Source organism: Citrobacter sp. TBCS-15, from assembly GCF_005280815.1.
In the GTDB taxonomy this organism is placed as follows: domain Bacteria; phylum Pseudomonadota; class Gammaproteobacteria; order Enterobacterales; family Enterobacteriaceae; genus Citrobacter; species Citrobacter werkmanii.
In genome coordinates this window covers 230,687-288,357 of the sequence record NZ_SZWK01000251.1, presented here as the reverse complement: position 1 = coordinate 288,357, position 57,671 = coordinate 230,687, and the positions used below count along the sequence as shown (strand labels likewise).

Genomic DNA, 57,671 nt, shown 5'->3' with positions numbered 1-57,671 from the left:
CGATGATGGACGCTACGCGACCTTTGCCCAGCGCGGCAAATTTCTCTTCGAATTTCTGCAGGGAATGTTCAGCGCTGCGCGGCGGGGTATCACGACCATCAAGGAAAGCGTGCAGATAGATTTTTTCCGCACCGCGTTCAGCGGCCAGTTCTACCATCGCCATGATGTGATCTTCATGGCTGTGAACGCCGCCAGCAGAGAGCAGACCCATGATGTGTACCGCTTTTCCGGCATTTTTTGCCTGGTCGACCGCGTGGGTCAGCACCGGGTTAGCGAAGAAAGTACGTTCTTTGATTTCGACATCCAGACGGGTAAGGTCCTGATACACGATACGGCCCGCGCCCAGGTTGACGTGACCCACTTCGGAGTTGCCCATCTGGCGATCGGGCAGGCCGACTTCCAGACCAGACGCATCAATCAGGGTATGCGGACGTTTTGCCCACAGCGCATCCATTACCGGGGTTTTAGCACTAAAAATGGCGTTATCCTGGCTGTCTTCGCGATAGCCGTAGCCATCCAGAATCACCAGTACCATAGGTTTTTTAGAAACCGACATTGCGACAACCTCACACTCAATAGATAAAAAATAATTGCGTAATTTTACTACAGCTGAATCGATAAAGTAGCCCCCGAAGATCAAATAATGGGGGATCGCGTGCCAGGGGGAACACCGATTTACATTTTTTTTTCCGTAGCGCCCCGCAAAAATGCAATCCAATGCACGCTCTGGCTGTATTTGCGCCAACGCGCAGGTATACTCCTTTCCTGGTTTTTTTAATCACTAGTCGGGAGTTGTTACCCCCCATGCAAGAAATTATGCAATTTGTTAGTCGCCACCCTGTCTTGAGTATCGCCTGGATTGCGTTACTGGCGGCTGTATTATTTACCACGTTTAAGAGCCTGACCTCAAAAGTGAAGGTGATTACTCGCGGCGAAGCTACACGTCTCATCAATAAAGAAGACGCCGTTGTTGTGGATTTACGCCAGCGCGACGACTTCCGCAAAGGCCATATCGCAGGCTCCACTAACCTGCTGCCGAGCGAAATCAAAGCCAACAATTTTGGCGAGCTTGAAAAACACAAAAACAAACCTGTGATTGTGGTTGATGGTTCAGGCATGCAGTGCCAGGATTCAGCAACTGCGCTGATTAAAGCCGGTTTTGAGCAGGTATCCGTACTGAAAGACGGCGTAGCGGGCTGGAGTGGTGAGAATCTGCCACTGGTTCGCGGCAAGTAATTTACCCGTCTTCTTTCATGCCGCTGGGTAAAAAGAACACTGGAGATAAGTCATGGCCAATATTGAGATCTATACCAAAGCAACCTGCCCGTTTTGCCATCGCGCAAAAGCGCTGTTGAACAGCAAGGGTGTGAGTTTCCAGGAACTTCCGATTGACGGCGATGCCGTAAAGCGTGAAGAGATGATCAAACGCAGTGGCCGTACGACGGTTCCGCAGATTTTTATTGATGCACAGCACATTGGCGGTTGTGACGACTTGTATGCGTTGGATGCGCGTGGTGGACTGGATCCCCTGCTGCGATAAGGCGTACTGAAAGTATTTAAAGGACAACACTAAGGGTTTTCTAAACATGTCAGAACAAAATAACACTGAAATGGCTTTCCAGATCCAACGTATCTATACCAAGGATGTATCTTTCGAAGCGCCAAATGCACCGCATGTTTTCCAGAAAGATTGGCAGCCAGAGGTTAAACTTGATCTTGATACCGCATCTACCCAACTGGCAGATGACGTGTATGAAGTAGTGCTGCGTGTCACCGTAACGGCTTCTCTTGGCGAAGAAACGGCGTTCCTGTGTGAAGTTCAGCAGGGCGGTATTTTCTCCATCAGTGGTATCGAAGGGACTCAGATGGCGCATTGTCTGGGCGCATACTGCCCGAACATTCTGTTCCCGTATGCCCGCGAATGCATCACCAGTCTGGTTTCACGCGGTACGTTCCCGCAACTGAACCTTGCGCCGGTCAACTTTGATGCGCTGTTCATGAACTATTTACAGCAGCAGGCTGGAGAAGGTACTGAAGAACATCAGGATGCCTGATGAACCAAAGTAATGCTTCAATGACTGTGATTGGTGCCGGCTCGTACGGCACCGCTCTTGCTATTACCCTGGCAAGAAATGGCCATCAGGTTGTGCTGTGGGGCCATGATCCAAAACATATCGCGACCCTTGAGCACGATCGCTGCAACGTCGCGTTCCTCCCTGATGTGCCTTTTCCCGACACGCTGCGCCTGGAAAGTGATTTAGCCACTGCGCTGGCCGCCAGCCGTAATATTCTGGTGGTGGTGCCGAGCCACGTCTTTGGCGAAGTGCTGCGTAACATCAAACCGCTGATGCGTCCTGATGCGCGTCTGGTCTGGGCGACAAAAGGTCTGGAAGCGGAAACAGGGCGTCTGCTGCAGGATGTGGCGCGTGAAGCGCTGGGAGATGCGATTCCATTGGCGGTCATCTCCGGCCCGACGTTCGCCAAAGAGCTGGCGGCGGGTATGCCGACGGCGATTTCTCTGGCCTCAACGGACGATACTTTCGCTGACGATCTCCAGCAGTTGCTGCACTGCGGCAAAAGCTTCCGCGTTTATAGCAACCCGGATTTCATTGGCGTGCAGCTTGGCGGCGCGGTGAAAAACGTCATTGCGATTGGTGCGGGGATGTCTGACGGCATCGGTTTTGGCGCAAATGCGCGAACCGCATTGATCACCCGTGGACTGACTGAAATGTCGCGTCTTGGCGCGGCGCTGGGTGCCGATCCTGCCACCTTTATGGGGATGGCGGGTTTAGGCGATCTGGTGCTGACCTGTACCGACAACCAGTCGCGCAACCGTCGATTTGGCATGATGCTCGGCCAGGGGATGGACGTGCAGGGTGCGCAGGACAAGATTGGTCAGGTGGTGGAAGGCTACCGCAATACGAAAGAAGTTCGTGAATTGGCGCACCGTTTTGGTGTTGAGATGCCAATAACCGAGGAAATTTATCAAGTATTGTATTGCGGAAAAAACGCGCGCGAGGCAGCATTAACGTTATTAGGCCGTGCGCGCAAGGACGAGCTGAGTCGCCACTAGCTGTAAGGATCTGTTGAATAATAACGACCCGACCCGCGAAGAACGGGTCGGTCGTTTTGCTACCTTCTGGAGTACGCAATGCCGTGTGAAGAACTGGATATCGTCTGGAAAAACATTAAAGCGGAAGCCCGGGCACTGGCGGAATGTGAGCCTATGCTGGCCAGTTTTTATCACGCAACGCTGCTCAAGCATGAAAACCTCGGCAGCGCGCTGAGCTATATGCTGGCGAATAAGCTCGCGTCTCCAATCATGCCTGCCATTGCGATTCGCGAAGTCGTGGAAGAGGCCTACGCGGCCGATCCTGAAATGATTGCCTCAGCGGCTTGTGATATCCAGGCGGTACGCACACGCGACCCGGCCGTCGACAAATATTCCACCCCACTTCTGTATCTGAAGGGCTTTCATGCGCTTCAGGCCTACCGCATCGGCCACTGGCTATGGCATCAGGGGCGTCAGGCGCTGGCAATCTTTCTGCAAAATCAGGTATCTGTTTCTTTCCAGGTAGATATTCATCCGGCGGCAAAAATTGGCCGTGGGATTATGCTCGATCACGCTACCGGTATTGTGGTGGGTGAAACCGCTGTAATTGAAAACGATGTCTCTATTTTGCAATCCGTTACGCTTGGCGGGACCGGTAAAGCGGGCGGCGATCGTCATCCAAAAATTCGTGAAGGGGTGATGATTGGCGCGGGCGCGAAAATTCTCGGCAACATTGAAGTCGGGCGCGGCGCAAAGATTGGCGCGGGTTCCGTCGTTTTACAACCCGTACCGCCACACACTACCGCCGCAGGTGTTCCGGCACGCATTGTCGGCAAACCTGACAGCGATAAGCCGTCTATGGATATGGATCAGCATTTCAACGGGATACATCATACGTTCGAGTACGGCGACGGCATCTGATTTCGAGCCATGCACGGTGGCGCTGCGTTTACTGGGCCTACGTGGTATTTGTAGGTCGGATAAGGCGTCAGCCGCCATCCGACAAATCAACTACGCAATACCGCGCCAGGATATCCCAACTGGCGCCAGGCTTCATACACCACCACCGACACCGCATTTGACAGGTTCATGCTACGACTGTCCGGCATCATCGGAATACGAATTTTTTGTTCGGCCGGCAGAGCGTCGAGGATACTGGCTGGCAGACCGCGTGTTTCCGGGCCAAACATAAGATAATCCCCATCCTGATAACTTACCGCGCTGTGCGCTGGCGTACCTTTGGTGGTCAGGGCAAACAGACGCTGCGGGTTTTCTGCGGCGACGAAGGCGGCGTAATCAGGGTGGCGCAGCACGGCGGTAAATTCATGATAATCCAGCCCCGCACGACGCAGGCGCTTGTCGTCCCAGGTAAAGCCCATCGGCTCAATAATATGCAGACGAAAACCGGTATTGGCGCAAAGACGGATAATATTGCCGGTATTTGGCGGAATTTCTGGTTCGAATAAAACGATGTTAAGCATACTGCCCCCTTAATTACGGGGGGCAGAATAGCAGAAAGAGCGGGTACTATGCGACGGTCAGCGTGTGCGGTTTATAGCGTTGCAGCTTGTAAATCGTCGCCGCAGCTGCGAGCAGCGCGGGAAGGCTAAGGAACATTAAGATACTATCAGCCTGCCATTGCAGGGAAAGCAGCTGGGCGCTCATCATCGTTCCGGCCACGCCGCCGAATCGGCCCACTCCCTGCATCCACGCAATACCCGTCGCGCGGCAGTGGGTAGGATAGAACGTCGCAGCCAGCGTCTGTAGCCCGGACTGCGCACCGTTCATGGTAATCCCCATCAGGAAGATCAGGGCGCCGAACAGGATGATATGGTTATGCTCAAAACCGAGGGCGAGGGCAAACAGCATCGTCAGGATAAAGCCGAGTGATACCACTTTATGTGCTTCCCAGCGATCCATTAACCAACCGGCCAGCAGGATCCCCGCCGTACCGCCGAAGGTAAACAGTGAGGTTAACCAGGCCGATTCCGCCAGTGGATAGCCCATGCCCAACATCAGGGTTGGCATCCAGCTCAGCAGTACGTAATAGATAACCAGCCCCATAAAGTAGGTCAGCCACAGCATCAGCGTGCCCGGCAGCCAGGGCATACTGAACAATTGCGCCACGCTGCCTTTTTTGACCGTAACCTTGTCTTCATCCAGATAAAACTGGGTGACCTGTTCCAGACTGCCCGACATAAAGCGTTGGGCAATACGTTTCACCTGCGCAACGCTTTTACCACGGTGCACCAAATACTTAACCGACTCCGGTAGGAACAGCACTAACAGCACAGTGAGCGTCAGCGGGGCGATTGCGCCAGCGAGCAGCACGCTGTGCCAGCCGTAGTTGGGGATCAGCCAGGAGGAGATGACGCCACCGCCCGCAGCCCCTAACGGAAAGCCGCAATACATGGTGTTTATTGCCATCGAACGGCAGCGTTTGGGCGCAAATTCTGACACAAGGGTAATGGCATTAGGCATTGCCGCGCCGAGTCCAAGCCCGGTGAGAAAGCGCCAAAATGTGAGCATATTCAGCGTCTGTGCATAGGCGGTGCCGAGACTGGCGAGACCAAAGAACAAACAGGAAAAGACCAGAACGCGCTTACGGCCCATCCGATCGGAAATCGGTCCGGCTAATAATGCGCCAAATGAGAGACCCAATAATGCGGCGCTTAAAACAGGCCCGAGATCCTGCTTCTGGATGCCCCAGTCGGCAGAGAGCGTGGGCGCAATATAACCCATCGCCGCGGTATCGAAGCCGTCAATGGCTAACACCAGAAAACCCAGGACAATAATCACCCAATGAAAGCGTGAAAAAGGACTGTCGTCTATCGCCTGCTGGATATTCACTTTACCGGAATAAGCCATGTCACCCTCGCCAGTTATGATGGTTGTTATCTACCCGTCATACTTCAAGCTGCATGTGCGTTGGCTTTCCTCGCTCACCCCAGTCACGTACTTATGTACGCTCCTGAGATTCGCTGCGTTGCCGCCTTCCTGCAGCTCGAATTATTTGGGTATCTGTATAAAATTCCCTTGTATTAGCTTGTATATACATTTGGCAGTTGGATAAAAAGTTGTCAAATATATTGGTTGTAAATGTTAACTAGTCGTTATTTTTGCATAAAAAATGGCCGGGCTGAGAATAGGCCGACCATGCAGAAAACGCGATTTTACGGGGGGAGAGTGTTACGCAGCGCTACCCTGGGCCAGAGGCGCTAATGCAGCAGGAAGGTTCTGACCCAGCTCCTGTACCAGCGAATCGCGGCTGATTTCGTTAATCGATTTCGCACCGGTCAGGGTCATCGCCACTTTCATCTCTTTCTCGATTAGGTTCAACAGGTTCGCCACACCGGCCTGGCCGTGGGTGGCGAGCGCGTAAAGATAAGCACGCCCCAGCAGAACGCTATCCGCGCCCAGCGCAATCATGCGCACAACGTCCAGACCGTTACGGATACCGCTGTCTGCCAGAATGGTGATATCGCCTTTCACCGCATCGGCAATGGCGGGCAGCGCGCGAGCAGAAGACAGCACGCCATCTAACTGGCGGCCACCGTGGTTAGAAACGACAATACCATCCGCGCCGAAACGGACGGCATCGCGGGCATCTTCCGGATCGAGGATCCCTTTGATCACCATCGGGCCATCCCAGAATTCGCGGATCCACTCAAGGTCTTTCCACGAAATTGACGGATCGAAGTTATTCGCCAGCCAGCCAATGTAATCCTCAAGGCCGGTAGGTTTGCCAAGATAGGTTGAGATATTGCCTAAATCATGCGGACGGCCGTTCAGGCCCACGTCCCATGCCCACTGCGGATGGGTAACCGCTTGCCAGTAACGACGCAGCGCGGCGTTGGGACCGCTCATTCCGGAATGGGCGTCACGGTAGCGTGCGCCAGGTGTTGGCATATCGACGGTAAAGACCAACGTAGAGCAGCCCGCCGCTTTGGCGCGCTCCAGCGCGTTGCGCATAAAGCCACGATCGCGCAGAACATATAACTGGAACCACATTGGGCGCCTGATGGTCGGCGCGACTTCTTCAATTGGACATACGGAAACCGTGGAAAGCGTAAACGGAATGCCTTTGGCGTCAGCGGCAGCGGCGGCCTGCACTTCGCCCCGGCGCGCATACATTCCGCACAGGCCGACAGGCGCGAGGGCCACGGGCATGGAGAGCGTTTCGTTGAACAGCTTTGTCTCGAGGCTCAGATCGGACATATTCTTCAGCACACGCTGGCGCAGCGCCACTTCCGACAGGTCTTCGACGTTGCGGCGCAGAGTGCGCTCGGCATACGCGCCGCCGTCAATGTAGTGGAACAAGAAAGGGGGCAAAATACTTTGGGCTGCGGCGCGATAGTCGCTGGCTGCTGAAATAATCATGTGTTGTTCTCCCTGCTATTCTCACCAGGATCACCGGGCAGGCGGGTGATACGCGCCTGGCGGGCCTGATCTTCATCAAATTGTTTAATCGTGGTGTGGACAAAGCTGAGGTGCGCCATCATGGCCTTACGCGCGCCATCGGCATCACTGGCGATAATGGCGTCCAGCACGGCCTGATGTTGTTCTGTAAGCTGTGAAAATACGGGTGGCACAAGATACATACGTTGGCGGCTCTGTTTTACCGAAGACTGCAATACGTCGAAGAAACCGCGCATGGTCTGTAACAGCACCACGTTATGCGAGGCTTCCGCAATGGCGAGATGAAAGCGCACGTCCGCCTGTGAGGCGAGATCTGGATCTTCGCTTTGCGTAGCCTCGAAACAGAGTCTGATCTTCTCTTTGTCGGCGCTGGTGGCCCGCATGGCTGCGTGCCAGGCGGTACTGGCTTCAATGGCGTGGCGGGCTTCCAGAATATCGAAGCTGTAATCAGGATCGTCCGCCAGCAGGGTTTTCAGCGGCTGAACGATGTTTTGTTCAGACCAGGCTTCATGCTGCCAGCGAACAAACGTCCCGCCGCCGCGACGGCTGATCAACACGCCTTCACTCACCAGCTTTGCTAACGCCTCGCGCAGCGAGTTGCGCGACACGCCGAGCTGTACGGCCAACTGGCGCTCAGCGGGCAACTTCATGCCCGCCTCCAGCTGTTGTTCTTCAATCAGCGCCCGCACACGAGATGCGACCTCGTCTGACAGGCGTCTGGGCATCACAATCATGGAATCATCCAGGTTAAGACATAAGCCTGCAGGGTGGTAATCACCCCCACCATACAGGTGAAAATCAGGCTATGTTTCACGGTAAAGCGGAACAGATCAGACTCTTTCCCCACTAATCCCACTGCCGCACAGGCGATAGCGATAGACTGTGGAGAGATCATCTTGCCGGTCACGCCGCCGGTGGTATTTGCCGCCACCATCAGCACATCCGAAACGCCGATTTGCTGAGCTGCGGTGGCCTGCAGGGCGGCAAACAGGGCGTTAGATGAGGTATCGGACCCGGTCAGGAATACCCCCAGCCAGCCGAGGAACGGCGAGAAGAAAGTAAACGCGCTGCCAGTGTGCGCCAGGGCCAACGCCAGGGTTGATGACAGCCCGGAGTAGTTAGAGATAAACGCGAATGCCAGCACCATCCCGATGGAATAGATTGGTAGCGCCAGATCTTTCAGCGTGTTGCCAAAGGTCTGCAGCGCAGCGGACGGCTTCATCTTCAGCCAGACGATAGACAGCAGAGCGGCAAACAGAATCGCGGTACCGGTCGCGGAGAACCAGTCAAATTTGTACACCGCCGCGTAGGCTGTGGCTTCGTGTACGACCGGTGGCATACGGGCTACCAGCTTGTCGAGGAACGGAACCGGAATATTGACCACCCAGTGGTACATCGCGCCACCCGGCGCAAACAGCGCTTTAAACGGCGGTATGCTCCACAGCGTGACGGTGGCTGTCAGGAACAGGAACGGGGACCAGGCGCGGATGATTTGCCCTGTAGTGTAGCGGGTGCGCGACAGGTCCATATCGACCTGCGAAGCGCCCATATCGCCGAAGCGGAAGATACGTACCGGCTGCCAGCGTTTCAGGAACAGCGTCAGACACACCAGTGAGACCAGCGAAGAGATGATGTCCGGCAGTTCCGGCCCGATAAAGTTCGAGCTGAGATACTGGGCGATAGCAAACGAGCCGCCAGCGACCATTACCGCAGGCCAGGTTTCTTTCACGCCGCGCCAGCCATCCATAATCGCCATAATCCAGAACAGCACGATAATCGTCAGGAACGGCAGCTGGCGACCGACCATCTGGCCAATCTCGAAGCTGTCCAGTCCGGTAACCTGACCAGCCACCAGAATCGGAATACCCATCGCGCCAAAGGCGACTGGCGCGGTATTCACGATCAAGCACAGCCCGGCCGCGTACAGCGGGTTAAAGCCCAGACCCACCAGCAGCGCGGCGGTAATGGCGACCGGTGCGCCAAAGCCTGCCGCCCCCTCAAGGAATGCTCCAAAGGAGAAACCGACGATCAGCATTTGCAGACGCTGGTCTGGGGTAATGGAGAGTATTGATGAACGGATGATGTCGAACTGCCCGGTTTTTACCGAGATTTTATAAACGAATACTGCTGCGATGATTATCCAGGCAATCGGCCACAGACCATAAAAGAAACCATATACCACCGAAGCCAGAGCGTGATCGACCGGCATTTTGTAGAACAGTAGAGCGACAGCCAGAGCGATCACTACCGTCCATGACGCCGCAACATAGCCTTTCAGCTTGAGCTTAATCAGGGCGAAGAAAAAGAACAGGATTGGGAGCGATGCGATCAGACTGGAAAGCCAGATGTTACCGGCCGGATCGTAGTTCTGTTGCCAGAGATTCATTGCAGGTCTCCTGGGGGCCTCAGACATAATGAAATGAGTCTTTGCTCATCTCTTCGTCACATTATGTGTAAAAGTGGCCCTGCCAATATTGTTGTGTAGGGGTAATGACAATGAATGGTTAATCAGATGTTATTTATTGGCAACGGTATTGTACGCGAATTTTAATGAAATGTGAGGTGATGGTAGGATCTGGTTATAATTGGTAGGGCCAATTGGCGGGGCAGGAAAGACCGGGCAAACGGATGTTGCCCGGCAGGAGATCAGAACTCGGTTTTTGCAAAGCCTGTCATCTCTTTCAGGCCCATTTCACGGCCAAGTTCGGTCATCGGGTGGACGACAATCAGACCACGCACGCTTTTCTTCAGCTTACCCATGTCGGCCTGTTCTTTTTTGCTAATGGCACGGCGGAAGGGAAGTTTCGTTAGCTTTTGCGCTTCTTTGCTCAGCTTCTGGCCGTGGACTTCACGCAGGCGTGCGATCTCGGCTTCCAGGGTTTCTTTCTCTTTTTCCAGCTCGGCATATTTGTCTGCGGCTTCAACCAGCGACAGGTCAGCCTGCTGATGGCGGATAGCGTCCAGACGATCGCTCAGGCGTTTAATTTCGTTTTTTTCGACTTCTTTCATAGGATAGCTTCTGATAAAAATAGAATGTATATCCTATAGTATGCGCGCAGAGCGGGATTCTTCACAACAAATCGAAGATAAATAATCAAATGCCGCAAGTATTAATCAGCTAATGATAATATTACGCTTTTGATTGATAAGGAATTTTAAGCAATAAGATCGGCCATGGCGCTTTCTGTTGGCGGGTTGATAGCGAAGCACGTTTTCCTCAATATAATCGCCCAACCGATCCTAAACTTAAATGATCAACCGCGCAGGCTAAGTGTGGTTAATACATGGAGGAGGGAAGATTATGGCGAAAATAGGTGAGAATGTTTCGGTTCTTATTGATAAGACTGTTGATTTCATGGCCTCAAGCCAGGCTTTTCGCGAGTATCTGAATAAAACACCGCCGCGCAACGTTGTCCCTTCTGAAATACCGCAGGAGAATGCGCAGCTGTATCTGCAACGTCTGGCGTACTATCGACAGCTTTATCGACCGCAGCAGGAAGAGAAATAAGCCTGCATGGACTTATTTTTGAAAGGCTTTTTTTAAGCTGATTTTAGAAATCAGCTCGGTCAGGGAAAGTACCATCGTGGAGCGTACCATTTGCTGGTAGCGCTGGATTTGCATGGCGTGCAAACCTGAGTCTGAGGTATCAAACTGTGGCGGCGGCGGGAGTGCCGTCACGCAGTGAAGCTCGCCAAACGGCCCGAGAATCTCGTCGTCGGTAAACGCATATTCATTGCCGTCGTGATTCAGCTCTTCCCGCAGCGCCATCAGAAGCTCCGCATCTTCATACTCCGGGCGGCTGAGTACGCCCAGACCATAGATTAGCTTCAAACGAACCGAAAGATCGCCTAATGGACCGTCGCCGTCGAGCAACGGTTCTACGGCATATTTCACCGCATAGTCATCTTTGCGAAATACCTGAAGCACAAGGATATTCACCGCCTCAGTGAGCAGTTCTACGGCGGTGATGAGGAAGCTGCGTACGGTTTTGCCAGCATTCAGACGCTCAAGCACACGATTTTCAAAGGCCTGCGTTTGTTCCATTATTGCCTGCATATCTGACAATCTGTCATTCGGGCGCAGGCTGACCTGCGCCACATTCTCTATCATTTGGTCGCGTTATATGCGTTAACCGCCTCCGCCACCACATCACTGTTGGCATCCAGACCGGATACCTGCGCCAGCGCGGCCTGTGGACCTTTTTCGTCAATCAGCGCGGCCAGTTCCTGTGCCTGCGGATCTTCTTCACTGCGATAGTGCATTGCAGCAGCAATACCGGTAACCAGATTAACGTGCGGCAAACCATACTCCAGCGTGCCCAGCAGCGGTTTAATCAGGCGGTCGCCCGCGCTCAGTTTACGCAGCGGCTGACGTCCTACGCGCTCAACATCATCTTTCAGATACGGGTTTTCAAAACGACCGAGGATTTTCTGAATGTATGCTGCATGTTTAGCTGCATCAAAGCCATAGCGTTTGATCAGTACCGCGCCGCTCTCTTCCATCGCACCTTTGACCACTGCGCGGATTTTCTCGTCGAGAATCGCGTCACGGATGGTCTGATGACCGGTCAATTTTCCGAGGTACGCGGTTATAGCATGCCCGGTGTTCAGCGTGAAGAGTTTACGTTCGACAAATGCCATCAGGTTATCAGTTAATTCCATTCCCGGGATGTTTGGCAGCTCGCCTTTGAACTGCGTTTGGTCGACAATCCACTCGCTGAATGTTTCGACGGTAACTTCCAGCGGATCGTTGGTCGCAGAAGCAGATGGCGGCACGATGCGATCCACGGCGGAATCGACAAAGCCAACATGTTCTTCAACCCAGCCTTTGTCTTCATCTGCCAGCGCGTTCATGACGTGGCCTTTCAGCTGTGTGGTTCCGCGCACCATGTTTTCACAGGCGATGATATTCAGCGGGGCATCCACGCCCTGCGCCTTACGTTTTACCAGCCCTTTAGCGATGGCCGGAGCGATACGCTCAAGCACAACCGGACCCACGGCAGTGGTGATTAAATCAACGTGGGCAATCAGGTCGACGACATCATCGCCGATGCTGCTGACGGCGTTGACGCCGGAAACGGTATCAACCTGCTCGTTTTCACCCACAACATGAACCTGATAGCTATGACGGGCATTCAGGGCATCGAGCACGACCTGGTTTACATCCGCAAACGTCAGCTGTATCCCCGCGTCCGCCAGCAGTTTGCCGATAAAGCCACGACCGATATTACCTGCGCCAAAATGTAATGCTTTCATAGTATTAACCTTCATTAATGTTTTTACCCAAGAGGGCTGGGGTGAGGCTTTTCCCTCAACCTAACCCTCTCCACAAGGGAGAGGATTTTGTAGGCCCGGTAAGCGTGAGCGCCACCGGGCAATAACGTTTACTTACGACCTGCCAGCAGTTCCAGAACTTCATCTACGCTGGTGGTATGGGCCAGACGTTCGATCACGGATTCATCATCCAGCGCGTTGGTCAGGCTGGTGATGACCTGGATGTGCTCATTGTTACGTGCGGCGATACCAATGACCAGACGGGCAATATCGTCTTCTTCTTCACCGAAGCGTACGCCTTCCGGATACTGGCAGAACACCACGCCGGTTTTCAGCACGCGGTCTTTAGCTTCTACTGTACCGTGAGGTACTGCGATGGATTCACCGAGGTAAGTCGGCGTCAGCTTTTCGCGGTCCAGCATCGCCTCGACGTATTCCGGCTCAACATAGCCGCCTTTCACCAGTTGTTCACCAGCAAAGCGAATCGCCTCTTCTTTGTTAGCGGCTTTCCGACCCAGGAAGATATTCTCCGCGCCCAGCTTGAACAGGTGGGTATCACCCTCCTCAAAGCTGTCTTTCAGATGATCGCGGACTTTCTCTTCGTTCACGTTGTGGCGCTGTGCAGCAACCAGACGTTCGGTCAGGCTGGTGTACAGGCCGCTATCCAGGAAGTTGGTCAGCGAAATATGCTGCGCCTGAGGCACCTGACGCATCGCACGCTCGGTCAGGTCACGGTGGGTAATGACCAGATCCACATCCGGCGGCAGATTGTTAATCGCGCTGTTGGTGACGGAAATCTGAGACAGACCCGCATCCTGCACTTTCTTACGCAATACGCCTGCGCCCATGGCGCTGGAACCCATACCGGCATCGCAAGCCACGATGATTTTACGTACATGGCTCAGGTCGTTGGTCACGTCGCCAGCCGCCAGCGGAGATGCGCCTTTAGATTCCGCTTTCATGTCCTGCATACGACGGGTCGCCGCATCAATATCGTCTTCTTCTTTCACTTTGCTGGTTTTCAGCAGAATGGCTGAGACCACAAAGGAGACCGCCATGGCGGCACAGATAGCGGCGATGTTAGCGAAGTAAGCCCCCTTCGGCGTCATCGCCAGTACGGCCAGGATAGAACCCGGAGAGGCCGGAGAAACCAGACCGCCGTTCAGGATGGTCAGGGTGAATACGCCAGTCATACCGCCAAGGATAACGGCCAGGATCAGACGTGGGTTCATCAGCACGTACGGGAAGTAAATTTCGTGGATACCACCCAGGAAGTGGATGATAGCCGCGCCGCCCGCAGACTGCTTAGCGCTGCCGCGACCAAAGAACATGTACGCCAGCAGGACGCCCATACCCGGACCTGGGTTAGCTTCAATCAGGAAGAAGATGGATTTGCCCATCTCATGGGACTGCTGAATACCCAGCGGTGAGAAAATACCGTGGTTGATGGCGTTGTTGAGGAACAGGATTTTTGCCGGTTCAACGAAGATAGACGCCAGCGGCAGCATGTCATGGACAACCATGAAGTTAACGCCTGCCGCCAGAATTTTGGACAGACCTTCAACCAATGGGCCAATGCCGAGGAAAGCCAGGATGGCGAGGATCATACCGATGATGCCTGCGGAGAAGTTATTCACCAGCATCTCAAAACCGGATTTGATCTTACCGTCTACCCAGTTATCGAATTTCTTGATGCAGTAGCCGCCCAGCGGGCCTGCGATCATGGAGCCAAGGAACATCGGCATATCCGCACCGACGATAACGCCCATGGTGGTGATAGCACCAACCACGCCGCCACGCTCACCGCCTACCAACTTACCACCGGTATAACCGATCAGCAGCGGCAGCAGATAGGTGATCATCGGACCGACCAGCTTCGCCAGCGTTTCGTTCGGCAACCACCCTGTCGGAATGAATAATGCGGTGATAATACCCCACGCGATAAACGCGCCGATATTTGGCATCACCATATTGCTGAGGAATCGACCAAAGCTTTGCACCTTGATCTTAATATCGGATGACATAAAAACACCCCTTCTTATGTTTGCTATCGCGCAGGCTGAAAGCCCGAGGTTTGTTAATGTAGCGGCAGGAGGTAGCCGGACCCTGTAGATACTGCGAAATCTGGCACTGAATCGTTCAACTGTCCAGTCGACGGCCTTTTATGTGATGTTTGTCACGTAAATATAGGGTGTGTGGCGCTAGTTAATGTGACTCCAATCACAAAACACCGGTACAAAAAAACATCACAGCGCAAGAAATCGCTAAAAATGGCGGTTAAATGTGAACTTGTTCACGTTTTTGTATTTGCTGTTTGTTGGATTTTTGTGATGTGATTCACAAAGTATTTTTGTCTCGGTTTAACCAAATGTGATCTGCGACGGGTTCTGGAACTCACATTTTTCTTGCCAAATAAAGCAACTTAAAACCAGAAAAAATATTTTTTTTATGGTATGGCGAAAACCGCAAACTGCAGTTATGTTCAAAGCATCAGCCAGGATGCATACGGCTGCCGGCATAAAAAAACTCTAATTAGCGTGAATTCGAGGCAGGTATGTTTCTAAATTATTTCGCGTTAGGCGTGCTGATCTTCGTTTTTCTGGTTCTGTTTTACGGAATCATCGCCATCCATGACATTCCCTATAACATCGCTAAAAAGCGCAACCATCCCCACGCCGATGCTATCCACACGGCAGGGTGGGTAAGTCTTTTTACGTTGCATGTTATTTGGCCGTTCCTGTGGATTTGGGCCACGCTCTACCAGCCCGAAAAGGGGTGGGGAATGCAGTCGCACATCACGCCGACCGGAAAGGAACCTGACCCTGAGATAGCCGTGCTGGCAGCGCGCATCGCCCAGTTGGAAAAAAAGCTGGATGGGGAAAAAAGAATCGATAACTCCACCTTTCCGGAGATTTAATCATGGATTTGTTAATTGTCCTGACTTATGTGGCATTCGCCTGGGCCATCTTTAAAATATTCCGTATTCCGGTAAACCAGTGGACGCTTGCCACCGCAGCATTAGGTGGGGTGTTTATTGTTGCGGGACTCATCTTATTAATGAACTATAACCATCCATATACCTTTACGGCGCAAAAAGCGGTTATTTCAATTCCCGTCACCCCACAGGTCACAGGAATTGTTAGTGAGGTGACAGATAAAAATAATCAGCTGATTAAAAAAGGCGAAGTGTTATTTAAACTCGATCCTGTGCGTTATCAGGCGCGGGTTGACAGACTCCAGGCTGACCTGGTCACCGCGACCCACAATATCGACAATTTGAAAGCGCAACTGTTGGAAGCGGTCGCGAATACCACTCGCGTGTCTGCGGAACGTGACCGCCTGTATAAAGATTATCAGCGTTATTTGAAGGGTAGTCAGGCGAAGGTTAACCCGTTTTCCGAAAGTGATATCGACAATGCCCGCCAGAACTATCTGGCTCAGGATGCGCTGGTGAAAGGCTCAGTAGCGGAACAGACCCAGATTCAGAGCCAGTTAGACAGTATGGTCAATGGTGAGCAATCCCAGGTTGCCTCCCTGCGCGCCCAGCTTGCCGAAGCCAAATATAATCTTGAGCAGACCGTTGTGCGTGCGCCCAGCAACGGTTACGTGACGCAGGTGCTTATTCGCCCGGGGACTTACGCCGCCGCGTTGCCTCTGCGACCAGTTATGGTATTTATTCCTGAACAAAAACGGCTAATCGTGGCGCAATTTCGCCAGAACTCACTGCTGCGTCTTGAGCCGGGCGATGAAGCCGAAGTGGTATTCAACGCGCTGCCAGGCCAGGTGTTCAGCGGCAAACTAACCAGTATCCTTCCCGTTGTGCCGGGAGGTTCTTATCAGGCGCAGGGGGCATTACAGTCCTTAACGGTGGTGCCGGGGACCGATGGCGTATTGGCAACCATTGAACTGGATCCGAATGCCGATGTGGAGGCGCTGCCGGACGGTATCTATGCCCAGGTGGCGGTCTATTCCGACCATTTCGCCCACGTGTCGGTGATGCGTAAAGTGCTGCTGCGCATGACCAGCTGGATGCATTATCTTTATTTGGATCATTGAGAACGTCATCACCTGCCATTTGCGCTGTCCTGAGCCATACTGATATTTTTGTTGGCAAAAAGGACCCGGCATGAAACTCATTGGCAGCTATACCAGCCCTTTTGTGCGTAAAATTTCTATTCTGTTACTGGAAAAGGGCATCACCTTCGAATTTGTAAATGAACTCCCCTACAACGCGGATAGCGGCGTGGCGCGCTATAACCCGTTAGGAAAAGTGCCCGCGCTGGTTACTGATGAGGGTGAGTATTGGTTTGATTCTCCAATCATCGCGGAATACATAGAGCTGCTGGATATTGCGCCAGCTATGTTGCCGCGTGAACCGCTGGCGGCGCTGAAGGTACGGCAGTTGGAGGCGCTGGCAGACGGCATTATGGATGCCGGTTTAGTCTCGGTACGCGAACAGGCTCGCCCCGCCGCACAGCAGTCAGAAACAGAGTTGTTACGCCAGCGGGAGAAGATCACCCGCAGTCTGGATGTGCTGGAAGGCTATCTGGCGGACGGTACGCTGAAAACTGATACGGTTAACCTGGCCACCATTGCGATTGCCTGCGCTGTCGGCTATCTCAATTTCCGTCGGGTCGCGCCCGGCTGGTGTGTGGACCGCCCGCGTCTGGTCAAACTGGTGGAAACGCTCTTTCAGCGCGAAAGTTTTGCCCGTACGGAACCGCCAAAGGCTTGATACACGTTATGTCCGCCTGAGCAAAGTCACGATACAATCCTTCCTATATCGATATCCCTCTCCACGGTGGAGAGGGCCACCAACAGCCAGGCCCTTTCATGACAACCGACATGCGTTCACTCTACAGCCAGCTTCCTGCTATCGATCGTTTATTGCGCGATAGCGCTTTCTCAGCCTTACGTGAATCCCACGGTCATACCCGGGTAGTTGACCTGCTACGTCATATGCTCGACGAAGCCAGAGAAGCCATTCGCGACGCCCACGCGCTCCCGGCATGGTGTGAGGACTGGGCGCAAGAAGCCAGAGCCAGGCTGGAAAGAGAATCGCAAAGCGCGCTGCGTCCAGTGATTAACCTGACCGGAACGGTGCTGCATACTAACCTGGGTCGTGCGTTGCAGGCCGAGGAAGCCATCGATGCGGTGGTGCAGGCGATGCGCACGCCGGTGACGCTGGAATACAGCCTGGATGATGCCGGGCGCGGACATCGGGATCGGGCGTTGGCGGATTTACTCTGTCGCCTGACGGGGGCCGAAGACGCTTGTATCGTGAATAACAATGCGGCAGCGGTGCTGCTGATGCTGGCCGCCACGGCTAACGGCAAAGAGGTGGTCGTTTCGCGCGGTGAACTGGTGGAAATTGGCGGCGCGTTTCGTATTCCTGATGTGATGTGTCAGGCCGGATGTATGCTGCGCGAAGTGGGGACCACCAACCGCACCCACGCGAAAGATTACCGCCAGGCGGTGAATGAAAATACCGGCCTGCTGATGAAGGTGCACACCAGTAATTACAGCATCGAAGGCTTTACGAAGTCGGTGGATGAGGCTGAGCTGGCCGCCATTGGCCGGGAGCTGGATGTACCTGTGGTGGCGGATCTCGGCAGCGGTTCGCTGGTCGATCTCAGCCAGTATGGTTTGCCGCAGGAGCCAATGCCGCAGCAACTGATTGCCGCAGGCGTGAGTCTGGTGAGCTTCTCTGGCGACAAACTGCTGGGCGGGCCGCAGGCCGGGATTATCGTCGGTAAAAAAGAGATGATCGCCCGCTTGCAGAGCCATCCGCTGAAACGTGCGTTACGGGCAGATAAAATGACGCTGGCGGCGCTGGAAGCAACGCTGCGTCTGTATCTGCACCCGGAAGCGCTGGCGGCGAAGCTGCCGACATTACGCCAGCTCACTCGCTCGCAAGAGGCGATTTACGCACAGGCCCAGCAATTACAGGCGCAGCTTGCCGATCGTTACAGCGACGAGTTTGCTTTGAATGTGATGCCTTGCCTGTCGCAGATTGGTAGCGGTTCGTTGCCTGTTGACAGGTTACCCAGCGCGGCATTGACCTTTACCCCGCATGACGGGCGCGGTAGCCGCCTCGACGCACTGGCCGCCCGCTGGCGTGCGCTGCCCGTGCCGATCATTGGGCGAATTTATGATGGCCGCATGTGGCTGGATCTGCGCTGCCTTGAAGACGAGACCCGGTTTATGGAGATGATGCTGAAATGATTATTGCGACCGCCGGACACGTTGACCACGGAAAAACAACGTTATTACAGGCAATTACGGGCGTGAATGCCGACCGTCTGCCGGAGGAAAAAAAGCGTGGCATGACCATCGATCTCGGCTATGCCTACTGGCCGCAGCCGGATGGGCAGGTGTTGGGGTTTATTGATGTTCCCGGACACGAAAAGTTTTTGTCCAACATGCTGGCGGGTGTAGGCGGTATCGACCACGCGCTGCTGGTCGTCGCCTGTGATGACGGCGTGATGGCGCAAACGCGTGAACATTTGCAAATTCTGCAACTGACGGGCAATCCGCAAATCACCGTGGCGCTCACAAAAGCCGATCGCGTGGATGAGGAACGCATCAATACGGTGCGTGAAGAGGTACACACCACGCTGGAGAACTATGGTTTTGCCGATGCGGCTCTGTTTGTGACTGCCGCCAGTGAAGGCCGTGGGATCGAAGAACTGCGCGACCATTTATTGCAATTAACCTCACGCGAGCATGCCCGCGATCACAGCTTCCGCCTGGCGATTGACCGTGCTTTTACGGTCAAGGGCGCAGGGCTGGTGGTGACCGGGACGGCGCTCAGCGGTGAAGTGAATGTCGGGGATACGCTGTGGCTGACGGGCGTCAATAAGCCAATGCGCGTACGTAGCCTGCATGCGCAAAACCAGGCTACTGAGCATGCTCATGCCGGGCAGCGTATTGCGCTGAATATTGCCGGTGATGCGCAAAAAGAAGAGCTTAACCGCGGCGACTGGCTGCTTTCCGATGTCCCGCCAGAGGCTTTTAACCGCGTGATTGTCTCTTTAGAACATGCCGCGCCGCTGACGCAGTGGCAACCGCTGCATATTCACCACGCGGCCAGCCATGTCACCGGGCGCATCTCACTGCTTGAAGGAACGCTGGCGGAACTGGTGTTTGATACACCGTTGTGGCTCGCCGATAACGACCGCCTGGTGCTGCGCGATATTTCTGCCCGCACGACGCTGGCTGGCGCACGCGTCGTCACGCTCAACCCACCGCGCCGCGGAAAGCGTAAACCGGAATATCTGCAGTGGCTGTCGGCGCTCGAAAATGCACGCACCGACGGCGACGCCCTGGCGTTGCATCTGACGCGTGGGGCGGTGAATATTCCTGACTTTGCCTGGGCGCGCCAGCTCAACGGCAATGGGATGCGCCCGTTGATTGAGCAACATGGTTTTATTCAGGCGGGGTACAGCCTGTTGAATGCGCCCGTTGCCGCGCGCTGGCAGCGAAAAGTCCTCGATACGCTGGCGACCTATCACGAACAGCACCGTGATGAGCCAGGGCCAGGGCGCGAACGTCTGCGTCGTATGGCGTTGCCGATGGAAGACGAAGCGCTGGTCTTGCTGCTGATTGAAAAGATGCGCGAGAGTGGTGCCATCCATAGCCATCATGGCTGGCTGCATTTGCCGGATCATAAGGCGGGTTTCAGCGATGAGCAGCAGGCAATCTGGCTAAAAGCAGAACCGCTTTTTGGCGATGAGCCGTGGTGGGTGCGCGATCTGGCAAAACAGACGGGTACGGATGAGCAAATGATGCGCGTGGCATTACGACAAGCGGCGCAGCAAGGCATTATTACTGCGATCGTGAAAGATCGTTATTACCGTAACGATCGGATTGTGGCCTTCGCCAACATGATCCGCGAACTGGATCAGGAGAAAGGATCGACCTGCGCCGCCGATTTTCGCGACAGGCTTAATGTGGGGCGTAAATTAGCTATCCAGATTCTGGAATATTTTGACCGGATTGGTTTTACGCGTCGTCGCGGAAATGATCATTTATTACGCGATGCATTACTGTTTCCTGAAAAATAATGAAACAATTAATTCAGAAATCAAATGAATTAATACAATATATATATTGATTGAAATCAGCACATTAGATTATGAACCTAATGTGCTCTTTTATTCTGAATGTTATTAAAATAACAACCTCGATCATATTTTGTTGGAAATTTCACACGTATGCTTCCTGACTCTTTTGAGTAATTAAGGATCGTACAATGGCTGCTTCAACATTTTTTATTCCTTCCGTGAATGTAATCGGCGCTGATTCATTAAAAGATGCGATGAAAACCATGGCTGAATATGGTTTTCGCCGCACGCTAATTGTCACGGATGCCATGTTGACCAAATTAGGTATGGCTGGTGAGATTCAAAAGGCATTACAGGAACATGGTATTTTCAGCGTAATTTACGATGGTACGCATCCTAACCCCACGACCAGCAACGTTGCTGCTGGCCTGAAAATGCTGAAAGAAAACGACTGCGATAGCGTTATTTCTCTCGGCGGCGGTTCGCCACACGATTGTGCGAAAGGTATCGCGCTGGTGGCCGCTAACGGTGGCTATATCGGTGATTACGAAGGCGTTGACCGCTCTGCAAAACCGCAGTTGCCGATGATTGCCATTAACACCACGGCGGGTACAGCATCTGAAATGACCCGTTTCTGCATCATTACCGATGAAGAACGCCATATTAAAATGGCGATTGTCGACAAGCACGTCACTCCGCTGCTGTCGGTCAATGACTCCTCGCTGATGGTCGGTATGCCGAAATCTCTGACGGCGGCCACCGGTATGGATGCGTTGACCCACGCTATCGAAGCCTACGTTTCTATTGCTGCGACCCCGATTACCGATGCGTGTGCGCTGAAAGCGGTCACCATGATTGCGGAAAACCTGCCAGTTGCCGTTGAAGATGGCAGCAATGCTCAGGCGCGTGAAGCCATGGCTTATGCGCAATTCCTTGCAGGTATGGCATTTAACAACGCCTCTTTGGGTTACGTGCACGCCATGGCGCACCAGTTGGGTGGCTTCTACGATCTGCCACACGGTGTATGTAACGCCGTGCTGCTGCCGCATGTGCAGGTTTTCAACAGCAAAGTTGCTGCCGCTCGTCTGCGTGATTGCGCGGCTGCGATGGGCGTTAACGTTGCTGGACTGAGTGCAGAGCAAGGGGCGGAAGCCTGTATCGCGGCGATCCGTGAACTGGCGCAGAAAGTGAATATTCCGGCTGGTCTGCGTGAGCTAAACGTGAAGGAAGAAGATTTTGCCGTTCTGGCGACCAATGCCCTGAAAGATGCCTGTGGTTTCACTAATCCGATTCAGGCGACACATGAAGAAATCATGGCGATTTATCGTGCTGCGATGTAATTCGTGATACCTGTCGTAAAGCAGTAAAAGGCTGGCGAATTATTCGCCAGCCCCGTCTACCCTTGTAGTACCCCTACAGCAAGGAGACGGTCATGACCAATAACCCCCCTTCAACGCGTATTTATCCCGGCGAGTATGGTTACCCTCTGAAGTTAAAAGCCCGATACGATAACTTTATCGGCGGAGACTGGGTCGCGCCGGTGGACGGCGAGTATTACCAAAACCTGACGCCGGTCACCGGGCAATTGCTGTGCGAAGTGGCCTCTTCCGGTAAGAAGGATATCGATCTGGCACTGGATGCCGCGCACAAAATAAAAGATAAATGGGCGCAAACATCCGTACAGGACAGAGCGGCGATTCTGTTCAAAATCGCCGATCGTATGGAACAAAACCTGGAGCTGCTGGCGACGGCAGAAACCTGGGATAACGGTAAGCCCATCCGTGAAACCAGCGCGGCAGACGTGCCGCTGGCGATTGACCATTTCCGCTATTTCGCCTCCTGTATTCGTGCGCAGGAAGGGGGGATCAGCGAGGTTGATAGTGAGACCGTGGCTTATCATTTCCATGAGCCTCTTGGCGTGGTCGGGCAAATTATCCCGTGGAACTTCCCGCTGCTAATGGCCAGTTGGAAGATGGCGCCCGCGCTGGCGGCGGGTAACTGCGTGGTGCTTAAACCTGCGCGCCTGACGCCGCTGTCTGTGCTGCTGCTGATGGAGGTCATCGGCGATCTGCTCCCGCCTGGTGTCGTGAACGTGGTAAACGGCGCGGGTGGGGAAATCGGTGAGTATCTGGCGACGTCTAAACGTATCGCAAAAGTGGCGTTTACCGGCTCAACGGAAGTCGGCCAGCAGATCATGCAGTATGCCACGCAGAACATTATTCCCGTCACGCTGGAGCTGGGTGGGAAATCGCCCAATATCTTCTTCGCGGACGTGATGGATGAAGAAGATGCGTTCTTTGACAAAGCGCTGGAAGGCTTTGCGCTATTTGCCTTTAACCAGGGCGAAGTGTGTACCTGTCCGAGCCGCGCGCTGGTGCAGGAATCCATTTACGAACGCTTTATGGAAAGAGCCATTCGCCGGGTGGAGAGCATCCGCAGCGGCAACCCGTTAGACAGCGTGACACAAATGGGGGCGCAGGTTTCACATGGTCAACTGGAAACCATTCTGAATTACATCGATATTGGTAAGAAAGAAGGGGCGGATGTCCTGACCGGTGGACGGCGCAAGCAGCTGGATGGTGAGTTAAAGGAGGGGTACTACCTCGAACCGACCATTCTGTTTGGCAAGAACAATATGCGGGTTTTCCAGGAGGAGATCTTCGGCCCGGTACTGGCTGTTACGACCTTTAAAACCATGGACGAAGCGCTGGAAATTGCCAATGACACCCAATATGGACTTGGCGCTGGCGTCTGGAGCCGTAACGGAAATCTCGCGTACAAGATGGGCCGCGGGATTCAGGCGGGGCGTGTCTGGACCAACTGCTACCATGCTTATCCGGCACATGCGGCGTTCGGCGGCTATAAGCAGTCGGGCATTGGGCGCGAGACACACAAAATGATGCTTGAGCATTATCAACAAACCAAATGCCTGCTGGTGAGCTACTCGGATAAACCGCTGGGGCTGTTTTAATATCCCGTCACTTACTGCCCGGTCGCATTTAGCGTACCGGGCATCAAGTTATGTCCTGCAGCTTAAAGTATGAAAAATATACCCTATGGATTTCGTGTTGCTTCGAGGCGGTAAGAGAGGGAATCTCCAGGAGCTTACTCCGGTAAGTGACTGGGGTGAACGTACGCAACCAACAAAGAAGCAGTTCGAAAGACGACGGGTATATAGAAAGTCATATATCGTTATATAAATAACCCCATTGCATCCAATCTGGTCATTCCACTACTATTATCAACTCTATTTTTTAAATAAATAGCAGCCAAGTTCTTTAATTTAAATCCCTGAGGCAAATATGTTCCTTGATTATTTTGCATTAGGAGTGCTTATTTTTGTATTCCTGGTCATTTTTTACGGGATTATTATTCTGCATGATATTCCCTATCTCATTGCAAAGAAACGTAACCATCCTCATGCCGACGCTATACATGTTGCGGGCTGGGTTAGCTTGTTTACCTTACATGTTATTTGGCCCTTTTTATGGATCTGGGCAACGCTTTATCGCCCGGAGCGCGGGTGGGGTATGCAGAGCGCGGATTCTTCCCTGATCCAGCTTCAGGCGCGGGTTGCCGATCTGGAAAAGAAACTGGGTGAGGTTAAGACCTCTCCGGCGGAGTAATATCGATGGATTTACTGATTGTTCTGACCTATGTGGCATGCGCATGGTCGATATTTAAAATTTTTAAAATTCCTGTAAATAAATGGACGGTACCCACTGCGGCATTGGGTGGTATTTTCATTGTTTGCGGACTTATATTACTGATGAATTATAACCATCCGTATACCTTTAAGGCGCAAAAAGCGGTAATTTCTATTCCCGTGGTGCCGCAGGTCACGGGTGTTGTAACGGAAGTGACGGATAAGAAGAATACGCTGATCAAAAAAGGCGAAGTTCTGTTTAAACTTAATCCAGGACGTTATCAGGCGCGGGTTGATCGTCTGAAAGCCGACATTGTCACCGCTCAGCATAAAGAGCAGGCGCTGGTTGCGCAGCTAGACGAAATGAAAGCTAATACGCAGCGGGCAAAGGCGACGCGTGACAAGCTGGCAAAAGATTACCAGCGCTATGCGCAGGGGAGTCAGGCGAAGGTCAACCCTTTTTCTGAACGCGATATCGATGCGGCTCGTCAAAACTATCTGGCGCAGGAAGCATCGGTGAAATCGTCTATTGCGGAGCAACAGCAAATCCAGAGCCAGTTAGACAGCCTGGTACTGGGTGAAAATTCGCAAATTGCCAGCCTGAAGGCACAACTCGCCGAAGCGGAGTTTAACCTTGACCAGACCGTGGTTCGTGCGCCCAGCGATGGTTACGTTACGCAGGTGCTGATGCGCCCCGGAACCTATGCCGCCGCGCTGCCTATGCGTCCGGTGATGGTGTTTATCCCGGAACAGAAACGGCAAATTATCGCCCAGTTCCGTCAAAACTCGCTGCTGCGACTGGAGCCAGGCGATGAAGCAGAAGTGGTGTTTAACGCCCTGCCGGGGAAGGTATTTAGCGGCAAACTGGCTGCTATCAGCCCGGCTGTACCGGGTGGTACATACCAGTCGAACGGGGCGTTGCAATCATTAAACTCTACGCCCGGTTCAGAAGGGGTGATCGCCACGATTGAACTGAACGACAATGCGGACGTGAGCGCGTTACCTGATGGGATTTACGCCCAGGTCGCCGTTTACTCTGACCACTTCGAACATGTGTCAATCATGCGCAAAGTCTTGTTGCGGATGACCAGTTGGGTGCATTACCTGTATCTCGACCACTAGGTGCAGGCTATTTTGCTTACTCAGACAGCTGTAGCGTCTGAGTAAGCTGCTGACGTATCTCCGCTAACATTGCGTCGAGAATAAACTGTACACGCCAGGGCTGATATTCACGCTTGCGGAAAATCGCCACCAAATCCAGCCACCATTCGTGCTGTTCGGAGAAACAGGGAACCAACAATCCGGACTGAACATCTTTTTGTATACTCGCATAAGGCGCAAAAACAATGCCCAGATGATTACGCGCCAGCGCCAGCGCGGATTGCGTATTGTCACAGACGTAGTTTCCGGTCACCCGATAATCATGCATTTCCTTGCCGCCCGCGGAGCTGAAGCGCCAGATATTGGCCTCATCAATCATCATGGAATCGATTAAAATACAGGAATGATTTTCCAGCTCATCAGGGCTGTTAATGGGATGCTGTTTGATATATTCAGGGCTGGCAAACGCCATCACTGCATATTTGGTAATAAAGCTGGCGACCAGTGATTCATCTTTAGGATGCGCATAGGTAATTAAAACGTCACAATCATCCGGGAAGTCTACACCTTCATAAAATGCTTTCCGTTCAAGATTGCAGGTTTTCAGCGAGAGAGTAATACCACCGATATCCTGAATTTTTGCAATAACATGTTGCGATAAGTAAGCAATAATTCCGGTTGGTGCATATACCGTTACCTTGCCACGTTTTTCATGCTTATAATCAGCGATGAAACTATTTAGCTGATCGTTTCTGTCCAGCATGTCATTGATGTAAGGTAGCAGCGCTACACCAAAGGGCGTCAGGGTCAACTGTCGGGTGGTGCGATCAAATACCTTTAGCCCAACTTTTGATTCAAAATCAGCAAGGTACTTGCTGACATTAGCCTGTGCGATGCCGAGAACCGTAGCGGCATGACTGATGTTTTCACTGGCAGCAATTACCGAAATAATCTTCAGTTCCCGGTGTTTGAGTTGTAATTTGTTCATCGCCAAACCCAATATATATATGTTTGTATATATTACTATATAAATATGGAAGTTGCATCGATGAAATTGTAAGCATTATTATGCACCCGCTTTGTGGCTTATTTTAAAATGGAATGTTGGCATGTTAATTAAACGCAATATTGTGGCGCTGTTCGCCTTTTCTTTTATGGCGAGTGCAACTGCCGCAGAGTTTTCTATTGGCGGTGGCGCTGTATATAATGAATCTCCTTATCGTGGATATAATGATAATGTTCATGCAGTACCGCTTATCAGTTATGAAAGTGAATCATTTTATTTTAGGCAAACAACGTTAGGCTATATTCTTTCAAAAAGTGAAAGTAATGAATTTAGCATTACTGCTTCTTACATGCCGCTTGAGTTTGATCCCGGTGATAACGACGATCATGCGATGAAGCAGCTGGACAAGCGTGATGCAACCGCGATGGCGGGTGCCGCATGGTATCACCATGAAAAATGGGGCAGCGTGAAGGTCTCTGCCGCAGCGGATGTGCTGGATAACAGCAATGGCTGGGTGGCGGAAATGTCTATGTTCCGCCAAATGCCAATGGGCAAGCTGACGCTGACGCCGGCGATTGGCGTGCTCTACTATGACGAAAACTTCAACGAATATTACTACGGCATCTCTGGCAATGAATCCCGCCGTAGTGGGTTATCAAGCTACTCCCCAGGGGACAGCTGGACACCGTATGTTGGCCTGTCCGCTAAATACGCGTTGACCAGCAACCTGACGCTGCTGGCCAGCGCCAACTATAGCGTGCTGCCGGATGACATTAAAAATAGCCCGATGGTTGATCGCGATGACAGCTTTACCTTGATGTCCGGTCTGACCTGGCGTTTCTGATTCTCACCCGTTTGTCCTCAGGGAGGAGGGCAATCTTTTCATGATGCTTTGACGGATGGGGCTAACTGCCGCCATCCGTCGTCATCGTTACTGCTCGTTTATCCAGATTCGCATTTCGCCTTCACCACGGTTTGCCCAGCTAAACCACGGAATGAACGTCAGCGTATGCGCCTGACGCGAAGCTGGTGAAACATCGTAGTGCCACAACGCTTGTTGTGCCGCATTGTGGGCACTTTGCTTCACGCCTTCCGCCTGAATTAACATCTTATGGCTGAACAGTCCCTTACCCTCAAAGACCCTGAACTCACTCTCTTTTGGCAGCCACAGGTTATGCAACTCTTCGCCGTTGTCGGCCTGCTCCAGGCAATACACCAGCGGCCCACGCTGAATGGCGACTTTACCGGCAACATGGCGCACCAGTGGGTTTCCGTATACGCGACGCACGGGCATCGGCAGGGTCAGGCTTAGCGTATCCCCCTCCCGCCAGGTTCGGTTGATGTGCAAATAGCCTTTACGTATATCTTGTGCAACCGGTTGACCATTCAGCAAAATCTGCGGCGTGGTACACCAGTCCGGCAGGCGTAACGCGAGGGTATGATCGACCGGCAGCGGTGATTCAATGGCGATTGTTACCTGCTCATGCCACGGGTAATTTCCGTTAATGCGCAGCTTAAGCACGCCGTCTGCCACAGGAACTTCCATGCTATTGCCCACATACATGTTGATATACAGTGCGTCCTGACGTGGCGTATAGATGTAATGGCCAATAGAAGTAAGTACGCGGGCGATATTGGGCGGGCAGCAGGCGCAGCCAAACCAGCGCTGGCGAACGGGCTTCACATGGTCGTAAATATGATTGAATTTTAGAGATTTAGGATGCACCTCCAGCGGGTTAACGTAGAAGAAGTGCTTCCCGTCCAGCGCCATGCCGCCAAGTACGGTGTTATACAGGGCGCGCTCCATCACGTCGGCATACTGGCTGTCGGCTTCCATTTCCAGCATCCGGCGGGCGAACATCATCAGCCCGATTGAGGCGCAGCTTTCGGCGTACACGGAATCGTTGGGCAGATCGTAATCGCTGCTAAACGCCTCGCCGCTGCTTTGCGAGCCGATCCCGCCGGTAATATACAACTGACGCTGGGCCATATTGTTCCACAGACGCAAACAATCCTGACGCTTGCTTTCGTCCTGACTTAGGCGTGCCAGATGCGCCACGCCGGTCATCAGATAAACAAAACGTACGGCATGACCGATAGCCTCTTGCTGCTCTGAAACAGGCTGGTGTGCCTGGCTATAGGGCTTATCCTTCACCATCCACGCCGGACCGTAGGTGTGCCAGTAAGACGTTTGGCCGCGTTTTTTGTACTCTTCGTCATAAAAATGAGGTTGCGCACCGCGTTGCTCAACAAAGTAATTTACCAGCGCCATATAGCGTGGTTGCTGAGTGACTTCGTACAAACGCATTAATGCCAGCTCGATTTCCGGGTGTCCGGGGTAGCCGCGCAGTTGATCTTCTCCCAGCCCAAAAACGCTGTCGATATGATCTGCCAGGCGGCACACCACCTCTAACAGACGACGTTTCCCCGTCGCCTGGTAGAAAGCGACGCCCGCTTCAATCAAATGACCTGCACAGTACAACTCATGACACTCAGCGAGGTTAGTCCAGCGTTCATCCGGCGCTTTGACCGTAAAATACGTATTGAGGTAGCCATCATCACACTGGGCGGCGGCGACCAGTTCAATAACCTCATCGGCAGTTTTCTCAAGCTCCGCATCGGGCTTCTGGCACAGCGACCAGGCGACGGCTTCCAGCCATTTCGCCACGTCGCTGTCCTGAAAAACCATCCCGTAAAACTCGCCTTGCTGAAGGCCTGCGGCGATGCGGAAATTCTCGATCGCATGGCTTGGCTCCGCTTCTGTAATGCGGTCATTGAGCGCATCCCACTGGTAGGGGATCACCACGTCACGCACCAACTGCTGATATTGTCCGAGGAACGGATCGCTGACCGTGAGCTTATGCAGGTCGACTTCCAGTACATTCATTTCGTGCTCCTTAAGGCTGTACATGACGTTGACGCAGATCGGTAGCAATGCGCGACATCATCGGGTTATTGAGTTTGCAGATGCGGACAGACAGCGCCAGCAGCAGGTGGAACAGTGCGGGCAGCAGCGTCTCCATGGCAGTAATCCCTTGCAACGAACTGGCGGTTTGATTACCGGCGCCGGGATGATAGGCGACAAAAATAAACAACAGGCTGATGATCCCCGCACTGGAGGCCCAGGCCAGTTTGATGAAGAACAGGTTAAAGGCGAAATTCATGCCGGAAGAGCGCACGCCGGTTTTCCACTCGCCGTAATCATCGGCGAAGGCCATCAGCGAGAAGTGCAGCGGTAGCGTGAAGCCCAGGATAATGCCGTTACCGAGGATAATCGCCAGCCACAATGTCTGATAAGCCGGGCCGGTTGGCAGGAACCACATCAGCACCGCCAGCGTGGCCAACATCAGGTTGGTGTAGTAATAGAGTTTGACGGTATCAATGCGTCGGGTCAGCGGGCTGACGAGCACTGAACCGATGATAGAGGCAAAGGTTACCATGGTGAAAAACAGCGACGTGTAAGCGGTGCTGCCTTCCAGCACATAGGTAATGAAGTACATGTACCCGCCGCCGCGAATATTAAAGACGTTGATCAGCAGGAACGACATCACCAGCATCAGCAGCAACTGGTCATTTTTGCGCAGACCGCTAATATGTTCGCGCAGGGTAAATTTCCCCATCATCGCCAGCGGAACGCGCTCACGCACCCAGAAGAAGCAGCACAGGAACATGACCACTGCAACGGCGCAGAGCACGCCGACACCGAACTGGTAACCCTGCGCGGCATTGCCCTGGCCCAGCACATCCACCATCCACGGCAGGCCGACGGAGACGAGAAAACCCGCCACGCCGCACAACACAAAGCGCCAGGACTGGCAGGCGATCACCTCGTTGTGGCGGGTGGTCATGGTGTTAATCAGCGCACAGTACGGTACGTTGATGGCGGTATAGCCGACGGAGAGCAACAGATAGGTGCAGAATGCCCAGGCGATTTTTACGCCCATGCTGGCGTCTGGGACGGTAAAGGTCAGCACGCCGATAATGCCAATCGGAACCGCGACCCACAGCTGCCAGGGGCGAAAGCGTCCCCAGCGGCTTTGCGTCCGATCGGCGAGAACGCCCATAATGGGGTCGGAAATCGCATCAAACACGCGCAGGGCAATAAACAATGTGCCGACCAGCGCGGGTGTTAACCCGAAGACATCCGTGTAGAAGAACGTCAGGAAGTTCATGATCAGGCAGGTAATCACCGTCCCACCTGCATCACCTAACCCATAACCTATTTTTTCACGAAGGGATAATTTGTCGTCTTGTGCACGCTGTGCCAAATCAGATGTCGTAATCGGAGCCGAAGTCATAAATAACTCCCGGAAGTGATGTTCGGAAAGTGTCCCGCTACGCTGCGGGTTATTTGGATGTAATTTGCAAAATACCTGATTAATTTTGCACGATATGTTTGAGTCAACAAGGGAAGAGAAAAGTATAAAAAGGTGACAATTCCGACTTCATTGGGAAAATGTGATTTCGATCCGGCGAAAAGCAATTTTATCGTGAATAATCAAAGGTAAAGGTCGGTTTAATTAATGCAAAAAGCGGGAATTTGAATATATATGCTCGAATTGTCCATGTCTCTTCCGATTAAAGTGCAAAACGGCGGGTTATTTATTTCTCGTGGCGTCGGCAGTCATCCTGCACGGCAATTGCAATCCTGGGAAATAATCTTTGTCGAAAAAGGGACATTAACGATTCGCGAAGGCCATACTGTTTTTTGCGTGAATGCCGGAGAAAGTTTGCTGCTGTGGCCGCATCGCTTACATATTGGCGTCGGGCAATTTCCGCCCGATTTAAAATTTTACTGGCTGCACTTTGAGTTAACGACAGGAAACGATGCTTCATCAACAGAACCGTTACTTGCGATTCCTCAGCATACCAGGGTGAGCGAGCCGCAATATATTATTTCGCTGTTTCGCCAGTTTTTACGCGAGCAGGAAAACATTCATCGCAGCATGGCGCTGGAACTGATCCTGTTGTTGATTTTGCAGCAAATATCCGCGGCCGCCGGTGAGCAACCTGTTGATAGCCCTGGGAATGCGCTGGCATGGAAAGCGCAACAAATGATTCACACCCAGTTCCACCTGCCGATTGGTGCTTCAACGCTGGCGAGAGAACTGCATTGCAATGCCGACTATCTGGGACGTGTTTTCCGCGGCGCTTTTCGGCTGACACTCACCGAAGCGTTGCATCGTCAACGGGTGAGGGCGGCAGAAAAACTATTAATCAGCGATTCGCTGTCGCTCACTGAAGTGGCGCGGAGATGTGGATTTAACGACGTGGGCTATTTTCGCAAAATCTTCCGCAAGCATACCAGCCTGACCCCAGCGGCCTGGAAACGGCGCTATTGTAAGGAACATATAAACTCATAATCGATCAGTTGTTGTTACGTGTACAATAGAATAAAGGGGTATGGTCGTAGAGAAATAAATATCCATCGGCGTTCTGTTGTATGACTTGCAGGGCAAGTCCTCGATTGTGTTTCCTGAAGAAATCAGGTTTCCAGCTAAGGATAGGAATATCCCTTTTAGGTAGTTCGTTTGTTGATTTTGAGAACAGGTAAAGATTTTGCCCTTTACGCCAATAATCAAAAGTCACTTTATTACTGGTTTTTATTTCATGACCCTGTCGATCTCTGTAAATACCGGTTGCTTCATATTTACCCGAATCACCAGAAAAAGTGAAGTTCATGAGTACTTCATAAGATGAGATTTGGTCCTGCAATGTTAATTGGGCTTCACAGGAAAAATATTTATGCGCGGTAGACGTGCGCCAGCGGATGATAAATGTGGCCGCCAGTCCTGCTAAAAATATAATCCATAAGAATAAAGAAATTTTCTTAGTCATCATATTTCTCCATGAAAAATAATGATTTGCACTTTGCGAGAGAGGAGTTTATTTTATCGCGGCATATCAGAATAGACGTTCCGGATTGTGAGTTATTAAGTGTCATATATACAGTCTTTGCTGGTGGGCAGGTTAAGTTTTGTTTGACGTAGAACTGGTTAAAGACTTGAGTACTTTTCTCCTTGCCTGACCATGACGAGTAGACCTGGCAGCCATGTAATTTACCAATATCTATGTAATGAGCATAAAAAGAGTTTTCATGCTGATGTGAGTAGAGAATGAAAAATAGTAAAAATATGCCACCAAGAAGTGGTATGAATATAGATCGCTGAAGAAAATTACTCTTGAATATATTTTTTTTTGCAGCGGTTGCCGGGGGGGAGAGTTCTACCGGAACGGCAACCTGCCGGGCAGTGCGAGCGGTCATGAACTCATCGAAAGGAATTGTCACTACATGAGCTTCAGCTTTGAAGCCTATTTTTGGCAGAGTGAATATGATTTCCTCATCCAGACCTACTCCTCTGAGAGCTTTCCTGATCAACGCAATACTCTGATATATCGCATTGGTGGAGACAATCGCCCCATTTTTTTCCCATACTTCACTGAACAGATACTTCTGGGTAACGGGCTGATGGTTATGCTGTAGCAGCAGTAAAAGGCAGGCAGACACTGGCGCGTGCAGCGAGATGTTTCTTTCTGGGTAATCCTTTAAAGAGGTTAGACGATTTTTATCAGGTTCAAAAACAATTAATTTATTGATAATGATGACATTTTTCACTTTCATGCCCAACATGTAACAAAGAGAGTCCGTTCTGAATCAGAATAAATCATCAAACATCATTACCCAGTTTCAGTGGAATGGCTTAAGGTCAATCTCAACGAAGTGATTATCACGCAACAGAATGCTTCAGTGAAACTCAAACAGAATTATTATCCGTGATTTGAGATAAATAATTGGTTTTGCATTGTCATTATGAGTGCGTACGATTTGTTAGAGATTTATTCTGTAAATTTGCTGCTTGAAAAAGTATCATTTTATTAACCGGTATATTATTTTACATTTTATTCTGATTTTGGCTGGAATGTTGCTAGAGGAAGGGTGCACAGAATGTATATTGAAATTAATTTTCATCACTTTACACTTGCAGTGTGAAAGTAAAGGAGGAATGAGAATGTCTGGATATCATCGGCTGATGTTAAAGTGAGTCGCTGAACTATGAAATATCAATTACAGGGATTTATGATTGGTAGAGAAATTTTTTTCGATGTTAAAGAAGCCAGAATATTTAGACTTCCGGTACATAAGATGGATAGCATCATTTTATTTGGTGGTATATTTCTGAATAGTACGATGTTTCGTCTGTTGATCTATCTTTTGATAAACGCCGAGAATCGATATGTATCGCGAGATGAATTACTTAGCAATATCTGGGAAAAATATGACTTAAGTGCCTCAACACAACGGTTATGCAAAGTAGTAAGTAATTTGAATAAAAAATTGAGCCTTTTAGGGTTGCCTGCAGATACCATTGTTAATGTTAAAGGCAGTGGCTACATTATAAGACTGAATAATATAAAACCGCTATATGGTTTAGTTGATTTTTAATATAAGTCCGACACCTGTGGAAAGTTTTTTTCGTGAGCGTGATGTCGCCTCCGAAATATTATCCTGGGCAGTAATGCCCAGGATCTTTTTACAGGATAAACATTTCTTACTCCGGTTTCTGTATCAAGTGGAAAATATTAATCACTTCTCTGGGCATTTCTACTGGATGGCATAAATATGAAAATAAAGTACTTTTTTCTAAATTTAAAATTAAATAAAAAGATGCTATTAGGTTTTTCTGCGATGTTTATCATCATGATTTCTATTATGGCTTCAGGATTGTTTGGCTTAAGGCACATCCAGGAGCGTGTTGATAAAAATGCAGTTAGTATCAAACTCCTCGAAAGTTTGGCAGCAGCAAAACTTAGCCGAATTAGCTATGAGTTATCTGGAGAAGCCGCTTATGTTAAACAAAATAAGGTTGCTATGGCGCAATTGTCACAGCATCTTGAAAATTTGTTTGCTTTCACATGGTCTGAAAGTGGTTTGGATATTCTTAATCGAAGCAAACGCGCACTGAAAAATTGTTTCGAAGATTGGGAAGTGTTTGACTCATTAATGACGAAAAAGGTAGCAATGCAACAACGGCTTGATAGTCAGGATTTTTACACTAAATCAACGAGCTTAAACCGCTGGAGCTATGATATAGCTTTGCAGCCAGAACTCGGGATGATGATATCTCAATTTAGTTTTGCGATGAGTGATTTGGATACATTGCTCAGTGAATATTTGAAGTCACCGACAGAAAATAAATTGCATACGCTACAAACCCGTATTGATGAAAGTCTGGCTCTTGGCGAGCGATTCAAATCATTATTATCAAGCGAGAGGCAATCCTATCTTGACAATATTATTAAGGAAATAAAAGGTTACGCCAGTGATATTGTGCCTTATCGCCAATTAAATAATGAGGTGCTTGAAGTATCCAGTAAGCTGGCAAAAAATGCGGCTGAATTAGCGCACGGAATTCATGATATTAATGCGCTTATGCAACAAAGGGTGGTGGAAGTTTCTACTACGGTTGAATGGCAAATGGAGATTGTGGCTTTAGTGGGAATTGGTATCGGGATTTTATTGGCATGGCTGATTACGCGCTCGATAACGTTGCCAATTCAGGATACTTTACGTTTGGCAGAACAGATTGCCAAAGGGGATCTGACTCACGATCTTAAGACTGAACGACGCGATGAACTGGGTTCATTAATGCAGTCGATATATACAATGAATAACAATCTGAAAACGATTATTCATGACGTGAGAGAAGGTGTAGATAGTGTCGCACGCTCTTCATCAGAGATAGCATCGGGAAATATTGATTTATCTTCTCGTACAGAAGAACAAGCGGCTGCTGTGGTTGAAACTGCGGCGAGTATGGAAGAATTAACTTCAACTATTGCACTTAATGCAGCAAATGCCAACGATGCGCTAAAGCTGTCTGAACTTGCAGCGAAAAAAGCCAATGAAGGATGCCAAATTTCTCAGGTTGTTATTGAATCAATGAAAAACGTCCGAACTAGCTCACACCGTATTTCGGAAATTACCTCTGTAATTAATGGGATCGCTTTTCAGACGAATATTCTGGCGTTGAATGCTGCCGTTGAAGCAGCACGCGCTGGGGAGCAGGGGAAAGGGTTTGCAGTTGTTGCAGGAGAGGTTCGTAATCTTGCCCAGCGCAGCGCGCAATCAGCTAAAGAGATTGAGGAATTGATCACTGATTCGGTTAAACAGGTTGATTCCGGTTTTGCATTGGTTGAACGTTCGGGGATTGCGATTGCGGATATTGAGCAATCAGTCATTCGGATGCGCGATATTATGGCGGATATTGCACTGGCAACCAGTGAGCAAAGTTGGGGTGTTACTCAAATTGCTCAGGCAATGACGGAAATGGATACGACTACACAACAAAATGCGGCGTTGGTTGAGGAGTCCTCTGCAGCAGCGAGTTCGTTAGAGGAACAGGCGCTTAAGCTTGAAGAGGCTATTTCTGTTTTCCACGTATCACATGAATATAATAACATCCCACAGACTCTAATGGGCATTCGAAAAATGAGTGTAGAAGCTGTGAAGCAGGAAAGTAATCACAATAATTGGGTTAAATTCTAAATAATTAGCCGCTGCTAACTGGCAGCGGCTATCACTTATGCTACTGCCCGTAATAGGCATTCGCGCCATGTTTACGTAGATAGTGTTTATCCAGTAACTCAGGCTGCATATCCGGTAACTGCGGGGCCAACTGGCGTGAGAACAGCCCCATATAGGCGCACTCCTCAAGTACCACTGCGTTATGCACAGCATCCGCGGCGTTTTTACCCCAGGCGAACGGGCCGTGTGAATGCACCAGTACCGCCGGAACCTGCATCGGGTTCAGGTCCCGTTGCTCAAACGTTTTAATGATCACTTCGCCGGTCTGGTATTCATATTCACCGATGATCTCTTCCATGGTCATCAGTCGGGTACATGGGATCGTGCCGTAAAAGTAGTCGGCATGCGTGGTGCCCCATGCCGGGAGATCAAGACCCGCTTGCGACCAGATTGTCGCGTGGCGTGAGTGCGTGTGCACAATGCCGCCGATCTCAGGGTAACGGCGATACAGCGCCAGATGAGTTGGCGTGTCGGAAGAGGGTTTTTTACTGCCTTCAACCACGTTGCCGCTGGCGATATCCACCACCACCATATCATCGGCGGTCATCACGTCATATTCCACGCCGGATGGCTTGATCACCATCAGCTTGCGTGTTTCATCTACTGCGCTGACGTTACCCCAGGTAAAGGTGACTAAACCATGTGCCGGCAGCGCCAGATTCGCCGCCAGTACCTCGGCTTTCAGTTGTTCTAACATGGGAAACCTCCTTCCTGCATACGGTCTTCTATCCAGCGTCGGGCCTGGATAATTTCCAGCACCGGTTCTTTTGCTTTTTCCGTCCACATTTCAATCAGAAACGATCCGCGATAGTTCAATTGATGCAGCGTTTTGAAGATGCCCACAAAGTCCACACATCCTTCGCCAAAGGGGACATCGCGAAACTGGCCCGGATGAGTTTCGGTTACCGGCAGCGTGTCCTTCAGATGGATCGCGGCGATACGGTCGATGCCCAACGTCAATTCAGCCGTAACGTCATTACCCCATGCGCTGAGGTTGCCTACGTCCGGGTAGACGGTGAACCACGGCGATGAGAGCATGTCATCCCACTTTTTCCACTTGCTGATCGAGTTCATAAATGCGGTATCCATAATTTCTACCGCCAGCATCACCTGCGCGGCGGCGGCTTGCTCAACTGCCCATGCCAGCCCCTCGGCAAAGCGCTGCTGTGTACCTTCGTCATGTTCTTCGTAATAGACGTCGTAACCGGCCAGTTGAATTGTGCGAATACCTAAATCCCGGGCCAGGCGGATGGCTTTGGTCATGATGTCGCGTGCCCGGGCGCGGACGGCTTCATCGCGACTGCCAAAGGGAAAACGGCGGTGGGCCGACAGACACATAGAAGGAATGGCCACGCCGGTTTCCAGCATCGCGCTCACCAGCGATGCGCGCTGGGCAGGAGTCCAGTCAAGGCGCGACAGACGTTCATCGGTTTCATCTACCGACATTTCAACGAAATCAAAACCGCAGCTTTTCGCCAGCACTAACCGCTCCGGCCAGGTGAGGTCTTTGGCCAGCGCTTTTTCATAGATACCTAACGGATGGTTACGCATATTTTGCTCCCCAGATGGCGTCGATTTGCGCATGGAATTCGGCGGCCACCTGCGCCGGGTTTTGTGCTCCCGCCAGCGCGCGTCCAGCGATAAAGGCTTTGACGTTGATGTCGCGAAACAGCGGCAGGTCGGCGGGCGTAATTCCACCGGTAATTGACAGCTCCAGACCGATATCAGAAAGCGCCTTCATCCGCGCCAGGTCCGCTTCTCCCCACTGTTGACCGCTGGCCTGCGCATCGCGTCCACGGTGATAAATTGCCTGGCGAACGCCGACGCGATACCAGTCGCGGGCATCATCCAGGGTCCAGTTGCCGAACAGTTCCATCTGAATTTCGCCGTCGCAGGATTGCGCGACGCCATGGCCTTTTTCCACCGTAGCGAGCGGTGCGGCGCAGATGATGGTCATCCAGTTGGCGCCTGCGTCAAACGCCTGCTGTGCGAGAGTTTCGCCCGCATCGGCCACCTTCCAGTCGGCGACGATGATTTTATTCGGGCACTGTGCTCGCAGCGCTTTCACGGCGGAAAGGCCTTCGGTTAAGCAGAGAATAGTGCCTGCCTCAACGATATCGACACTTTCCTGTAGCAGCGCGACATCGCGTTGGGCCGCTTGCAGATTCGTGTGGTCAAGCGCCAGTTGCAGTAATGGTCGACTCATTATTCGTGCTCCTTAATACGGGCGTGATAGCCCTGCAGTGCGGTAATTAAATTCTGGTATTGGCGGTATTTGCGCTGATAGTTCGCATGCGCCGCGGCGTCCGGCAACAGGGTTCGTACCGGGTGCTGTAAGCTGCGCTGGGCATCGCTGAAATTGTGATAAACACCGGTGCCTACGCGGGCGGCGAGCGCTGCGCCAAAGCAGCCTGTCTCTTCAACCTGAGGCAGTTCGATACGTAAACCGCTGACGTCCGCCAGCATTTGCATCCAGACGTTGGAATGCGCCGGACCACCGGTAACGCGCAGGGTATGCGCCTTGGTAAAGCGCTCACGCATACGGTTGAGGTGGGTCATATGGCTGAAAACCACGCCTTCGTAGATGGCCTGTAACAAGTAGGCACGGGTGTGTATAGCCTGCATGCCATAAAAACCGCTGGTCATCTCCATCCCGGCGTTACTGCCATACAAAAAAGGCAGGAATAAAAGATCGCTACTGGCTTTTGGCAAGCTGGCAACGGCCTGGTTGATCTCATCGAAAGAGAGTTCGCCCCACTGGGCGGTAAACCACTCCAGATTGCCGGAAGAGGTCGGGCTGGCTTCGTGAACGATGTACTGCCCATCATTGACATAGCGGCCATAGACGTAAGGATGCGCTTCGTGGTTGCGCAGGCCGTGAGCGATCCCGCTGGTGACGGCCCAGGTTCCCATCACCGCGTTGAGGGTGTGTTCATCTTCGATCCCGGCGCAGAGTGCGGTGGAAACCACATCAAACAGACCGCCGACGACGGGAGTACCCGCCGCCAGACCGGTTATGGCGGCTGTTTGAGCGGTGATTTCCCCGCATATTTCTGCTGAACCGACAATAGGCGGTAGCGCATTGTCGACTTCACTGATGCCCAGCCACTGGGTCAGACGCGGGTCGTACTGGCCTGTCGTCATGTTGTAGAGGTTGGACTCAGAGATGTTGCTCTCTTCGCAGCCTTTCACGCCGGTTAAGCACCAGCGCAGGTAGTCATGGCCCATCATGACGCTGCCGATTTGCGCGTAGCGTTGCGGTTCATTTTCTTTCACCCAGCGCAGGAGGGATGCGGGATGTCCGGTCCACAATGTCTGGCGAGTGATCGGGTAGAGCTGCTCGGGGATCCCATCCTGCTGCCAGCGCTGAACGATGCCCATCGCACGTCGGTCGGAAGAGAGAATGGCATTGCCCAGCGGCTTATCCTGTTTATCGAGAAGGAACAGTCCCTTGCCCTGAGCGGAAATACCGATGCCTTTGATTTGTTCACCGGATACGCCAGTGCGCTTCAACAGCCCGGCAATGGTGGCAACACACTGTTGCCACAATTGGTGCATATCGCGTTCGGCGTAACCCGGTAATGGCGATACGGTCTGCAACGATTGCCGGTTAATTCCATGCTCATGACCTTTGGCATCATACAAACCGGCTTTCAGATAGGTACCGCCACAATCGATCCCCAGCCAAAAGGTCTCTCTATCACTCATCTTTGTTATCTCATTTTTGCCGGATGGCGCTGCGCGTATCCGGCCTTGGGTATTTATTGATTTTGTAGGCCCGGTAAGCGCAGCGCCCCCGGGCATTGTTTTACGCCGTGCGTTTATGTGGGTTCAGTGTTTTGAGCGGCGCGGAACCCGCGTCGCATTTCGCTGGCAGCAGCAGCGCCATCAGCGCGGCCAGAGCCAGTGAGACGGCCAGGCAGTAAACGCCTGCATCTTTGCTGTACAGGGTGATAAGTACGCCGACCGCGTAAGGACCGCAGAAACCGCCGAGGTTACCCAACGCATTGATGACCCCACGTGCGCCACCGGCCATTTCCGCGCTGAACAAACGCGCCGGAATAGTCCAGAACACGCCTGCAGCCGATTGCAGGAAGAATCCGCAGCCAACCAGTGCGGCATAAGCCAGCCAGACGTTATTTTTCAGTGCTACAGAGAGGAACATGCACAGGGCAAAGCCAATCAGCGGCAGGCAGACGAACAGCTTGCGTTTGCCGGTCCGGTCAGAGAGGGAAGAGAACAGGAACATCCCGGCAATCGCGCCGACGTACGGCAGAATAGCGAGCATGCCAACTTGCCCCATGCTGCTGTGGGTCAACTCTTTGAGGATGGTCGGCAGCCACAGGGTGTAACCGTAAATCCCGGTCTGATAGAAGAAGTTCAGCGCGATAAGTTGCCACATGGTTTTGTCGGACAGCACCGCGCCCAGAGAGGCATTTTTGACCTCTGTTCCGGCAATCGCTTTTTGCTCGGCGGCCAGGGTTTCTACCAGGTAATTTTTCTCCTCCTCAGAGATCCAGCGCGCTTCCTGCGGACGGTCGTAAACGGTATAGGCCCACAGCACCAGAACGACGACGGAGAGTAAACCTTCAATGATGAACAGCCAGCGCCAGTCGAGTACGGTGATTATCCAGCCTGAGAGCGGGGCGGTAATGATCCCGGCAATAGGCACGAACATAATCACAATCGCATTGGCGCGACCGCGTTCGGCGTCGGGGAACCAGTTACTGATCATCGTCAGCACCACCGGCAGCATGCCGCCTTCGGCCACGCCGAGTAAGAAACGCAAAACCAGCAGTTGATACTGATTAGTGATCAATCCCGTCAGTACGGAAATAACCGCCCAGGCAACCAGCGACCAGCCGATAAATTTCTTGCCGCTGCCGTGTACGGCAATTTTTCCGCCGGGAACCTGTAAAAACAGATAACCGATGAAGAAAATCCCGCCAGCCAGACCGGCCATGGTGGCGGAAATACCTAATTCTTCATCCATGCCGCCGGGCATCGCAAATGCGATATTAACGCGGTCCATATAAGAGATAATACAAGCGATCAAAATCGGGGGAATAATCCGCAGCCAGCGCTGACGGGGTATATCTTTGAGTGTAGGGCGAGAGGTCATGTTCATATTAATATTCTCGTAGGGTCGTATTTTTATAGTTTTGCTTTGTTTAATGCAGCGATGCCGTCGCGTAATATCGCTACGCGATGGTTCACATCTGCATTGGCATTTATTTCCAGCAATTTAATACCGGCAAACTGCAATGGATCGCTTCCTGCGCAGGCGAATAATTCGCGGGCATGGTCCGTGGTCATCAGGCTCTGCGGACAGAAAGGGGCAAATGGTGCGTGAAGGTCCTGCCACTCGCCGTATTCTCCTGTCAGCGTCGTGCCGGAGAACATCAGCGCGCCCAGTTTCCCGGCCCGTTTGGCCTGCTGCGTGTGGGCCAGCGGTAGGGCGAGGTCCTGCCCTTCAATCGCCGATCGCGCCCAGTTAATACACACGCTGATGTCGTAACCGGCGATCGCGTCCAGTACGTTTTCTAACGGCAAAAATCCTTTGCGTGGTGCGGGGCCAGTCATAGCATCGCAATGTTCCAGTACCAGATCGCAGGACCAGTCCCAACGGGTAATTTCCTGGAGCGAACGGGCAAACGCGTCGGTGGCCTGAGCGACATTTGGGGTGCTTGCCAGTGGAGCGGCATGCAGTTCAAGGGCGATTATTTTCCCGGCACTGGCCGCATTAATATGGTTGATTTTCTGGTGCAGATGGCGGTAATACGCCACACAGGCCTGACGCTGCTCTTCGTTGCTGGAGGCCAGCCCAAAACCGCTATTGTTACCACGACGGCGCATGGTCTCCATAATCGCTGTGACCACGATTTGCCACTCGCCTGGCGTATGGCGCAATAACCACTCGTCACCTAACGGATGCAGATGCTCAAGGCAGGGCTGCTCCAGTCCGCGAATATCCGGGGTATCGGAGAGTTGACGCCAGAAGTCCTTCTCTTCCTCTTCACTCTTTTGGTGAAATGAGGGTGCACAAGGGTACGCACCGATAATATAACCGGTAGTGTTAGCTTTCATTTTTGTGCTCCTTTTATAAAACTGAAATAGCAACCTTCACGACTATTTTGCGGATCGGCGTGGCGACAGTTTTATGACATGCTGGACGATGAACATCCTGCGGGAAAAATATGGCATAACTTCCCGGAATCATTTCAATAAAAGATTCATGTTCGCTGGCGTGATAAAAAATAATATCGCGCTGTTCTAATAACGATTCGCTGATTTGGTTATTTCCGGTATCAATGGCGATACCGATTTTTTCTTCACCCCAGGCTAAAAACTGAATATCCAGATAGCGGCGATGTACTTCAGGGCGATTTTCGGCAGCGTCACGCGTGGTTAAATCGATAATTTGTGCGAAGATATTTTTACCTTCTATCTCCACCACGCCCGGCTCAAGTTTGCGGAAATCCGTGGTGCGCAGGAAATCGAGCGCCCTTTCAATCGCCACGGGCAAACGACACGGGTTAGGCTGAGAGATATGTCCAAAGATCATGGTGTTGCTCCTTACAGCGCCTGAATTTTTGCCCAGACGCTGTCATCAACGGTGATACCGTTACGGCGATTTTCTTCCAGTAGCTTTGTAAACTCGTGGCCTGGCAGACGAACAGGCGTGTTTTCATCCGCGCGTTCGGCGGTGGTGATGAAATCCATAATCCGCTGTAGTTTGGCATCGCGCGTGGCGCCATCGATCAGCTTATCCACTTCAATGGCGATGAAAATCTGCGAAACGCCATATTCGTCGCTGTTATCCTGAGTGACCTCCGCAACGGAAGAGCCGTCAGAAAGCAGGGTGGCAATCATATCCAGCACAATCGACAGACCTGAACCTTTCCAGTAACCCATTGGCAGAATGCGACGATTTTTTTCGATAATGCCAGGCTCTTTGGTGAGATTGCCTTCATCGTCAAAGCCACCGTCTACCGGCAGTTCGCGACCGGCCAGGCGATTCACTTCCAGCATGCCGTAGGAGAACATCGACATCGACATATCAACCATGGTGATTGGCGTGGAGGGGATGGCGACAATCAGCGGGTTAGTACCAATGCGGCACTCCTTCGAACCCCACGGCGGCATGACGGCAATTGAGTTGGTCCAGCAGATACCAATGTACCCTTTCTCCGCGGCCTGCCAGCCATAGCTGCCGCCACGCATCCAGTGGTTGGCGTTACGCAGCGCCACCAGACCAATACCGTGATCGGAGGCCAGCTCAATGGCTCGGTCCATCATCTTTTTCGCCGTCAGGTTGCCGATCGAACGCTGGGCATCCCATTGCTCAATCGCCCCCAGGCTGGTGATGCGCAGTGGTTTGGCTTCAGGAATGATGTCGCCGTTATCCAGTTGTTGAATGAAGCGGGGAAAACGGTTGACGCCATGCGAATAGACGCCGGATTCGGTGGTGCGCGCGAACATTTCGGCACAGGCATCGGCGGTTTCAACGGCGATACCGCGTGCCAGCAGTACCCGATTGAACGCATCTTTTAACTGTTCAAAGGTGACTTTCATTCCTGTTTCCTTGTTTAAATTTGATCGCTTTTTTATCTCTAAATTTCACTATGCGAAATCTGATTTCAAATATAGCGATCAAAATTTAACAGATCAACGGGGTGGCCTGTTTTTTAAAATCTGCAAAATCAAATAGTTGTGTTTTTTTGGTTCAGATCGTGAACTGAAACACACTTTGCGCTACCATCAGAGCGCGACGAAAAGGGGAGCGGAAAAAATGGGCACAAAAGAGAGTGAAATGACGCAAGACAAAGAGAGGCCAGCCGGAAGTCAGAGCCTGTTCCGTGGTTTGATGTTGATTGAGATCCTGAGCAACTATCCGAATGGGTGCCCGCTGGCCCACCTGTCTGAACTGGCGGGGCTGAACAAAAGTACCGTGCATCGACTCCTGCAAGGATTGCAGTCCTGCGGCTATGTCACACCCGCACCCGCTGCGGGCAGCTATCGGCTGACCACTAAATTTATCGCCGTTGGGCAGAAGGCGCTGTCGTCACTGAATATCATCCATGTCGCCGCGCCGCACCTTGAAGCGCTGAATATTGCCACCGGCGAAACCATCAACTTCTCCAGCCGTGAAGATGACCACGCTATTTTGATCTATAAGCTCGAGCCGACAACGGGCATGCTGCGTACCCGCGCCTATATCGGCCAGCATATGCCGCTGTACTGCTCCGCGATGGGCAAAATCTATATGGCGTTTGGGCATGCGGATTACGTGGCGTCCTACTGGGAGAGCCATCAGGATCTGATTCAGCCTCTGACCCGCAATACCATTACCGGTTTACCGGCGATGTATGACGAACTGGCGCAAATCCGCGAAAGCAGTATGGCGATGGATCGAGAAGAGAACGAGCTGGGGGTTTCCTGTATTGCCGTGCCGGTGTTTGATATTCACGGTCGGGTGCCGTATTCGGTGTCGATTTCACTTTCTACCTCACGTCTGAAGCAGGTAGGGGAAAAGAATTTACTTAAGCCGCTGCGCGAAACCGCTCAGGCAATTTCCAATGAGCTGGGCTTTACCGTTCGCGATTAGGCGCATGCCTGGCGTCGTTCAGTCACCTGACAAAATTTAACCGTTTCCCCTGTCCGATCAAGGCAGCAGGGAGTCTCTCTCTGGCAATCTGTGGTTTTCACTCTGACGGAGGGGGCAATGAACGAGTTTATTATGGCGGATGCGGCAAAATGTATTGGGTGTCGTACCTGCGAAGTTGCCTGCGTTGTCGCACATCAGGAAAATCAGGATTGCGCATCGGTCTCCTCCGCGGCGTTTATCCCGCGGATTCGGGTGATTAAAGACGATGCCTTTACGACGGCAGTAGCCTGTCATCAGTGCGAAGATGCTCCCTGCGCTAATGTGTGCCCAACGCACGCTATTCGTCGTGAACATGGGCATATCTTCGTTGAACAGGCGCAGTGTATTGGCTGTAAAAGCTGCATGATCGCATGTCCGTTTGGGGCGATGAATGTTGTCGCACGAACGGCACGGGCGCAGGCGATAAAATGTGATTTGTGCTGGCATCGCGAGACGGGACCTGCATGTGTAGAAGCCTGCCCGACCAATGCCTTGCAGTGTATTGATGCTGTCAGTATGCAGCGACAGCGTCTGCGTTCACAGCCGCTGTGAAGCGATCCCGACCCACGCTCGGGTCGGGATTTGCGTTAGCCTTCCAGCCAGGCGCGCTCGATCTCTTCCGCCAGAATCTTCACGCCAGCTTCGATTTTCTCCGGCTCTGGAACGTAATTCATGCGCATGCACTGATGAGTATGCGGCCAGGGTTTATCCAGCCCCGGGAAGAAGTAGTCACCGGGAACCATCAGCACGCCGCGCGCTTTCAGGCGCTGATACAGCAGCTCGGTGGTGATCGGCAAATCTTTGAACCATAACCACAGGAAAATCGCCCCTTCTGGTTTATGGATGAGACAGCGATCTTCAGGTAAATAGCGGCGAATGATCGCAATAGTCTGCTGAACGCGTTGGTAATAAAACGGTTTGATCACTGTCTCAGAAAGGCGCAGAAGATCGTTACGTTTAATCATTTCGCACATCATCGCTGGTCCCATTCCGCCGGGCGCAAGGCTGATAATGCCGTTCATATTGGTGATGGCGGTGATGATTTTTTCATTGGCGATAATGATGCCGCAGCGGGAGCCTGGCAGACCCAGCTTAGAAAGGCTCATGCACAGCACAATGTTTGGGTTCCACAGCGGTCGCGCTTCGCTAAAAATGATGCCAGGGAACGGTACGCCATACGCGTTATCGATCACCAACGGGATGCCGTGCTGGTTGGCCAGCCGATCCAGCTTCATCAGCTCTTCGTCGGTGATCACGTTGCCTGTCGGGTTAGTCGGGCGCGACACGCAGATCATCCCCGTTTCTTCACCGATGTGCAGATGTTCAAAATCAACGTGATACTTAAACTGTCCTTCTGGTAACAGTTCGATGTTTGGGCGTGCAGAGACAAAGAGTTCTTCTTCCAGCCCGGAATCGGCATAGCCAATATATTCCGGCGCTAATGGGAACAACACTTTTTGTGTTGTTCCGTCGGCGCGGCGTCCGGCGAAGAGATTGAATAAGTAGAAAAATGCGCTCTGACTGCCATTTGTCAGTGCAATATTTTGTGGCTCGATATCCCAACCCTGCTTCTCACGTAGCAGTTTCGCCAGCTCGGCCAGTAGCTCGGTTTTACCTTGTGGACCGTCATAATTGCAAAGCGCATCAGTGGCTTTGCCGTTTTCCAGCATATCTGCCAGCAGAGACTGAAAGTAATTTTTCATCTCTGGGATTTGCGCCGGATTACCGCCGCCGAGCATGATGGCGCCTGGTGTGCGTAAGCCATCGTTGAGGTCCTCCATCAGGCGTGTGATGCCTGAATGGCGGGTAAATTTGTCGCCAAAAAGTGAGAATGTCATAGCAGGTGGTCTGTCGAACTGAGTAGTAAAGTGGCTAACCATAACGCTACCTATGGCGGGGTGCAAATCAGGGGTATCAGGCTGGATTGATGTTTTGTGCTGCAGATTTTTGTCGGGGTGGTGTTTTATCGTGAATTGGGCTTCTCGCATCAGCGAGTACGAGAAGCCCGTCAGGATCAGTGCTGACCGGCCCACACCACCATAACTTTATCGTTGCCATGTTCACGGACGAATCCGTATCCCTGCTTCAATGTCAGCGTGGTTTGTTTACCGGCGCCAATGGCGGGATGTCTGGCCCTGAACTGGCTGATACGTTGCCAGTGGGCGACGCTGGCGGCAGATTTCCCGGTCACATCCTGCCAGTTCATCTCTGAGCGCGTACCCTGCAAGGGATCGGAACCCGTGGGGCCAAAAGGCCGGGCCGACTCGTCACCGTAAAACAGTTGTACTGCCCCAGGCGCCAGTAGCAATAGCTCGGCGGCTTTGTCTCCACCCTCGCGAAACAGCCGGGTATCATGGGAGGAGAGATAGCTCAGGACGTTGAAACCCTGCAGTTTTTCCGCCATCTGCTGCCAGGTGAGATCCATATTTGCCAGACAATCAACGGCTTTCGCCGCCTGCTCCTGATAGTCGAAATTGATCATCGCGTCGAAACCGTGACGATAATAGTCGCTTAGCATGACGCCGTGACCCCAGGCTTCACCGGTCATCCAGAAGGGTTTATCATCCAGCGCTTTGTCCGGGTTGGCTTTCTTCCATTCGACCAGCGCCGCGCTGGCCTGTGTTTTGAGCTGCTGCCAGGCGGGCAGCTCAACGTGTTTGGCGGTATCGACCCGAAAGCCGTCAATTCCGTAATCGCGCACCCACTGACTGAGCCAGTGGGTCAGATAGTCACGGGGCGTGTAGCCGGCGATAGCTTTGGCGTGAGTATCTGGTTTGTGCTGATAAAAATTAGGCAGGCCGGAAGGCGTGGTGGATTCGGTTTTCAGATCGGGCAGAAAAGCCAGTGACATGGTCAGGTCGTCAAAGCCAGGGTTGTCGTAATTGCCAATATCGGTGCGGATCCAGTTTTTGCCCCACCATTTTTCCCAGCCGGTTTTATCGCTGAAGTTGATGTAATCATTAAAGCTATGCCAGCTCTGCCCGGCGGCTGGCTTCCAGTCCGTCCAGCGTTCGCCGAGCGTGTTTTTCAGCTCATCGCCTGATAAGTACAGCGCCCCAAACTGATATTCCTGCATATCCGCCAGCGTGGCGTAGCCTGCATGGTTCATCACGACATCGAACAGGACACGGATGCCGCGCTGGTGAGCGCCGTCAACCAGCGCGCGCAGATCGTTTTCGTTGCCCATATTGGCGTCGAGCGTGGTCCAGTCCTGAGTGTAGTAGCCATGATAGGCGTAGTGGGGAAAATCGCCTTTGGTGCCACCGCCGACCCAGCCGTGGATTTGCTCAAACGGCGCGCTGATCCATAGCGCATTGACGCCCAGTTGTTGCAGATAGTCGAGTTTGCTGGCAAGACCGCGTAAATCGCCGCCGTGGAAGGTACCAATTTCCTGCATACCGTCGTTGCGCCGACCGTAGCTGTGGTCATTGCCCGGATCGCCATTCATAAAGCGGTCTGTCAGGACGAAATATACCGTCGCGTTATGCCAGTCGAAAGCAGCGGGGGCGTCGGTTTCCGCCCGTTCCAGCAGCAACAATCCGTTACTGGTTGCGGCGGGCTGCAGGGTAATCGACCCGTTTTTTACCGTCGCCGTTTGGTTACTGTAGTAGTCGCGCACCACGGCGCCTTCCGGGAAGGTCTGACTGACGTCCAGCGTTAATGGCGAACCATCCCATTTCGGACACTGGCGAATTTGGACACTGACGGGGTCTGCGGCGCTTTTGACTGAGAGCATCAGCGTTGGCGTGCCGGAGCGGGTATCGACTTCCAGCGTGTAATCGCCGTCCTTGAATAAACGCCACTGCGGCGGGGCGCCTTCACAAGGTTTGAGCGACAGCATCTGGTTGAGTTTTATTGCATCAGCTGGCTGCCAGCACTGTTGGTCAAAATTCAGAATTAAAGGACGAGTACCCTTCGTCAACGCTGCATGGCTGACGAATTTACCCGTACCTTCCGCTTCGAAGGTGGGAAGTCCCTGAGAGGTCCATGTTGAGGCGATGGCAATTCCGGGTATTAGCGCCAGCGCAACGGCGGCAAGTTTCATAATGCTGTCCTTGATGCTGCGATTTTCGCCAGTTTGCCAGTGAAATCAGGCCGGAAACTCCTCCTTTGAGCTGATTCCGCCAGGAGGAGAAGTGAGGGTGAGCTAATGCGCGCAAAAAATGAACTTATTTTGCGATAACCCCCACATTTTCATCAAATTAATGGCGCCCCGAATCGTTAACGCGTGACATAGTTTCAGAATTGGACTATTCCTTTGGGTGCTCTTGACCGTTATTTTTGATATGATTTGAGATTCATCTCTCATTTTTGTGAAAAATATAAGGTGTTGGAATGTATAAATCCGACCAGGAGACCTAATGATATTGACTCCCATTCGACGATATGGGGCAATGATTCTTATGTTACTCACCGTTGCATTTTCGGGTGAGGTGCTGGCAAAGACACATACGGCGACAACGAGTCACAAGCCCCAGGTAATCAAGGCAAGTAATAAACAGGTTAGCAGTAAACAAGAGTATTCTCGCAATAGTGCAAAGAGTAGTTCACTTCCTGATTTGCGAAAATACCCTTCCGGAACACCAAGGAAAAAAGCGTTTCTCCGGACGGTTATGCCTTATATTACCAGCCAAAATGCTGCCATTACGGCGGATCGTAACTGGCTGATTTCAAAACAGTACCAGAATCGCTGGTCGCCGACAGAGCGTACGCGGATGAAAGACATCGCCAAGCGCTACAAGGTGAGCTGGTCTGGTAACACGCGTAAAATTCCGTGGAATACGCTGCTTGAGCGTGTAGACATTATCCCGACCAGTATGGTGGCAACCATGGCTGCGGCTGAAAGCGGCTGGGGGACATCGAAGCTGGCGCGGAGCAACAACAACCTGTTTGGCATGAAATGTGGCAAAGGGCGTTGTAACAATGCCCCGGGTAAGGTGAAAGGCTACTCACAGTTTGAATCAGTGAAAGAGTCAGTCAATGCCTATGTCATTAACCTGAATACGCACCCTGCTTACTCTTCTTTCCGTAAGTCACGAGCGCAACTGCGTAAAGCCGATCAGGAAGTCACCGCTACTGCGATGATCCATAAGCTGAAGGGTTATTCCACTAAGGGACAGAGCTACAACAACTATCTGTTCGCAATGTATCAGGATAACCAGCGCTTAATCGCCGCGCATATGTAACGTGTGTAATCCGGTCTACAAATCATCTTGTAGGCCGGATCAGACGAAGCTGCCATCCGGCAATTCCCTCTATAGCAATACTTCACTATTCACATCGCGATACTCTTTTGGCGTCGTGTCGTACTCTTTCTTGAAGACGGAATAGAAGTATTGCAAAGATGGATAGCCGCACATTTGTGAAATTTCGTTGATTGAAAGCGTGGTCGAAATCAACAGGCTGCGCGCTTTTTCCAGCTTTTCGGCATGAATCACCGCATGGATAGTTTCTCCGACCTCTTCTTTAAAACGTTTCTCCAGGTTCGACCGCGAAATCCCCACTGCATCCAGTACCTGTTCGACTTTAATGCCTTTGCAGGCATGGTTTCGGATAAAGTGCATCGCCTGTATCACCGCCGGATCGGTCAATGAACGGTAGTCAGTTGAACGGCGTTCAATGACGCGCACTGGAGGGACCAGTATGCGTTGCAGCGGTAGTTCTTCATTCGCCAGTAAACGGTGCAAAAGCTTAGCGGCCTGATACCCCATCTGCCTGGCCCCCTGAGCAACGGATGACAGCGCCACCCGCGACAGGTAACGGGTCAGTTCTTCGTTGTCGATACCAATCACGCACAGTTTTTCCGGGACCGGAATATGCAGGTGTTCGCAAGCTTGCAGGACGTGCCGCGCTCGCGCGTCGGTGACGGCGATAATGCCGGTTTGCGGCGGCAGAGTCTGCAGCCAGTCCGCCAGACGGTTTTGCGCGTGCTGCCAGTTTTCCGGCGCGGTTTCCAGTCCCTGATAGACAACACCACGGTACTTTTCTTTCGCGACCAGTTGGCAAAACGCATATTCACGTTCAGCGGCCCAGCGTTTGCCGCTTGAAGCGGGCAGTCCGTAGAATGCGAACCGGTTGATCCCTTTTTCTTTCAGATGCAGGAAAGCGCTTTCTACCAGCGCGTGGTTATCGGTGGCAATGTAATGTACCGGCGGATAATCCTTTTCCGCATGGTAGGAACCCCCGACGCCGATGATAGGAACATCCACATCGGCAAGTAATTGTGCAATGTCATCGTCGTCATAATCAGCAATAACACCATCGCCTAACCAGTCTTTGATATTATCTATGCGGGCGCGGAAATCTTCCTCAATGAATATATCCCACTCTGATTGCGATGCCTGTAAATATTCACCCACCCCTTCTACCACCTGGCGGTCGTAGGCTTTATTGGCATTAAATAATAGAGTGATGCGGTGACGTTTATCAAACATAAGAACCTGTCCTGGAAGGTTAACGTGGCCTGTCGATACTAGCAAAACCGCAGGTACGACTGCTTGATGAAGCGTGACAAATTTTTATTTTTCTGATTCTACGCAAAATTCACATACTGAACGCGGGATGACAATTGCCATTTTTTATCTGCGCATTACGGTTTTTTGTTTAATGATGAACCTTCGATCGCGATCGCTTTTTTAATTCTTTTTTCAATGCGATTTTTTGGGAGCCAGCGCACGTTTGGGTATTCTCTTAATGGCGGTGTGAAATAACGTAATTGAGCAATAAATCAGGAAATTCCAGTATAGCTATATCGCAGTTTACTCGCCGTATTACCTGATTATGGAGCTTATTATGCAGGCTTATTTCGACCAACTCGATCGTGTTCGTTTTGAAGGGACTAAATCTACTAACCCGCTCGCATTTCGCCATTACAACCCTGACGAAATCGTGTTGGGCAAACGCATGGAAGATCATCTGCGTTTTGCCGCCTGCTATTGGCATACATTCTGCTGGAACGGTGCGGATATGTTCGGCATGGGCGCTTTCGATCGCCCGTGGCAGCAGCCCGGAGAAGCACTGGCGCTGGCGAAACGCAAAGCAGATGTCGCATTTGAGTTCTTTCACAAACTGAACGTCCCTTACTATTGCTTCCATGATGTGGATGTCTCGCCGGAAGGCGCGTCGCTGAAAGAGTACAAAAACAACTTTGCGCAGATGGTTGATGTACTGGCGGCAAAACAAGAACAAAGTGGGGTCAAGCTGCTGTGGGGAACGGCAAACTGCTTCACCAATCCACGCTACGGCGCGGGCGCGGCCACGAACCCGGATCCGGAAGTGTTCAGTTGGGCTGCCACGCAGGTGGTCACGGCGATGGATGCCACGCATAAGCTAGGCGGCGAAAACTATGTTTTGTGGGGCGGTCGTGAAGGCTATGAAACGCTGCTGAATACCGATCTGCGTCAGGAACGTGAACAGATTGGCCGCTTTATGCAACTGGTGGTAGAGCACAAACACAAAACGGGTTTCCAGGGCACTTTACTTATCGAGCCGAAGCCACAGGAACCAACCAAACACCAGTACGACTACGATGCAGCGACCGTTTACGGGTTCCTCAAGCAGTTTGGCCTGGAAAAAGAGATCAAACTGAATATCGAAGCCAACCACGCCACGCTGGCGGGTCACTCTTTCCATCATGAAATCGCCACTGCTATCGCGCTGGGTCTGTTTGGCTCTGTCGATGCCAACCGCGGTGACGCACAACTGGGATGGGATACTGACCAGTTCCCGAATAGCGTAGAAGAGAATGCGTTGGTGATGTACGAAATCCTCAAAGCGGGCGGCTTCACCACCGGCGGTCTGAACTTCGACGCCAAAGTCCGTCGTCAGAGCACCGATAAATACGATCTGTTCTATGGTCATATTGGCGCAATGGATACCATGGCGCTGTCGCTGAAAATTGCGGCCCGTATGATTGAGGACGGTGGCCTGGATCAGCGCGTGGCCAAGCGCTATGCCGGTTGGAATGGTGAGCTGGGCCAGCAAATTCTGAAAGGGCAGATGACGCTGACGGAAATTGCGCAGTACGCTGAACAACATAACCTGGCGCCAGTGCACCAGAGCGGTCATCAGGAACTGCTGGAAAATCTGGTAAACCATTATTTGTTCGACAAATAACAGGTTTCTGAGAACGTCCGTAAGCCCGGAAAGCTACGCGCTGCCGGGCCTTTCTTTAAGGAACGATACGCTATGTATATCGGGATAGATCTAGGCACCTCAGGCGTAAAGGCCATTCTGCTGAATGAGCAGGGCGATGTGATCGCTTCGCAAACGGAGAAACTCACGGTCTCGCGCCCGCATCCGTTATGGTCAGAGCAGGACCCTGAACAATGGTGGCTGGCAACGGATCGCGCCGTAAAAGCGCTGGGCCAGCAGCATTCGCTCAGTGAGGTGAAAGCGTTAGGGATTGCCGGCCAGATGCACGGCGCGACGTTACTGGACAAGCAACAGAAAGTATTACGTCCCGCTATCCTGTGGAACGATGGCCGCTGCGGTGAAGAGTGCATAATGCTGGAGAACCAGATTCCGCAGTCTCGTGCTATTACTGGCAACCTGATGATGCCTGGCTTTACCGCGCCAAAATTGCAGTGGGTGCAGCGCCACGAACCGGAGATTTTCAGCCAGATTGATAAAGTGCTGTTGCCGAAAGATTACCTGCGTCTGCGTATGACCGGCGATTTTGCCAGCGATATGTCTGATGCGGCAGGTACGATGTGGCTGGATGTCGCCAAACGTGACTGGAGTGATGTCATGCTGGCGGCCTGTAAGCTGTCTCGTGCGCATATGCCTGCGCTATACGAAGGTTGTGCGATTACCGGAACATTGCTGCCAGAAGTCGCCCGGAACTGGGGAATGAGTGAGGTTGCGGTCGTTGCCGGGGGCGGTGATAACGCGGCGGGGGCGGTTGGCGTGGGCATGATGAATGCCGGTCAGGCGATGCTTTCGTTGGGTACATCCGGCGTCTATTTTGCGGTAAGCGACGGCTTCCTCAGCAAACCGGAAAGCGCGGTACACAGTTTTTGTCATGCTTTGCCGGAACGATGGCACCTGATGTCCGTGATGCTGAGCGCAGCATCCTGCCTGGATTGGGCAGCGAAATTAACCGGACAGGCGAGCGTACCTGCGTTGATCGCCGCAGCGCAACAGGCGAATGAAGACGCCGAGCCGGTCTGGTTTTTACCTTATCTGTCCGGTGAACGTACGCCGCATAATAACCCGCAGGCGAAGGGCGTATTTTTCGGTCTGACGCATCAGCATGGTCCGGCAGAACTGGCGCGAGCGGTACTGGAAGGTGTGGGTTTTGCGCTGGCTGACGGTATGGATGTGGTGCATGCGTGCGGCGTGCAGCCTGCCAGCATTACCTTGATTGGCGGCGGGGCGCGCAGCGCATACTGGCGTCAGATGTTGTCTGACATCAGCGGATTGCAGCTGGATTACCGTACCGGCGGTGATGTCGGCCCTGCACTTGGTGCGGCGCGACTGGCGCAAATCGCTATGAATCCGCAGCAGCCGTTAGCAGACATACTGCCTCAGCTTACGCTGGAACAGGCGCATTATCCTGATGCTGAGCGCCATGCGCTTTACCTACAGCGTCGGGAAACCTTCCGTCGTATTTATCAGCAATTACAGCCGCTGATGTCCTGACGATTTTCCCCTCTGAATAGCAGAGGGGATTTATCAAATATATATTTCAATGAAATAAATAATTGATGCGAATGGATTTATTCTGAAAATCCAGTGTGGTGGCATATTTCTGTGTTGTCTTTAGCGGGTTATTCATATTGTATCCATGATGGATAAGGAGATCCCAATGAAGACGACCAGGCTGTTGCCATGGATATTATTTTTCTCTGGCATACTGATTTACGTTATCGGCTTATGGCGAGCATGTCCGTTATTAAGCGGCAAAGGCTATTTTCTGGGTGCGCTGATGACGGGAATGTTTGTGACGTACGCTTATCAGCGTGCTGAAAATCTCAATCAGAACGACGAACGCTTCGCTTCCGTGTGTCAGATGGTGGCATTGATAACGCTGGGGCTACTGCTGGTGGGGATATGGAATATACCGTTAACGCCCCTCGAAAAGGGGCTATACCTGGCAGCATTCTTTGTGTGTTTGGCCGGACAAGTTTTACTCCTGCGTCCAGGGCCGAATGAACAAAAGGGTGAGTCTTAACTCACCAACCTGCGCGTATCGATACGCTGCAAGAGTATGGACAACAGCAGGCTACCCGCCAGCGTGGCGCTAAAAATCCACAGCATGTCCAGCGGTGGCCAGTTTTTGAGTTCAAGGCCGTTGGTGCGCAGCGCGTGAATGATCAGCGCATGAAAGCCATAAATGCCCAGCGAGTGGCGGGAAATAAGGCCCAGTACCGGTAGAGTGCGCTTGCTGAGCGTATTTTTGACCAGCGTCAGGAGCGAGGCGGCACAAATAAACACCGCCGGGCCGCAGTAGAGGTACCAGGTATCGGCAAAATTGCCGCGCCAGCGCAGTTCATGCAACGTGCCCCGAGAAATAACAAACACCGCGGTGATGAACAACGCCGCACAGAGCCAGGTGAGCGCACGCTTTTGCGTATCCATCATGCCAATCGCCCGACCCAACATGCCGTACAAGATGTAATAGAAGGTATCGCCACTGATGTACAGGTTGATGGGAAGCCACTCAAAACCGCCAATTTTTTGCGAGACGGTGTTGGGATTGGCAATCACCCCAATCACTACCATGAGCGCCAGCAGCATCTTGCCGCTGATATTTTTCACCTGTATCAGCGGGGAAACCAGGTAGATGACGGCGATGGCGAAGAAAAACCACAGGTGATAAAACACCGGTTTTTGCAGCAGGTTTTTCAGCGACAGCTCAGCATTGATCGAGGTAAACAACAGAATATAGGCCAGCGACACGCTGCTGTAAAAAAGAATGCACAGCGCGATGCGCGTGAAATGGCGCGGTTTGGCGCTGCGCTCACCAAAAAACAGATAGCCCGAAATCATGAAGAACAGCGGGACGCTGACGCGAGAGGCGGAATTGAGCACATTGGCCAGATCCCAATTCAACGGGCTGACGCTGTGCGCATTGGTGATGTACCAGGTCGTGGTGTGGATCATCACAACCATGAGACAAGCTATTCCGCGCAGATTATCAATCCAGAAAATTTTGGGCTGCATCAGTTCCTCTGTCTCCATTAAAAAAAGTCTGACCGATATTTTGCGTACGTAACTCACTGGAATAATCTGAGTTTTTACGCTAAAGCTTGAGATGGTCTGATGAGATTCTCAAAATAGGATCTGTTTCCAGACACTAATAATAAGACTGACCAGCAAACCAGGCGGTAATAAAATGATGATGAAGTATTTCTTTCCCGCGATCGCTACCCTCATGCTGGTAGCCTGCGCCGACACACAGCCGTCTGCACCCGCGCAGAAGGCGCAAAAGGTTAAGGTCAGTGCAACACGCTCGCTGGATATGGAGTCGCTGTGCAAAAATGAGGCGGCACAACTTTATAACATCGGCGCGCAGAAAATTGATATCTCCGGCCTGGAACAATTCCAGGGCAGCTATGAGATGCGTGGTTCGACCTTCCGTAAAGAGAGTTTTGTCTGCTCTTTTGATGCAGACGGGCAGTTTTTGCACCTTTCCATGCGCTAAGTTCCCCCTTTTTCCCGTTTCGTACTGTATATCTTGCAGCCAGCGGGTATACTGACCGCTTCCTTTAAATCCACACGTATCCAGCACGAAATAATATGCAAAAGTTTGATACCAGGACCTTCCAGGGCTTGATCCTGACCTTACAGGATTACTGGGCTCGCCAGGGCTGCACCATCGTTCAACCATTGGACATGGAAGTCGGCGCGGGGACATCTCACCCAATGACCTGCCTGCGTGCGCTGGGGCCGGAACCGATGGCGACTGCTTATGTGCAGCCTTCTCGTCGTCCGACCGACGGCCGCTATGGCGAAAACCCAAACCGCTTACAGCACTACTATCAGTTCCAGGTAGTGATTAAGCCGTCTCCGGACAACATTCAGGAGCTGTACCTGGGTTCTCTGAAAGAGCTGGGTATGGACCCGACCATTCACGATATCCGTTTCGTGGAAGATAACTGGGAGAACCCGACGCTGGGTGCCTGGGGGCTGGGTTGGGAAGTGTGGCTGAACGGTATGGAAGTCACGCAGTTCACCTACTTCCAGCAGGTTGGTGGTCTGGAATGTAAACCTGTGACCGGGGAAATTACCTACGGTCTGGAACGTTTGGCCATGTACATTCAGGGCGTAGACAGCGTTTACGACCTGGTCTGGAGCGACGGCCCTCTGGGTAAAACCACTTACGGCGACGTGTTCCATCAGAACGAAGTGGAGCAATCCACCTATAACTTCGAATATGCCGACGTGGACTTCCTGTTCACCTGCTTCGAGCAGTACGAGAAAGAAGCGCAGCAGTTGCTGGCGCTGGAAAATCCACTGCCGCTGCCTGCGTATGAACGTATTCTGAAAGCCGCCCATAGCTTCAACCTGCTGGATGCGCGTAAAGCCATCTCCGTCACCGAGCGTCAGCGCTATATCCTGCGCATTCGCACCCTGACCAAAGCAGTGGCAGAAGCTTACTACGCTTCCCGTGAAGCCCTTGGCTTCCCGATGTGCAACAAAGAGAAATAAGAGGCGGCCATGTCTGAGAAAACTTTTCTGGTGGAAATCGGCACTGAAGAGCTGCCACCAAAAGCACTGCGCAGCCTGGCTGAGTCCTTTGCTGCGAACTTTACCGCGGAGCTGGATAACGCTGGCATCGCGCACGGCAACGTTGAGTGGTTCGCCGCACCGCGTCGTCTGGCGCTGAAAGTCGCGAACCTGGCTGAAGCGCAACCTGACCGTGAAGTTG

General features: G+C 52.1%; 55 protein-coding genes (2 of these 55 running past the window's edge). 28 read left to right on the top strand and 27 right to left on the bottom strand.

Features of this window, described 5'->3' with window-relative positions; translation table 11 throughout:
- Positions 1–556, bottom strand: partial view of a 2,3-bisphosphoglycerate-independent phosphoglycerate mutase gene (gene gpmM, locus FDW96_RS14225; RefSeq protein ID WP_042311597.1) — the 5' portion only. Its footprint begins 989 nt before the window's first position; the window shows 556 of its 1,545 coding nt (coding positions 1–556); the start codon lies at positions 554–556; its stop codon lies off the left edge, out of view.
- A 248-nt stretch (positions 557–804) separates the two neighbouring features.
- On the opposite strand from gpmM, the gene FDW96_RS14220 reads away from it, so the two are divergent.
- The 5 genes from FDW96_RS14220 to cysE all read left to right on the top strand — a co-directional run bounded on the left by FDW96_RS14220 (position 805) and on the right by cysE (position 3,973).
- Positions 805–1,236, top strand: a complete 432-nt coding sequence (locus FDW96_RS14220; RefSeq protein ID WP_003024148.1) for a rhodanese-like domain-containing protein — start codon at positions 805–807, stop codon at positions 1,234–1,236.
- 52 nt (positions 1,237–1,288) lie between these two features.
- Positions 1,289–1,540, top strand: coding sequence for a glutaredoxin 3 (gene grxC / locus FDW96_RS14215; RefSeq protein ID WP_003024152.1), 252 nt, complete (start codon positions 1,289–1,291; stop codon positions 1,538–1,540).
- Positions 1,541–1,586: 46 nt separating this feature from the next.
- Entirely contained in the window at positions 1,587–2,054 is a 468-nt protein-coding gene (gene secB / locus FDW96_RS14210) for a protein-export chaperone SecB (RefSeq protein WP_003024155.1), read from the top strand.
- Complete coding sequence (gene gpsA / locus FDW96_RS14205) at positions 2,054–3,073, top strand: NAD(P)H-dependent glycerol-3-phosphate dehydrogenase (RefSeq protein ID WP_137365854.1); 1,020 nt, start codon at positions 2,054–2,056, stop codon at positions 3,071–3,073. The genes secB and gpsA overlap by 1 nt, the downstream gene beginning before the upstream one ends.
- A 78-nt stretch (positions 3,074–3,151) precedes the next feature.
- Positions 3,152–3,973 carry a serine O-acetyltransferase gene (cysE, locus tag FDW96_RS14200; RefSeq protein ID WP_016154965.1) on the top strand — a complete coding sequence of 274 codons (822 nt, stop codon included), beginning with the start codon at positions 3,152–3,154 and terminating at the stop codon, positions 3,971–3,973.
- A gap of 86 nt (positions 3,974–4,059) precedes the next feature.
- On the opposite strand, the gene trmL is transcribed toward cysE, so the two are convergent.
- The 6 genes from trmL to FDW96_RS14165 form a co-directional block, all read right to left on the bottom strand.
- Positions 4,060–4,533, bottom strand: coding sequence for a tRNA (uridine(34)/cytosine(34)/5-carboxymethylaminomethyluridine(34)-2'-O)-methyltransferase TrmL (trmL, locus tag FDW96_RS14195; protein WP_003827329.1), 474 nt, complete (start codon positions 4,531–4,533; stop codon positions 4,060–4,062).
- A 46-nt stretch (positions 4,534–4,579) separates the two neighbouring features.
- Positions 4,580–5,920 (bottom strand): aromatic acid/H+ symport family MFS transporter, encoded by a 1,341-nt coding sequence (locus FDW96_RS14190; RefSeq protein ID WP_137365853.1) that lies wholly within the window; start codon positions 5,918–5,920, stop codon positions 4,580–4,582.
- Positions 5,921–6,241: 321 nt separating this feature from the next.
- Positions 6,242–7,432 carry an FMN-dependent L-lactate dehydrogenase LldD gene (gene lldD, locus FDW96_RS14180; RefSeq protein WP_137365851.1) on the bottom strand — a complete coding sequence of 397 codons (1,191 nt, stop codon included), beginning with the start codon at positions 7,430–7,432 and terminating at the stop codon, positions 6,242–6,244.
- Positions 7,429–8,205: a transcriptional regulator LldR gene (gene lldR / locus FDW96_RS14175; protein ID WP_137365850.1), complete on the bottom strand. Its 777-nt coding sequence runs from the start codon at positions 8,203–8,205 to the stop codon at positions 7,429–7,431. Before lldR ends, lldD begins: the two co-directional genes overlap by 4 nt.
- Positions 8,202–9,857, bottom strand: a complete 1,656-nt coding sequence (lldP, locus tag FDW96_RS14170) for an L-lactate permease (RefSeq protein ID WP_137365849.1) — start codon at positions 9,855–9,857, stop codon at positions 8,202–8,204. Before lldP ends, lldR begins: the two co-directional genes overlap by 4 nt.
- Positions 9,858–10,117: 260 nt before the next feature.
- The gene (locus FDW96_RS14165; RefSeq protein WP_061380915.1) at positions 10,118–10,480 is read right to left on the bottom strand and encodes a YibL family ribosome-associated protein; all 363 of its coding nucleotides are present in this window, start codon (positions 10,478–10,480) and stop codon (positions 10,118–10,120) included.
- Between the two features lie 292 nt (positions 10,481–10,772).
- Between FDW96_RS14165 and FDW96_RS14160 the strand changes: the two genes are divergently transcribed.
- Entirely contained in the window at positions 10,773–10,979 is a 207-nt protein-coding gene (locus FDW96_RS14160) for a hypothetical protein (RefSeq protein WP_003827334.1), read from the top strand.
- A 12-nt stretch (positions 10,980–10,991) separates the two neighbouring features.
- On the opposite strand, the gene mtlR is transcribed toward FDW96_RS14160, so the two are convergent.
- From mtlR to mtlA, 3 genes are all read right to left on the bottom strand, one after another.
- Complete coding sequence (mtlR, locus tag FDW96_RS14155; protein ID WP_005120486.1) at positions 10,992–11,582, bottom strand: mannitol operon repressor MtlR; 591 nt, start codon at positions 11,580–11,582, stop codon at positions 10,992–10,994.
- Complete coding sequence (gene mtlD / locus FDW96_RS14150; protein WP_137365848.1) at positions 11,579–12,727, bottom strand: mannitol-1-phosphate 5-dehydrogenase; 1,149 nt, start codon at positions 12,725–12,727, stop codon at positions 11,579–11,581. Before mtlD ends, mtlR begins: the two co-directional genes overlap by 4 nt.
- Before the next feature lie 128 nt (positions 12,728–12,855).
- Positions 12,856–14,769, bottom strand: coding sequence for a PTS mannitol transporter subunit IICBA (gene mtlA, locus FDW96_RS14145; RefSeq protein ID WP_137365847.1), 1,914 nt, complete (start codon positions 14,767–14,769; stop codon positions 12,856–12,858).
- A gap of 530 nt (positions 14,770–15,299) precedes the next feature.
- Here mtlA and FDW96_RS14135 point away from each other — a divergent pair.
- From FDW96_RS14135 to FDW96_RS14095, 9 genes are all read left to right on the top strand, one after another.
- Complete coding sequence (locus FDW96_RS14135) at positions 15,300–15,662, top strand: DUF3302 domain-containing protein (RefSeq protein WP_042311614.1); 363 nt, start codon at positions 15,300–15,302, stop codon at positions 15,660–15,662.
- Between the two features lie 2 nt (positions 15,663–15,664).
- Positions 15,665–16,801: an HlyD family secretion protein gene (locus FDW96_RS14130; protein WP_042311616.1), complete on the top strand. Its 1,137-nt coding sequence runs from the start codon at positions 15,665–15,667 to the stop codon at positions 16,799–16,801.
- Positions 16,802–16,871: 70 nt separating this feature from the next.
- A complete protein-coding gene (locus FDW96_RS14125; protein ID WP_006687581.1) occupies positions 16,872–17,480 on the top strand; it encodes a glutathione S-transferase in 609 nt (202 codons plus the stop codon).
- 98 nt (positions 17,481–17,578) lie between these two features.
- Entirely contained in the window at positions 17,579–18,970 is a 1,392-nt protein-coding gene (selA, locus tag FDW96_RS14120) for an L-seryl-tRNA(Sec) selenium transferase (RefSeq protein ID WP_061380923.1), read from the top strand.
- A complete protein-coding gene (selB, locus tag FDW96_RS14115; RefSeq protein WP_137349125.1) occupies positions 18,967–20,811 on the top strand; it encodes a selenocysteine-specific translation elongation factor in 1,845 nt (614 codons plus the stop codon). The genes selA and selB overlap by 4 nt, the downstream gene beginning before the upstream one ends.
- A gap of 188 nt (positions 20,812–20,999) precedes the next feature.
- A complete protein-coding gene (gene yiaY, locus FDW96_RS14110; protein ID WP_137349124.1) occupies positions 21,000–22,151 on the top strand; it encodes an L-threonine dehydrogenase in 1,152 nt (383 codons plus the stop codon).
- A gap of 92 nt (positions 22,152–22,243) precedes the next feature.
- Positions 22,244–23,782 (top strand): aldehyde dehydrogenase AldB, encoded by a 1,539-nt coding sequence (gene aldB / locus FDW96_RS14105; RefSeq protein ID WP_038635264.1) that lies wholly within the window; start codon positions 22,244–22,246, stop codon positions 23,780–23,782.
- A gap of 331 nt (positions 23,783–24,113) precedes the next feature.
- On the top strand, positions 24,114–24,437 hold the full coding sequence (locus FDW96_RS14100; protein ID WP_042311625.1) for a DUF3302 domain-containing protein: 324 nt from the start codon (positions 24,114–24,116) through the stop codon (positions 24,435–24,437).
- Between the two features lie 5 nt (positions 24,438–24,442).
- Positions 24,443–25,579, top strand: coding sequence for an HlyD family secretion protein (locus tag FDW96_RS14095; RefSeq protein ID WP_042311628.1), 1,137 nt, complete (start codon positions 24,443–24,445; stop codon positions 25,577–25,579).
- Between the two features lie 16 nt (positions 25,580–25,595).
- On the opposite strand, the gene FDW96_RS14090 is transcribed toward FDW96_RS14095, so the two are convergent.
- The gene (locus FDW96_RS14090) at positions 25,596–26,546 is read right to left on the bottom strand and encodes a LysR family transcriptional regulator (RefSeq protein WP_042311631.1); all 951 of its coding nucleotides are present in this window, start codon (positions 26,544–26,546) and stop codon (positions 25,596–25,598) included.
- Between the two features lie 121 nt (positions 26,547–26,667).
- Between FDW96_RS14090 and FDW96_RS14085 the strand changes: the two genes are divergently transcribed.
- Complete coding sequence (locus FDW96_RS14085; protein ID WP_038635252.1) at positions 26,668–27,408, top strand: MipA/OmpV family protein; 741 nt, start codon at positions 26,668–26,670, stop codon at positions 27,406–27,408.
- A gap of 87 nt (positions 27,409–27,495) precedes the next feature.
- On the opposite strand, the gene FDW96_RS14080 is transcribed toward FDW96_RS14085, so the two are convergent.
- Together FDW96_RS14080 and FDW96_RS14075 are read right to left on the bottom strand one after the other, a co-directional pair.
- The gene (locus tag FDW96_RS14080; RefSeq protein WP_137349123.1) at positions 27,496–29,451 is read right to left on the bottom strand and encodes a glycoside hydrolase family 127 protein; all 1,956 of its coding nucleotides are present in this window, start codon (positions 29,449–29,451) and stop codon (positions 27,496–27,498) included.
- A 10-nt stretch (positions 29,452–29,461) separates the two neighbouring features.
- Positions 29,462–30,862: an MFS transporter gene (locus FDW96_RS14075; RefSeq protein WP_137349122.1), complete on the bottom strand. Its 1,401-nt coding sequence runs from the start codon at positions 30,860–30,862 to the stop codon at positions 29,462–29,464.
- Between the two features lie 252 nt (positions 30,863–31,114).
- Between FDW96_RS14075 and FDW96_RS14070 the strand changes: the two genes are divergently transcribed.
- A complete protein-coding gene (locus FDW96_RS14070) occupies positions 31,115–31,927 on the top strand; it encodes an AraC family transcriptional regulator (RefSeq protein WP_042311635.1) in 813 nt (270 codons plus the stop codon).
- A gap of 4 nt (positions 31,928–31,931) precedes the next feature.
- Here the strand turns inward: FDW96_RS14070 and FDW96_RS14065 are convergent, their stop codons facing one another.
- Both FDW96_RS14065 and FDW96_RS14060 read right to left on the bottom strand, forming a co-directional pair.
- Positions 31,932–32,405: a hypothetical protein gene (locus FDW96_RS14065; protein WP_137349121.1), complete on the bottom strand. Its 474-nt coding sequence runs from the start codon at positions 32,403–32,405 to the stop codon at positions 31,932–31,934.
- The gene (locus FDW96_RS14060) at positions 32,395–33,195 is read right to left on the bottom strand and encodes a winged helix-turn-helix domain-containing protein (RefSeq protein WP_061380930.1); all 801 of its coding nucleotides are present in this window, start codon (positions 33,193–33,195) and stop codon (positions 32,395–32,397) included. Before FDW96_RS14060 ends, FDW96_RS14065 begins: the two co-directional genes overlap by 11 nt.
- 423 nt (positions 33,196–33,618) lie before the next feature.
- On the opposite strand from FDW96_RS14060, the gene FDW96_RS14055 reads away from it, so the two are divergent.
- Together FDW96_RS14055 and FDW96_RS14050 are read left to right on the top strand one after the other, a co-directional pair.
- Entirely contained in the window at positions 33,619–34,008 is a 390-nt protein-coding gene (locus FDW96_RS14055) for a helix-turn-helix domain-containing protein (RefSeq protein WP_042311638.1), read from the top strand.
- A gap of 177 nt (positions 34,009–34,185) precedes the next feature.
- The gene (locus FDW96_RS14050) at positions 34,186–36,111 is read left to right on the top strand and encodes a methyl-accepting chemotaxis protein (protein WP_252362874.1); all 1,926 of its coding nucleotides are present in this window, start codon (positions 34,186–34,188) and stop codon (positions 36,109–36,111) included.
- A 40-nt stretch (positions 36,112–36,151) separates the two neighbouring features.
- On the opposite strand, the gene araD is transcribed toward FDW96_RS14050, so the two are convergent.
- The 8 genes from araD to yiaK all read right to left on the bottom strand — a co-directional run bounded on the left by araD (position 36,152) and on the right by yiaK (position 43,725).
- Positions 36,152–36,847: an L-ribulose-5-phosphate 4-epimerase gene (araD, locus tag FDW96_RS14045; RefSeq protein WP_137349120.1), complete on the bottom strand. Its 696-nt coding sequence runs from the start codon at positions 36,845–36,847 to the stop codon at positions 36,152–36,154.
- A complete protein-coding gene (locus FDW96_RS14040; RefSeq protein ID WP_079225830.1) occupies positions 36,841–37,701 on the bottom strand; it encodes an L-ribulose-5-phosphate 3-epimerase in 861 nt (286 codons plus the stop codon). The genes araD and FDW96_RS14040 overlap by 7 nt, the downstream gene beginning before the upstream one ends.
- Positions 37,694–38,356 carry a 3-keto-L-gulonate-6-phosphate decarboxylase UlaD gene (gene ulaD, locus FDW96_RS14035; RefSeq protein WP_137349119.1) on the bottom strand — a complete coding sequence of 221 codons (663 nt, stop codon included), beginning with the start codon at positions 38,354–38,356 and terminating at the stop codon, positions 37,694–37,696. The genes FDW96_RS14040 and ulaD overlap by 8 nt, the downstream gene beginning before the upstream one ends.
- Positions 38,356–39,858, bottom strand: coding sequence for an FGGY-family carbohydrate kinase (locus FDW96_RS14030; RefSeq protein ID WP_042311654.1), 1,503 nt, complete (start codon positions 39,856–39,858; stop codon positions 38,356–38,358). Before FDW96_RS14030 ends, ulaD begins: the two co-directional genes overlap by 1 nt.
- Before the next feature lie 100 nt (positions 39,859–39,958).
- On the bottom strand, positions 39,959–41,278 hold the full coding sequence (locus FDW96_RS14025) for an MFS transporter (RefSeq protein WP_061380935.1): 1,320 nt from the start codon (positions 41,276–41,278) through the stop codon (positions 39,959–39,961).
- Positions 41,279–41,304: 26 nt separating this feature from the next.
- Positions 41,305–42,237: a DUF4862 family protein gene (locus FDW96_RS14020; protein WP_079225833.1), complete on the bottom strand. Its 933-nt coding sequence runs from the start codon at positions 42,235–42,237 to the stop codon at positions 41,305–41,307.
- Positions 42,238–42,250: 13 nt separating this feature from the next.
- Positions 42,251–42,715 (bottom strand): YhcH/YjgK/YiaL family protein, encoded by a 465-nt coding sequence (locus FDW96_RS14015; protein WP_137365846.1) that lies wholly within the window; start codon positions 42,713–42,715, stop codon positions 42,251–42,253.
- Positions 42,716–42,726: 11 nt separating this feature from the next.
- The gene (yiaK, locus tag FDW96_RS14010; RefSeq protein WP_137365845.1) at positions 42,727–43,725 is read right to left on the bottom strand and encodes a 3-dehydro-L-gulonate 2-dehydrogenase; all 999 of its coding nucleotides are present in this window, start codon (positions 43,723–43,725) and stop codon (positions 42,727–42,729) included.
- A 217-nt stretch (positions 43,726–43,942) separates the two neighbouring features.
- On the opposite strand from yiaK, the gene yiaJ reads away from it, so the two are divergent.
- Both yiaJ and FDW96_RS14000 read left to right on the top strand, forming a co-directional pair.
- A complete protein-coding gene (gene yiaJ, locus FDW96_RS14005) occupies positions 43,943–44,758 on the top strand; it encodes an IclR family transcriptional regulator YiaJ (RefSeq protein WP_038642923.1) in 816 nt (271 codons plus the stop codon).
- Positions 44,759–44,875: 117 nt separating this feature from the next.
- Entirely contained in the window at positions 44,876–45,349 is a 474-nt protein-coding gene (locus tag FDW96_RS14000) for a 4Fe-4S dicluster domain-containing protein (RefSeq protein WP_042311665.1), read from the top strand.
- 35 nt (positions 45,350–45,384) lie between these two features.
- Here the strand turns inward: FDW96_RS14000 and avtA are convergent, their stop codons facing one another.
- Together avtA and malS are read right to left on the bottom strand one after the other, a co-directional pair.
- Positions 45,385–46,635 carry a valine--pyruvate transaminase gene (gene avtA / locus FDW96_RS13995; protein ID WP_042311667.1) on the bottom strand — a complete coding sequence of 417 codons (1,251 nt, stop codon included), beginning with the start codon at positions 46,633–46,635 and terminating at the stop codon, positions 45,385–45,387.
- A gap of 176 nt (positions 46,636–46,811) precedes the next feature.
- The gene (gene malS, locus FDW96_RS13990; RefSeq protein ID WP_137365844.1) at positions 46,812–48,842 is read right to left on the bottom strand and encodes an alpha-amylase; all 2,031 of its coding nucleotides are present in this window, start codon (positions 48,840–48,842) and stop codon (positions 46,812–46,814) included.
- A 316-nt stretch (positions 48,843–49,158) separates the two neighbouring features.
- Here malS and FDW96_RS13985 point away from each other — a divergent pair, with 316 nt between their 5' ends.
- On the top strand, positions 49,159–49,983 hold the full coding sequence (locus FDW96_RS13985; RefSeq protein ID WP_042311671.1) for a protein bax: 825 nt from the start codon (positions 49,159–49,161) through the stop codon (positions 49,981–49,983).
- Positions 49,984–50,052: 69 nt separating this feature from the next.
- Here FDW96_RS13985 and xylR read toward each other — a convergent pair whose 3' ends face one another.
- Positions 50,053–51,231, bottom strand: coding sequence for a D-xylose utilization transcriptional activator XylR (gene xylR, locus FDW96_RS13980; protein ID WP_061380939.1), 1,179 nt, complete (start codon positions 51,229–51,231; stop codon positions 50,053–50,055).
- Between the two features lie 358 nt (positions 51,232–51,589).
- Here xylR and xylA point away from each other — a divergent pair, with 358 nt between their 5' ends.
- The 3 genes from xylA (at position 51,590) to yiaB (ending at position 54,971) form a co-directional block, all read left to right on the top strand.
- A complete protein-coding gene (gene xylA, locus FDW96_RS13975; RefSeq protein WP_042311674.1) occupies positions 51,590–52,912 on the top strand; it encodes a xylose isomerase in 1,323 nt (440 codons plus the stop codon).
- Positions 52,913–52,984: 72 nt separating this feature from the next.
- On the top strand, positions 52,985–54,439 hold the full coding sequence (xylB, locus tag FDW96_RS13970) for a xylulokinase (protein WP_137365843.1): 1,455 nt from the start codon (positions 52,985–52,987) through the stop codon (positions 54,437–54,439).
- 166 nt (positions 54,440–54,605) lie between these two features.
- On the top strand, positions 54,606–54,971 hold the full coding sequence (gene yiaB / locus FDW96_RS13965; RefSeq protein WP_042311678.1) for an inner membrane protein YiaB: 366 nt from the start codon (positions 54,606–54,608) through the stop codon (positions 54,969–54,971).
- On the opposite strand, the gene FDW96_RS13960 is transcribed toward yiaB, so the two are convergent.
- Positions 54,968–55,963: an acyltransferase gene (locus FDW96_RS13960; protein ID WP_137365842.1), complete on the bottom strand. Its 996-nt coding sequence runs from the start codon at positions 55,961–55,963 to the stop codon at positions 54,968–54,970. The genes yiaB and FDW96_RS13960 overlap by 4 nt on opposite strands.
- A 172-nt stretch (positions 55,964–56,135) precedes the next feature.
- Here FDW96_RS13960 and FDW96_RS13955 point away from each other — a divergent pair, with 172 nt between their 5' ends.
- The 3 genes from FDW96_RS13955 to glyS form a co-directional block, all read left to right on the top strand.
- Entirely contained in the window at positions 56,136–56,444 is a 309-nt protein-coding gene (locus FDW96_RS13955; RefSeq protein WP_079225840.1) for a YsaB family lipoprotein, read from the top strand.
- A 95-nt stretch (positions 56,445–56,539) separates the two neighbouring features.
- Positions 56,540–57,451, top strand: coding sequence for a glycine--tRNA ligase subunit alpha (glyQ, locus tag FDW96_RS13950; RefSeq protein WP_001168552.1), 912 nt, complete (start codon positions 56,540–56,542; stop codon positions 57,449–57,451).
- A 9-nt stretch (positions 57,452–57,460) separates the two neighbouring features.
- A protein-coding gene (gene glyS / locus FDW96_RS13945) for a glycine--tRNA ligase subunit beta (protein ID WP_042311682.1) crosses the window boundary here: on the top strand, positions 57,461–57,671 show its 5' end (the start). The gene runs 1,859 nt beyond the window's last position; the window shows 211 of its 2,070 coding nt (coding positions 1–211); the start codon lies at positions 57,461–57,463; the stop codon falls past the right edge of the window.

Coding starts and splice junctions, on each gene's coding strand:
- FDW96_RS14050 (WP_252362874.1), top strand. CDS start 34,186: ATGAAAATAAAGTACTTTTTTCTAAATTTAAAATTAAATAAAAAGATG.
- xylA (WP_042311674.1), top strand. CDS start 51,590: ATGCAGGCTTATTTCGACCAACTCGATCGTGTTCGTTTTGAAGGGACT.
- gpsA (WP_137365854.1), top strand. CDS start 2,054: ATGAACCAAAGTAATGCTTCAATGACTGTGATTGGTGCCGGCTCGTAC.
- ulaD (WP_137349119.1), bottom strand. CDS start 38,356: ATGAGTCGACCATTACTGCAACTGGCGCTTGACCACACGAATCTGCAA.
- xylB (WP_137365843.1), top strand. CDS start 52,985: ATGTATATCGGGATAGATCTAGGCACCTCAGGCGTAAAGGCCATTCTG.
- grxC (WP_003024152.1), top strand. CDS start 1,289: ATGGCCAATATTGAGATCTATACCAAAGCAACCTGCCCGTTTTGCCAT.
- mtlD (WP_137365848.1), bottom strand. CDS start 12,727: ATGAAAGCATTACATTTTGGCGCAGGTAATATCGGTCGTGGCTTTATC.
- FDW96_RS14085 (WP_038635252.1), top strand. CDS start 26,668: ATGTTAATTAAACGCAATATTGTGGCGCTGTTCGCCTTTTCTTTTATG.
- FDW96_RS14000 (WP_042311665.1), top strand. CDS start 44,876: ATGAACGAGTTTATTATGGCGGATGCGGCAAAATGTATTGGGTGTCGT.
- selA (WP_061380923.1), top strand. CDS start 17,579: ATGACAACCGACATGCGTTCACTCTACAGCCAGCTTCCTGCTATCGAT.
- FDW96_RS14060 (WP_061380930.1), bottom strand. CDS start 33,195: ATGTTGGGCATGAAAGTGAAAAATGTCATCATTATCAATAAATTAATT.
- secB (WP_003024155.1), top strand. CDS start 1,587: ATGTCAGAACAAAATAACACTGAAATGGCTTTCCAGATCCAACGTATC.
- FDW96_RS14220 (WP_003024148.1), top strand. CDS start 805: ATGCAAGAAATTATGCAATTTGTTAGTCGCCACCCTGTCTTGAGTATC.
- lldP (WP_137365849.1), bottom strand. CDS start 9,857: ATGAATCTCTGGCAACAGAACTACGATCCGGCCGGTAACATCTGGCTT.
- aldB (WP_038635264.1), top strand. CDS start 22,244: ATGACCAATAACCCCCCTTCAACGCGTATTTATCCCGGCGAGTATGGT.
- yiaJ (WP_038642923.1), top strand. CDS start 43,943: ATGGGCACAAAAGAGAGTGAAATGACGCAAGACAAAGAGAGGCCAGCC.
- FDW96_RS14075 (WP_137349122.1), bottom strand. CDS start 30,862: ATGACTTCGGCTCCGATTACGACATCTGATTTGGCACAGCGTGCACAA.
- FDW96_RS13960 (WP_137365842.1), bottom strand. CDS start 55,963: ATGCAGCCCAAAATTTTCTGGATTGATAATCTGCGCGGAATAGCTTGT.
- xylR (WP_061380939.1), bottom strand. CDS start 51,231: ATGTTTGATAAACGTCACCGCATCACTCTATTATTTAATGCCAATAAA.
- FDW96_RS13985 (WP_042311671.1), top strand. CDS start 49,159: ATGATATTGACTCCCATTCGACGATATGGGGCAATGATTCTTATGTTA.
- FDW96_RS14030 (WP_042311654.1), bottom strand. CDS start 39,858: ATGAGTGATAGAGAGACCTTTTGGCTGGGGATCGATTGTGGCGGTACC.
- cysE (WP_016154965.1), top strand. CDS start 3,152: ATGCCGTGTGAAGAACTGGATATCGTCTGGAAAAACATTAAAGCGGAA.
- lldR (WP_137365850.1), bottom strand. CDS start 8,205: ATGATTGTGATGCCCAGACGCCTGTCAGACGAGGTCGCATCTCGTGTG.
- FDW96_RS14165 (WP_061380915.1), bottom strand. CDS start 10,480: ATGAAAGAAGTCGAAAAAAACGAAATTAAACGCCTGAGCGATCGTCTG.
- FDW96_RS14190 (WP_137365853.1), bottom strand. CDS start 5,920: ATGGCTTATTCCGGTAAAGTGAATATCCAGCAGGCGATAGACGACAGT.
- lldD (WP_137365851.1), bottom strand. CDS start 7,432: ATGATTATTTCAGCAGCCAGCGACTATCGCGCCGCAGCCCAAAGTATT.
- araD (WP_137349120.1), bottom strand. CDS start 36,847: ATGTTAGAACAACTGAAAGCCGAGGTACTGGCGGCGAATCTGGCGCTG.
- FDW96_RS14090 (WP_042311631.1), bottom strand. CDS start 26,546: ATGAACAAATTACAACTCAAACACCGGGAACTGAAGATTATTTCGGTA.
- FDW96_RS14125 (WP_006687581.1), top strand. CDS start 16,872: ATGAAACTCATTGGCAGCTATACCAGCCCTTTTGTGCGTAAAATTTCT.
- FDW96_RS14160 (WP_003827334.1), top strand. CDS start 10,773: ATGGCGAAAATAGGTGAGAATGTTTCGGTTCTTATTGATAAGACTGTT.
- FDW96_RS14065 (WP_137349121.1), bottom strand. CDS start 32,405: ATGATGACTAAGAAAATTTCTTTATTCTTATGGATTATATTTTTAGCA.
- yiaB (WP_042311678.1), top strand. CDS start 54,606: ATGAAGACGACCAGGCTGTTGCCATGGATATTATTTTTCTCTGGCATA.
- FDW96_RS14080 (WP_137349123.1), bottom strand. CDS start 29,451: ATGAATGTACTGGAAGTCGACCTGCATAAGCTCACGGTCAGCGATCCG.
- mtlA (WP_137365847.1), bottom strand. CDS start 14,769: ATGTCATCCGATATTAAGATCAAGGTGCAAAGCTTTGGTCGATTCCTC.
- FDW96_RS14025 (WP_061380935.1), bottom strand. CDS start 41,278: ATGAACATGACCTCTCGCCCTACACTCAAAGATATACCCCGTCAGCGC.
- avtA (WP_042311667.1), bottom strand. CDS start 46,635: ATGACATTCTCACTTTTTGGCGACAAATTTACCCGCCATTCAGGCATC.
- selB (WP_137349125.1), top strand. CDS start 18,967: ATGATTATTGCGACCGCCGGACACGTTGACCACGGAAAAACAACGTTA.
- yiaK (WP_137365845.1), bottom strand. CDS start 43,725: ATGAAAGTCACCTTTGAACAGTTAAAAGATGCGTTCAATCGGGTACTG.
- FDW96_RS13955 (WP_079225840.1), top strand. CDS start 56,136: ATGATGATGAAGTATTTCTTTCCCGCGATCGCTACCCTCATGCTGGTA.
- FDW96_RS14015 (WP_137365846.1), bottom strand. CDS start 42,715: ATGATCTTTGGACATATCTCTCAGCCTAACCCGTGTCGTTTGCCCGTG.
- FDW96_RS14055 (WP_042311638.1), top strand. CDS start 33,619: ATGAAATATCAATTACAGGGATTTATGATTGGTAGAGAAATTTTTTTC.
- malS (WP_137365844.1), bottom strand. CDS start 48,842: ATGAAACTTGCCGCCGTTGCGCTGGCGCTAATACCCGGAATTGCCATC.
- FDW96_RS14130 (WP_042311616.1), top strand. CDS start 15,665: ATGGATTTGTTAATTGTCCTGACTTATGTGGCATTCGCCTGGGCCATC.
- mtlR (WP_005120486.1), bottom strand. CDS start 11,582: ATGATAGAGAATGTGGCGCAGGTCAGCCTGCGCCCGAATGACAGATTG.
- FDW96_RS14070 (WP_042311635.1), top strand. CDS start 31,115: ATGCTCGAATTGTCCATGTCTCTTCCGATTAAAGTGCAAAACGGCGGG.
- trmL (WP_003827329.1), bottom strand. CDS start 4,533: ATGCTTAACATCGTTTTATTCGAACCAGAAATTCCGCCAAATACCGGC.
- FDW96_RS14100 (WP_042311625.1), top strand. CDS start 24,114: ATGTTCCTTGATTATTTTGCATTAGGAGTGCTTATTTTTGTATTCCTG.
- glyQ (WP_001168552.1), top strand. CDS start 56,540: ATGCAAAAGTTTGATACCAGGACCTTCCAGGGCTTGATCCTGACCTTA.
- FDW96_RS14020 (WP_079225833.1), bottom strand. CDS start 42,237: ATGAAAGCTAACACTACCGGTTATATTATCGGTGCGTACCCTTGTGCA.
- FDW96_RS14135 (WP_042311614.1), top strand. CDS start 15,300: ATGTTTCTAAATTATTTCGCGTTAGGCGTGCTGATCTTCGTTTTTCTG.
- FDW96_RS14095 (WP_042311628.1), top strand. CDS start 24,443: ATGGATTTACTGATTGTTCTGACCTATGTGGCATGCGCATGGTCGATA.
- yiaY (WP_137349124.1), top strand. CDS start 21,000: ATGGCTGCTTCAACATTTTTTATTCCTTCCGTGAATGTAATCGGCGCT.
- FDW96_RS14040 (WP_079225830.1), bottom strand. CDS start 37,701: ATGCGTAACCATCCGTTAGGTATCTATGAAAAAGCGCTGGCCAAAGAC.